The 56,694-nt window shown below is 74.5% G+C and carries 52 protein-coding genes, 2 tRNA genes and 1 pseudogene (1 of these 55 running past the window's edge); 18 read left to right on the top strand and 37 right to left on the bottom strand.

Annotated features, from left to right (window positions below; translation table 11 throughout):
• From cysN to Sya03_RS00770, 9 genes are all read right to left on the bottom strand, one after another.
• Positions 1-244: the 5' end (the start) of a sulfate adenylyltransferase subunit CysN gene (gene cysN / locus Sya03_RS00810; RefSeq protein ID WP_203936132.1), read on the bottom strand. It extends 1,055 nt beyond the left edge of the window; only the first 244 of its 1,299 coding nucleotides appear in the window; the start codon lies at positions 242-244; its stop codon lies beyond the left edge, outside the window.
• Positions 244-1,155 carry a sulfate adenylyltransferase subunit CysD gene (gene cysD, locus Sya03_RS00805; RefSeq protein WP_203936131.1) on the bottom strand — a complete coding sequence of 304 codons (912 nt, stop codon included), beginning with the start codon at positions 1,153-1,155 and terminating at the stop codon, positions 244-246. The genes cysN and cysD overlap by 1 nt, the downstream gene beginning before the upstream one ends.
• A gap of 39 nt (positions 1,156-1,194) precedes the next feature.
• Positions 1,195-2,070: a 3'(2'),5'-bisphosphate nucleotidase CysQ gene (locus tag Sya03_RS00800; protein ID WP_203936130.1), complete on the bottom strand. Its 876-nt coding sequence runs from the start codon at positions 2,068-2,070 to the stop codon at positions 1,195-1,197.
• A 15-nt stretch (positions 2,071-2,085) separates the two neighbouring features.
• Positions 2,086-3,924 (bottom strand): sugar transferase, encoded by a 1,839-nt coding sequence (locus Sya03_RS00795; protein WP_306889490.1) that lies wholly within the window; start codon positions 3,922-3,924, stop codon positions 2,086-2,088.
• A 142-nt stretch (positions 3,925-4,066) separates the two neighbouring features.
• The gene (gene pth, locus Sya03_RS00790; RefSeq protein ID WP_203936129.1) at positions 4,067-4,648 is read right to left on the bottom strand and encodes an aminoacyl-tRNA hydrolase; all 582 of its coding nucleotides are present in this window, start codon (positions 4,646-4,648) and stop codon (positions 4,067-4,069) included.
• Positions 4,649-4,728: 80 nt separating this feature from the next.
• Positions 4,729-5,355 (bottom strand): 50S ribosomal protein L25/general stress protein Ctc, encoded by a 627-nt coding sequence (locus Sya03_RS00785; RefSeq protein WP_203936128.1) that lies wholly within the window; start codon positions 5,353-5,355, stop codon positions 4,729-4,731.
• A 249-nt stretch (positions 5,356-5,604) separates the two neighbouring features.
• The gene (locus tag Sya03_RS00780) at positions 5,605-6,585 is read right to left on the bottom strand and encodes a ribose-phosphate diphosphokinase (protein WP_203936127.1); all 981 of its coding nucleotides are present in this window, start codon (positions 6,583-6,585) and stop codon (positions 5,605-5,607) included.
• Between the two features lie 30 nt (positions 6,586-6,615).
• The gene (glmU, locus tag Sya03_RS00775) at positions 6,616-8,109 is read right to left on the bottom strand and encodes a bifunctional UDP-N-acetylglucosamine diphosphorylase/glucosamine-1-phosphate N-acetyltransferase GlmU (protein WP_203936126.1); all 1,494 of its coding nucleotides are present in this window, start codon (positions 8,107-8,109) and stop codon (positions 6,616-6,618) included.
• Positions 8,110-8,173: 64 nt separating this feature from the next.
• A tRNA-Gln gene (locus Sya03_RS00770) sits at positions 8,174-8,245 on the bottom strand.
• Between the two features lie 284 nt (positions 8,246-8,529).
• Here Sya03_RS00770 and Sya03_RS00765 point away from each other — a divergent pair.
• Together Sya03_RS00765 and Sya03_RS00760 are read left to right on the top strand one after the other, a co-directional pair.
• Positions 8,530-9,489, top strand: a complete 960-nt coding sequence (locus tag Sya03_RS00765) for an acyl-CoA desaturase (protein WP_203936125.1) — start codon at positions 8,530-8,532, stop codon at positions 9,487-9,489.
• Between the two features lie 326 nt (positions 9,490-9,815).
• On the top strand, positions 9,816-10,418 hold the full coding sequence (locus tag Sya03_RS00760) for a TetR/AcrR family transcriptional regulator (protein WP_203936250.1): 603 nt from the start codon (positions 9,816-9,818) through the stop codon (positions 10,416-10,418).
• A 16-nt stretch (positions 10,419-10,434) separates the two neighbouring features.
• On the opposite strand, the gene Sya03_RS00755 is transcribed toward Sya03_RS00760, so the two are convergent.
• From Sya03_RS00755 to Sya03_RS00725, 7 genes are all read right to left on the bottom strand, one after another.
• Positions 10,435-10,896 (bottom strand): DUF4383 domain-containing protein, encoded by a 462-nt coding sequence (locus Sya03_RS00755; protein WP_203936124.1) that lies wholly within the window; start codon positions 10,894-10,896, stop codon positions 10,435-10,437.
• Between the two features lie 34 nt (positions 10,897-10,930).
• Positions 10,931-11,395, bottom strand: a complete 465-nt coding sequence (locus Sya03_RS00750) for a DUF4383 domain-containing protein (protein WP_203936123.1) — start codon at positions 11,393-11,395, stop codon at positions 10,931-10,933.
• 79 nt (positions 11,396-11,474) lie between these two features.
• Positions 11,475-13,280 carry an ABC-F family ATP-binding cassette domain-containing protein gene (locus Sya03_RS00745; protein WP_203936122.1) on the bottom strand — a complete coding sequence of 602 codons (1,806 nt, stop codon included), beginning with the start codon at positions 13,278-13,280 and terminating at the stop codon, positions 11,475-11,477.
• 3 nt (positions 13,281-13,283) lie between these two features.
• Entirely contained in the window at positions 13,284-14,231 is a 948-nt protein-coding gene (locus tag Sya03_RS00740; protein ID WP_203936121.1) for a 4-(cytidine 5'-diphospho)-2-C-methyl-D-erythritol kinase, read from the bottom strand.
• Positions 14,228-15,094 carry a 16S rRNA (adenine(1518)-N(6)/adenine(1519)-N(6))-dimethyltransferase RsmA gene (gene rsmA / locus Sya03_RS00735; RefSeq protein ID WP_203936120.1) on the bottom strand — a complete coding sequence of 289 codons (867 nt, stop codon included), beginning with the start codon at positions 15,092-15,094 and terminating at the stop codon, positions 14,228-14,230. Before rsmA ends, Sya03_RS00740 begins: the two co-directional genes overlap by 4 nt.
• 90 nt (positions 15,095-15,184) lie before the next feature.
• A complete protein-coding gene (locus Sya03_RS00730) occupies positions 15,185-15,553 on the bottom strand; it encodes an ankyrin repeat domain-containing protein (protein WP_203936119.1) in 369 nt (122 codons plus the stop codon).
• A 23-nt stretch (positions 15,554-15,576) separates the two neighbouring features.
• A complete protein-coding gene (locus Sya03_RS00725; protein ID WP_203936249.1) occupies positions 15,577-16,479 on the bottom strand; it encodes a TatD family hydrolase in 903 nt (300 codons plus the stop codon).
• A gap of 66 nt (positions 16,480-16,545) precedes the next feature.
• Here Sya03_RS00725 and Sya03_RS00720 point away from each other — a divergent pair, with 66 nt between their 5' ends.
• Entirely contained in the window at positions 16,546-17,766 is a 1,221-nt protein-coding gene (locus Sya03_RS00720; RefSeq protein WP_239107026.1) for a hypothetical protein, read from the top strand.
• Here Sya03_RS00720 and thyX read toward each other — a convergent pair.
• Both thyX and metG read right to left on the bottom strand, forming a co-directional pair.
• Entirely contained in the window at positions 17,763-18,470 is a 708-nt protein-coding gene (gene thyX / locus Sya03_RS00715) for an FAD-dependent thymidylate synthase (protein ID WP_203936117.1), read from the bottom strand. The two genes, Sya03_RS00720 and thyX, sit on opposite strands and share 4 nt — an antisense overlap.
• Positions 18,471-18,478: 8 nt before the next feature.
• On the bottom strand, positions 18,479-20,275 hold the full coding sequence (gene metG, locus Sya03_RS00710; protein ID WP_203936116.1) for a methionine--tRNA ligase: 1,797 nt from the start codon (positions 20,273-20,275) through the stop codon (positions 18,479-18,481).
• Between the two features lie 126 nt (positions 20,276-20,401).
• Between metG and Sya03_RS00705 the strand changes: the two genes are divergently transcribed.
• Positions 20,402-21,889: a hypothetical protein gene (locus tag Sya03_RS00705; RefSeq protein ID WP_203936115.1), complete on the top strand. Its 1,488-nt coding sequence runs from the start codon at positions 20,402-20,404 to the stop codon at positions 21,887-21,889.
• On the opposite strand, the gene rsmI is transcribed toward Sya03_RS00705, so the two are convergent.
• Positions 21,883-22,734, bottom strand: coding sequence for a 16S rRNA (cytidine(1402)-2'-O)-methyltransferase (rsmI, locus tag Sya03_RS00700; protein WP_203936114.1), 852 nt, complete (start codon positions 22,732-22,734; stop codon positions 21,883-21,885). The two genes, Sya03_RS00705 and rsmI, sit on opposite strands and share 7 nt — an antisense overlap.
• Positions 22,735-22,832: 98 nt before the next feature.
• Between rsmI and Sya03_RS00695 the strand changes: the two genes are divergently transcribed.
• From Sya03_RS00695 to Sya03_RS00680, 4 genes are all read left to right on the top strand, one after another.
• Positions 22,833-24,449: a dolichyl-phosphate-mannose--protein mannosyltransferase gene (locus Sya03_RS00695; protein ID WP_370871906.1), complete on the top strand. Its 1,617-nt coding sequence runs from the start codon at positions 22,833-22,835 to the stop codon at positions 24,447-24,449.
• 869 nt (positions 24,450-25,318) lie between these two features.
• Positions 25,319-25,690: an MmcQ/YjbR family DNA-binding protein gene (locus tag Sya03_RS00690; protein ID WP_203936113.1), complete on the top strand. Its 372-nt coding sequence runs from the start codon at positions 25,319-25,321 to the stop codon at positions 25,688-25,690.
• A gap of 249 nt (positions 25,691-25,939) precedes the next feature.
• Positions 25,940-27,298: a hypothetical protein gene (locus Sya03_RS00685; RefSeq protein ID WP_203936112.1), complete on the top strand. Its 1,359-nt coding sequence runs from the start codon at positions 25,940-25,942 to the stop codon at positions 27,296-27,298.
• 107 nt (positions 27,299-27,405) lie between these two features.
• Complete coding sequence (locus Sya03_RS00680) at positions 27,406-29,766, top strand: bifunctional polysaccharide deacetylase/glycosyltransferase family 2 protein (RefSeq protein ID WP_239107024.1); 2,361 nt, start codon at positions 27,406-27,408, stop codon at positions 29,764-29,766.
• Here Sya03_RS00680 and Sya03_RS00675 read toward each other — a convergent pair.
• Positions 29,763-30,986, bottom strand: a complete 1,224-nt coding sequence (locus tag Sya03_RS00675) for a GAF domain-containing sensor histidine kinase (protein WP_203936110.1) — start codon at positions 30,984-30,986, stop codon at positions 29,763-29,765. The two genes, Sya03_RS00680 and Sya03_RS00675, sit on opposite strands and share 4 nt — an antisense overlap.
• Positions 30,987-31,079: 93 nt before the next feature.
• Here Sya03_RS00675 and Sya03_RS00670 point away from each other — a divergent pair, with 93 nt between their 5' ends.
• Complete coding sequence (locus Sya03_RS00670; protein ID WP_203936109.1) at positions 31,080-32,081, top strand: NAD(P)-dependent alcohol dehydrogenase; 1,002 nt, start codon at positions 31,080-31,082, stop codon at positions 32,079-32,081.
• On the opposite strand, the gene Sya03_RS00665 is transcribed toward Sya03_RS00670, so the two are convergent.
• Entirely contained in the window at positions 32,078-34,957 is a 2,880-nt protein-coding gene (locus tag Sya03_RS00665) for a sensor histidine kinase (protein ID WP_203936108.1), read from the bottom strand. The genes Sya03_RS00670 and Sya03_RS00665 overlap by 4 nt on opposite strands.
• A gap of 150 nt (positions 34,958-35,107) precedes the next feature.
• On the opposite strand from Sya03_RS00665, the gene Sya03_RS00660 reads away from it, so the two are divergent.
• Entirely contained in the window at positions 35,108-35,941 is an 834-nt protein-coding gene (locus Sya03_RS00660; protein WP_203936107.1) for an SDR family oxidoreductase, read from the top strand.
• A gap of 41 nt (positions 35,942-35,982) precedes the next feature.
• Here Sya03_RS00660 and Sya03_RS30730 read toward each other — a convergent pair whose 3' ends face one another.
• Positions 35,983-37,251: a chitosanase gene (locus Sya03_RS30730; protein WP_239107023.1), complete on the bottom strand. Its 1,269-nt coding sequence runs from the start codon at positions 37,249-37,251 to the stop codon at positions 35,983-35,985.
• A 261-nt stretch (positions 37,252-37,512) separates the two neighbouring features.
• On the opposite strand from Sya03_RS30730, the gene Sya03_RS00645 reads away from it, so the two are divergent.
• Genes Sya03_RS00645 through Sya03_RS00635 form a run of 3 tightly spaced genes read left to right on the top strand, consistent with a single transcriptional unit; the run spans position 37,513 to position 40,983 of the window.
• Positions 37,513-38,700 (top strand): ROK family transcriptional regulator, encoded by a 1,188-nt coding sequence (locus Sya03_RS00645; protein WP_203936106.1) that lies wholly within the window; start codon positions 37,513-37,515, stop codon positions 38,698-38,700.
• Between the two features lie 34 nt (positions 38,701-38,734).
• Entirely contained in the window at positions 38,735-39,997 is a 1,263-nt protein-coding gene (locus tag Sya03_RS00640; RefSeq protein WP_203936105.1) for a 6-phospho-beta-glucosidase, read from the top strand.
• Positions 39,994-40,983 carry an N-acetylglucosamine kinase gene (locus Sya03_RS00635; protein WP_203936104.1) on the top strand — a complete coding sequence of 330 codons (990 nt, stop codon included), beginning with the start codon at positions 39,994-39,996 and terminating at the stop codon, positions 40,981-40,983. The genes Sya03_RS00640 and Sya03_RS00635 overlap by 4 nt, the downstream gene beginning before the upstream one ends.
• A 116-nt stretch (positions 40,984-41,099) precedes the next feature.
• Here Sya03_RS00635 and Sya03_RS00630 read toward each other — a convergent pair whose 3' ends face one another.
• Complete coding sequence (locus Sya03_RS00630; RefSeq protein ID WP_203936103.1) at positions 41,100-41,420, bottom strand: hypothetical protein; 321 nt, start codon at positions 41,418-41,420, stop codon at positions 41,100-41,102.
• Between the two features lie 4 nt (positions 41,421-41,424).
• Positions 41,425-42,003 (bottom strand): TetR/AcrR family transcriptional regulator, encoded by a 579-nt coding sequence (locus Sya03_RS00625; protein WP_203936102.1) that lies wholly within the window; start codon positions 42,001-42,003, stop codon positions 41,425-41,427.
• A gap of 45 nt (positions 42,004-42,048) precedes the next feature.
• On the opposite strand from Sya03_RS00625, the gene Sya03_RS00620 reads away from it, so the two are divergent.
• Positions 42,049-43,230 carry an MFS transporter gene (locus Sya03_RS00620; protein ID WP_239107022.1) on the top strand — a complete coding sequence of 394 codons (1,182 nt, stop codon included), beginning with the start codon at positions 42,049-42,051 and terminating at the stop codon, positions 43,228-43,230.
• Positions 43,231-43,237: 7 nt separating this feature from the next.
• On the opposite strand, the gene Sya03_RS00615 is transcribed toward Sya03_RS00620, so the two are convergent.
• The 8 genes from Sya03_RS00615 to Sya03_RS31810 all read right to left on the bottom strand — a co-directional run bounded on the left by Sya03_RS00615 (position 43,238) and on the right by Sya03_RS31810 (position 51,778).
• Positions 43,238-44,566: an alpha-amylase family glycosyl hydrolase gene (locus tag Sya03_RS00615; RefSeq protein WP_239107021.1), complete on the bottom strand. Its 1,329-nt coding sequence runs from the start codon at positions 44,564-44,566 to the stop codon at positions 43,238-43,240.
• Between the two features lie 52 nt (positions 44,567-44,618).
• Positions 44,619-45,032, bottom strand: a complete 414-nt coding sequence (locus Sya03_RS00610; RefSeq protein ID WP_203936100.1) for a YybH family protein — start codon at positions 45,030-45,032, stop codon at positions 44,619-44,621.
• Between the two features lie 120 nt (positions 45,033-45,152).
• Positions 45,153-45,229 (bottom strand) — tRNA-Ala (locus tag Sya03_RS00605).
• Positions 45,230-45,309: 80 nt separating this feature from the next.
• Entirely contained in the window at positions 45,310-46,083 is a 774-nt protein-coding gene (sepX, locus tag Sya03_RS00600; RefSeq protein WP_203936099.1) for a divisome protein SepX/GlpR, read from the bottom strand.
• Between the two features lie 201 nt (positions 46,084-46,284).
• The gene (locus Sya03_RS00595; RefSeq protein WP_370871907.1) at positions 46,285-46,926 is read right to left on the bottom strand and encodes a GNAT family N-acetyltransferase; all 642 of its coding nucleotides are present in this window, start codon (positions 46,924-46,926) and stop codon (positions 46,285-46,287) included.
• A complete protein-coding gene (locus Sya03_RS00590) occupies positions 46,923-48,221 on the bottom strand; it encodes a molybdopterin molybdotransferase MoeA (RefSeq protein ID WP_203936097.1) in 1,299 nt (432 codons plus the stop codon). The genes Sya03_RS00595 and Sya03_RS00590 overlap by 4 nt, the downstream gene beginning before the upstream one ends.
• Positions 48,218-49,135: a UTP--glucose-1-phosphate uridylyltransferase gene (locus Sya03_RS00585; RefSeq protein ID WP_203936096.1), complete on the bottom strand. Its 918-nt coding sequence runs from the start codon at positions 49,133-49,135 to the stop codon at positions 48,218-48,220. Before Sya03_RS00585 ends, Sya03_RS00590 begins: the two co-directional genes overlap by 4 nt.
• Before the next feature lie 48 nt (positions 49,136-49,183).
• Positions 49,184-51,778 carry a diguanylate cyclase gene (locus tag Sya03_RS31810; protein ID WP_203936095.1) on the bottom strand — a complete coding sequence of 865 codons (2,595 nt, stop codon included), beginning with the start codon at positions 51,776-51,778 and terminating at the stop codon, positions 49,184-49,186.
• Positions 51,779-51,954: 176 nt separating this feature from the next.
• Between Sya03_RS31810 and Sya03_RS30725 the strand changes: the two genes are divergently transcribed.
• Together Sya03_RS30725 and Sya03_RS30720 are read left to right on the top strand one after the other, a co-directional pair.
• On the top strand, positions 51,955-52,686 hold the full coding sequence (locus tag Sya03_RS30725; protein ID WP_239107020.1) for a 5-formyltetrahydrofolate cyclo-ligase: 732 nt from the start codon (positions 51,955-51,957) through the stop codon (positions 52,684-52,686).
• Positions 52,683-52,910: pseudogene (locus tag Sya03_RS30720) on the top strand (FmdB family zinc ribbon protein); the annotation flags it as partial. The gene Sya03_RS30725 and the pseudogene Sya03_RS30720, both read left to right, overlap by 4 nt.
• A gap of 14 nt (positions 52,911-52,924) precedes the next feature.
• Here the strand turns inward: Sya03_RS30720 and Sya03_RS30715 are convergent.
• The 4 genes from Sya03_RS30715 to Sya03_RS00555 form a co-directional block, all read right to left on the bottom strand.
• Positions 52,925-53,146: a hypothetical protein gene (locus Sya03_RS30715; RefSeq protein ID WP_239107045.1), complete on the bottom strand. Its 222-nt coding sequence runs from the start codon at positions 53,144-53,146 to the stop codon at positions 52,925-52,927.
• Positions 53,147-53,207: 61 nt separating this feature from the next.
• Positions 53,208-53,876: a hypothetical protein gene (locus Sya03_RS00565; RefSeq protein ID WP_203936093.1), complete on the bottom strand. Its 669-nt coding sequence runs from the start codon at positions 53,874-53,876 to the stop codon at positions 53,208-53,210.
• Positions 53,877-54,080: 204 nt separating this feature from the next.
• Positions 54,081-54,950, bottom strand: a complete 870-nt coding sequence (locus Sya03_RS00560) for an oxygenase MpaB family protein (RefSeq protein ID WP_203936092.1) — start codon at positions 54,948-54,950, stop codon at positions 54,081-54,083.
• 27 nt (positions 54,951-54,977) lie between these two features.
• Positions 54,978-55,403 (bottom strand): Fur family transcriptional regulator, encoded by a 426-nt coding sequence (locus Sya03_RS00555; protein ID WP_275411415.1) that lies wholly within the window; start codon positions 55,401-55,403, stop codon positions 54,978-54,980.
• 137 nt (positions 55,404-55,540) lie between these two features.
• Here Sya03_RS00555 and Sya03_RS00550 point away from each other — a divergent pair, with 137 nt between their 5' ends.
• Positions 55,541-56,005: a DUF2231 domain-containing protein gene (locus tag Sya03_RS00550; protein WP_203936090.1), complete on the top strand. Its 465-nt coding sequence runs from the start codon at positions 55,541-55,543 to the stop codon at positions 56,003-56,005.
• Between the two features lie 9 nt (positions 56,006-56,014).
• Here the strand turns inward: Sya03_RS00550 and Sya03_RS00545 are convergent, their stop codons facing one another.
• Positions 56,015-56,344: a translation initiation factor 2 gene (locus Sya03_RS00545; protein ID WP_203936089.1), complete on the bottom strand. Its 330-nt coding sequence runs from the start codon at positions 56,342-56,344 to the stop codon at positions 56,015-56,017.
• A gap of 69 nt (positions 56,345-56,413) precedes the next feature.
• On the opposite strand from Sya03_RS00545, the gene Sya03_RS00540 reads away from it, so the two are divergent.
• The gene (locus tag Sya03_RS00540) at positions 56,414-56,611 is read left to right on the top strand and encodes a hypothetical protein (protein ID WP_203936088.1); all 198 of its coding nucleotides are present in this window, start codon (positions 56,414-56,416) and stop codon (positions 56,609-56,611) included.
• Positions 56,612-56,694 lie beyond the last annotated feature (83 nt).

Here is a 56,694-nt window from a genome sequence, read left to right as displayed (position 1 = left end):
TGCCCTGCTCGCGCTCGGCGCGCAGGCCGTCGGTGAGCAGCGCCAGGTTGGTGTATTCGTCGCCGCGGGCCGCGCTGACGGCCTCGACGGCTTCGAGCTGGTCGGTGAACAGCGACTTGGTGTCGTACAGCAGCCGGCCGATCAGGGTCGACTTGCCGTCGTCGACGCTGCCCGCGGTGGCGAACCGGAGCAGGTCCATGCCGCGCGCGGCGGCCGCCTCGGGCTCCAGGACGGACTGGGACATCAGAAGTAGCCCTCTCGCTTGCGGTCTTCCATCGCGGCCTCGCTGACCCGGTCGTCGCCGCGGGTGGCGCCGCGCTCGGTGATGCGGGTGGCGGCGACCTCCTCGATGACCTTCTCGACGGTGTCGGCGTCGGAGCGCACGGCGGCGGTCTGGGACGCGTCGCCGACGGTGCGGTAGCGCACGCGCTCGATCCGGGGGGTCTCGCCCGGGCGGGCGGCGAGGAACTCGTTGACGGCGTACACCATGCCGTCGCGCTCGATGACCTCGCGGTCGTGCGCGTAGTAGATGCTCGGCAGTTCGAGCCGCTCGCGGGCGATGTAGTGCCACACGTCGAGCTCGGTCCAGTTGGACAGCGGGAAGACGCGGATGCTCTCGCCGGGGGCGTGCCGGCCGTTGTACAGCGACCACAGTTCGGGCCGCTGGTTCTTCGGGTCCCACTGGCCGAACTCGTCGCGGAAGCTGAACATCCGCTCCTTGGCGCGGGCCTTCTCCTCGTCGCGGCGGGCGCCGCCGAAGAGGGCGTCGAAGCGGTACTTCTCGACGGCGGCGAGCAGCACGGGCGTCTGGATGCGGTTGCGGGTGCCGTCGGGCAGCTCGCGCACCAGGCCGGACTCGATGGCCTCGGGAACGCTGGCGACGACCAGGTTGAGGCCGAGCTCGTCGACGCGCTTGTCGCGGTACTGGAGCACCTCGGCGAAGTTGTGCCCGGTGTCGACGTGCATGACGGGGAACGGGATGCGTCCCGGCGCGAACGCCTTCTCCGCGAGGCGGAGCATGACGATGGAGTCCTTGCCGCCCGAGAAGAGCAGCACGGGCCGCTCGAACTCGGCGACCACCTCCCGCATGACGAAGATGCTCTCGGCTTCCAGAGCGTCGAGGTGCGAGACGCGGTAGGTCGCTGTCTGGCTCATGGGTGTCAGTTCCTCAAAAATCAGCCCGGCGTGCGGAGGTCAGGGTACGCGGAGGTGACGCTGCAACGCTGCGAGCAACCGAGGGGCGAGATCCTTGCGGCAGACCACCAGGTCCGGCAGGCGCGGATCGGCCTCGTTGTATTGCAGCGTAGTGCCGTCGATCCGGGAAGCGTGCAGCCCGGTGGCCGTCGCCACAGCGACGGGGGCGGCGGAGTCCCACTCGTACTGGCCGCCGGCGTGGATGTAGGCGTCGGCCTCGCCCGAGATGACGGCGGCGATCTTGGCGCCGGCGGAGCCCATGGGGACCATCTCGGCGCCGATGTCCTCGCCGAGGGCGGTGAGGAACTCCGGCGGCCGGCTGCGCGAGGCGGCGAGCCGGATCTTCCCGCCGGTGGCGGAGGAGAGCGGCAGCGGCGGGTACGCGGGCGGCTCGTCGGTGGCGAGCACGCGGTGCTGGGCGGGCAGGGCGACGGCGCCGGCGGCGAGGCAGTTGGGGCGGGAGCAGTCGGCGGTCCAGAGCGCGACGTGCACGGCCCAGTCGGTGCGGCCCTGTTCGCTGAACTCGCGGGTGCCGTCGAGCGGGTCGATGATCCAGACGCGCTGGGCGCCGAGCCGGTCGGGCCGCGGGGTGCCCTCGCTCCAGGCGGTGCGCGAGGACTCGTCCTCCTCCGACAGCACCGCGTCGGCGGGCCGCCAGCGGGCCAGCTCGGCGCGGATGAGGTCGTGCGACGCCTGGTCGCCCGCGGCCTTGAGGGCCTTGGGGTCGGCGTACCCGACGCTCTCGCGGACCTCGAGCAGCGCCTGGCCGGCGCGGGCGGCGAGCCAGCGCGCGAAGGCGGCGTCGATGACCGGCGGGGTGCCGGACTCGGCGTCGCCGCGCTGCGCGCCCACCCGGGCGGCGGTGCGCTCACTCATGTTCGCTCCCATTCGTCAGTACGCCCCGGACGACCGGACCACGGCCGACAGGGTACGCAGCAGGATGACCAGGTCGAGGCTGAGCGACCAGTTCTCCACGTAGCTGAGGTCCAGTCGGACGGCTTCGTCCCACGCCAGATCAGACCGTCCGGACACCTGCCACAAACCGGTCATGCCGGGCTTCACGGCGAGGCGGCGGCGGACGTCGTCCGGATACGCGGCGACCTCCTCCGGCAGCGGCGGCCGGGGACCCACCAGCGACATCCGCCCGGACAGGACGTTGAGCAGCTGCGGCAGCTCGTCCAGCGAAAGCCGGCGCAGCCAGCGCCCGACCGGGGTGACCCGCGGGTCGTTCCTGATTTTGAAGAGCACGCCGTCGTGCTCGTTGAGGTGACGCAGCTCCGCCAGGCGGGACTCGGCGTCGACGTACATGCTCCGGAACTTCACCATCCGGAACTCCTGGCCGTCGCGGCCGATGCGGACCTGCCGGAAGAGTACCGGTCCCTGCGACGAGATCCGGACGGCCAGTGCGATGCCCAGCAGCAACGGCGAGAACGCCAGCAGCAGCAGCCCCGCGCCGATCCGGTCGCACACCTCCTTGACGACCCGGCCGCCGCCGGACAGCCGCGGGTGCTCGACGTGCAGCATCGGCAGGCCGTCGACGGGGCGGATCGTGGTGCGGGCGCCGGCGACGTCCACCAGCGCGCTGGCCACGATCAGGTCGACGTCGTCGCGCTCCAGCCGCCACGCCATCCGGCGCAGCGCCACCCCGTCCAGTTCCGGGCAGCTCAGCACCAGCACGGTGTCCGCCTCGGCGGCCTCGACCGCGAACGCCACGTCGTCGAACGTGCCGAACACCTCGATGCCGACGTTGCCGTCGTGCTGCGGCGGCAGGCAGGCGCCCACCACCTCCAGGCCGTGGTAGCGCTCGCGGCGCAGCTGCCGGGTGATCGCGACGACGGCCAGCTCGTGGCCTACCACGACGACCCGGCGCAGGCAGGCGCCGCGCGCCCGGGCCCGGTGCAGCCGCTTGCGCAGCGCGAACCGGAACGCCACCGAGGCCAGGGTCGCGACCGGCAGGGCGGCCAGCACGTACGACCGGGCCAGGTCCAGTTCCAGCGCGTACGAGATGAGCGCCGTCGCCGCGATCAGGCCGAGCCCGCCGCGGATGACCCGCTCGTACTCGTCGGTGCCGACGTACAGGAAACGCCGCTCGTAGGCGCGGCTCAGCATCAGGACGGCGACCAGTGCGACCGGCAGCAGCGCCGACAGCAGCAGGTACGCGCTGTTGTAGGTGGTGAGCTGTTCGCCGAAGCGCAGCCCGAACGCCATCGCGCCGGCGGCCGCGCCGACCGCCAGGTCGGCCACCACGAGGGCGCGCACGTAGCGCGACTCCCACGCCTGGCGGCGCGAGAACGCGGCGTGCCGGCCGGAGTGCCGGCCGGGCGGGCGGGTGAGCGGGGTGGTGGCGGCGCTGCGGTTCGGGCCGGCGGCGAAGCGCTGCTCGGCCAGGTTCTGCGCCCGGGTGTACGGGATGCGCTGCGCGCGCTGCCCGCCGTTGGTGATCTCGCCGGTCGAGGCCTCCGGGGCCGCGTTGGCGCCGGCGCCGGGGGCGCCCCGGCCGGCGCGCGGCTGCGGGTTCTCGCCCAGCCACGGCAGCGCCATGGTGGGGCCGGTGAGGCTGGTCAGGCCCGCGGGCGCCGGGCTGGCCGGCGCCTCGGTCAGGTCGGACGGGTGCTGGGCCGGGGGAACGTAGCCCTCCAGCTGCGCGACGAGATCGGTGAGCAGCTCCGTCGTGTCCTCGGCATTGGACGACACGGCGCGATCCCGCTCGTCCGGCCACGCCTGCTGCATCCCGACCTCCCCACGACGTCGAACACGGTGACGCTGCGGTTCGCAGCGTCGCAGTGCCCAACGCGATTCGCACGGAAGGCGTTGCGGGACAACGGGATCAGACAATCAGGACGAAAGATGTGTCCGATTTACGAGCATTCGTCTAGGAACCGTGGTACGCGTTCTGTGTCGGTTCCACGCCCTTCGTCACGACCGACTCGACGACGTCCGCCGCCCGGTCCACCAGGAACTCCAGCTCCTTGCGCTCGGCCGCCGAGAAGTCCGACAGCACGTAGTCGGCCGGGTCCTGCCGGCCCGGCGGGCGGCCGATGCCGAACCGCACCCGCGCGTACTCCTTGCTGCCCAGCGACTTCGACATGCTGCGCAGCCCGTTGTGGCCGCCCTCGCCGCCGCCGCGCTTCACCCGCAGCTGGCCGTACGGCACGTCCAGCTCATCGTGCACCGCCACCACGTTCTCCACCGGCACCTTGAAGAACTGCGACAGCGCGGCCACCGGCGCGCCCGACAGGTTCATGTACGTCAGCGGCTTCACCAGCACCGCGCGCGGCCCGCCGATCGACAGCCGGCCCTCGGCGACCTCGGCGTGCGCCCGCTTGTGCCGGCCGAACTTCGCGCCCATCCGGCCCGCCAGCAGCTCCACCACCATGAAGCCCACGTTGTGCCGGTTGCCCGCGTACTCCCGGCCCGGGTTGCCCAGGCCGACCAGCAGCCACGGCTCGTCCATGCGTGTGTACCCCCTGGAAACGACATCAGGGAAAGCGCCGGGCGGCGCTTTCCCTGATGCGATGCGTGTCGTGCTGCGGATCAGGCCTCGGCGGGGGCTTCCTCCGCCGCGGCGGACTCGCCGCCCTCGGCGGCCTCGCCCTCGGCGGGCTCCTCGGCGACCGTCTGCGCCGCCGACACGAGCGCGATCACGGTCGACGGGTCGACCGCCAGCTCGGAGCCGCGCGGCAGGGTCACGTCGCCGGCGGTGATCTGCGTGCCGGCCTCGGCGCCCTCGATCGAGACCTCGACCGACTCGGGCAGGTGCAGCGCCTCCGCCGTCAGCGACAGCGTGGTGCTCTCGGTGACGACCAGCGTGTTCTTCGCGGCGTCGCCGGTCAGGATCACCGGGACGTCGACGGTGACCTTCTCGCCGCGCTTCACGATGATCAGGTCGATGTGCTCGTAGGTGTCCTTGATCGGGTCCTTCTGGATCGCCTTCGGCAGGGCCAGCGTGCTGGCGCCCCCCTGGACGTCGATCGCGAACACCTGGTTGAGACCGCCGTGCCGGATGGCCGCGGCGAACTCGCGGGCGGGCAGGGCGATGTGGACGGGCTTCTCGCCGTGGCCGTACAGCACGGCGGGCACCAGGCCGGCGCGGCGCGTGCGGCGGGCTCCACCCTTACCGAACTCGGTACGGGGCTCGGCGCTGATCTTTACCTCGGACACGGGGAAACTCCTGAAGCTGTTCGTCGGGGCTGCGTAGTCGGCGGGCGTGGCGTCGATCGTCGGCGGTGCCGTGCGGTCGTCGGCGGTGCCGGGCGAGAGGCGCACTGGGCACAGGCCCGGAGCACCGCGTCGATCACGGTGCCTCCGTGCCGTCCGCGCTTGTCAGCAGCAGACCGCAGGGCACCCTCGCCGTGGCAACCGGACCAGTTTACCTGCCCGTGACGAGCGCTCGCCGCCGGGGCCGTTTCGTCAGCTCAGGCCGCCGAACAGGGTGGTCACCGAGCCGTCGTCGAACACCTCGCGGATCGCCCGCGCCAGCAGCGGCGCGATGGACAGCACGGTGATCTTGTCGAACTGCTTCTCCGGCGGCAGGGGCAGCGTGTTGGTCACCACGACCTCGCTGATCCGGCTGTTCTTGAGCCGCTCGACCGCCGGGTCGCTCAGCAGCGCGTGGGTCGACGCCACGATCACGTCGGCCGCGCCGGAGGCGTGGATGATGTCGGCGGCCTTCGCGATCGTGCCACCGGTGTCGATCATGTCGTCGACGACCAGGCACACCCGGCCCTCGACCTCGCCGACCACCCGGTTGGCGACCACCTGGTTGGGCTTCAGCGGGTCGCGCGTCTTGTGGATGAACGCCAGCGGGCAGCCGCCCAGCCGGTCCGTCCAGCGCTCCGCCACCCGCACCCGGCCCGAGTCCGGCGCCACCACCGTCATCGGGCGGCCCGCGTACTTCTTCTGCACGTAGTCGGCCAGGATGTCCATCGCGAACAGGTGGTCGACCGGGCCGTCGAAGAAGCCCTGGATCTGCGCGGTGTGCAGGTCGACCGTCAGGATCCGGTTCGCGCCCGCCTGCTTGAGCAGGTCGGCGATCAGCCGGGCCGAGATCGGCTCGCGGCCGCGGTGCTTCTTGTCCTGCCGGGAGTACGGGTAGAACGGCAGCACCACCGTGATCCGCTTCGCCGACCCCCGCTTCAGGGCGTCGACCATGATCAGGGTCTCCATGACCCAGGTGTTGATGCCGGCCGTCATCGACTGCACGACGAACGCGTCCGAGCCGCGCACCGAGTCCTTGAACCGGACGAAGATCTCGCCGTTGGCGAACTCGTACGAGTCCGACGGCGTCGGGGCCACCCCCAGCACCTGGCCGATCTCCTCGGCCAGCTCGGGAAAGCCCCGTCCGGAGAAGAGCATCAGGGACTTACGGTTCTCCGCGACGATGCTGCCCATCGGCTGCTGCGCTCCCGACGTTGGTGCCGACTAGTCCCGAGCAGTATCCCCCTCGGCGGCCGGATCGCCACCGCCCGAGTGTCCGCTGTCAGATCCCTCACCCCGGCTTGCGCGGGCGGCCGCGTCCGCGCTGGCGGTGCCCGAGCGCTTGCGCTCGACCCAGCCCGGGATGTTGCGCTGCTGGCCGCGCGCCACCCCCAGGTGCCCCGGCGGGACGTCCTTGGTCACCGCGCTGCCCGCCGCCACGTACGCGCCCGGGCCGATCTCCACCGGCGCCATCAGCACCGAGTCAGAGCCGACGAACGCCGCCTCGCCGACCGTGGTGCGGTTCTTCGCCACCCCGTCATAGTTGGCGAAGATCGTGCCCGCGCCGATGTTGGCCTTCGCGCCGATGCGGGCGTCGCCCACGTACGACAGGTGCGGCACCTTCGCGCCGTCGCCCAGCTCGGCGTTCTTCGCCTCGACGAACCCGCCGATCTTCGCCTTGCGCCCCAGCGTGGTGCCCGGCCGCAGGTACGAGTACGGCCCGACCGTCGCCTCCGGCCCGATCTCGGCGCCCACCGAGTGCGCCCGCAGCACCGTCGCGCCCGCGCCCACCACCGTGTCGACCAGCGTCGTGTCCGGCCCGACCACCGCGCCGGCGCCGACCCGCGTCGCGCCCTGCAGCTGGGAGTTCTGGTCGATCACCGCGTCCGCCTCCAGCTCGACGGTGACGTCGATCCACGTCGTCTGCGGGTCGAGGATCGACACCCCGGCGCGCAGCCACGCCGAGTTCACCCGGTCGCGCAGCAGCACCCGCAGCAGGGCCAGCTCGAGCTTGTCGTTCGCGCCGAGCGTCTCGCGGAAGTCGCCCGCCACGTGCACGGCGACCTGGTGCCCCACGGACGCGAGCAGGCCGAACACGTCGGTCAGGTACTCCTCGCCCTGGTCGTTGTCCGTCGACAGCTTGCCCAGCGCCTCGCGCAGCAGGCCCAGGTCGAACGCGTAGATGCCCGCGTTGATCTCGCGCAGCGCGCGCTCCTGCGGCGACGCGTCGCGTTCCTCGACGATGCGCTCCAGGTGGCCGTTCGCGTCCCGCACGATCCGGCCGAGCCCGGACGGGTCGGCCACCTCGGCGGCCAGCACGGTCGCGCCCGCCCCGCTCTGCTCGTGCGCGGCGACCAGCGCCTCCACGGTCTCGGGGCGCAGCAGCGGCACGTCGCCGTTGAGCACCACCACCGTGCCGGCGGCGTCCGGCGCCGCCTCCAGCGCGATCCGCACCGCGTGCCCCGTGCCGTTCTGCTCCGCCTGCAGCACGGGGACGGCGCCGGGCTCGATCTCCGCGAGGTGCGCCTCGACCTGCTCGGCCTTGTGCCCCACCACGACGATCGTGCGGCCGGCCTCGGCGGCGGCCGCGGCGGCCAGCACGTGGCCGAGCAGGGTGCGGCCGAGCATCGGCTGGAGCACCTTCGGCGTCGCGGACTTCATCCGCTTGCCCTCACCGGCGGCGAGGACGACGACGGTACGGCTGGGGGCCTGGCTCACGCGGGACTCCATTGTTCGCAGCAGCGGGCAGGACGCGGCTGCGCTTCAGCCGCGGAGACGACTGCTCCCCGAAAGGGACTCGAACCCCTATAGACGGCACCAAAGGCCGCAGTCCTGCCAATTAGACGATCGGGGACCACACGGGACGTTCGCCCTGACGGGCTTTCCGCGGCCCACATCTTAACCCGACCAGGCGCGGCGCCCGGTCCGGTGATCCCGCACTGGCCGATGCCCGGCCCCGGCCATCGCGGGCCGGCCGGGCCGGTCGGCGGGACGGATCGACGAACTCCGACTCGATGGGCAACTTCCGGCACCGTTCCCGTAGCGACCTACGGTCCCGTAGGTTACGGTGACGTAGGCGTAGCTTTGGATCTCCGGCACGCCCCCCTCGTACCGTCCTCCGCTCCCCTGAGAGGTGCCATGACTTCCGTCCTGCACGAGCCGGCCGCCCCCGCCGCCGGGCCGAAGCCGCTGACCGAGGGGCCGCAGCGACCGGCCATCCTCGTCGCGCTGTACGCCTTCGTCGTGATCCCGTTCCTCGCGGTCATCGCGGCTGTCCCGGTGGCCTGGGGCGGGTGGCTGAGCTGGACGGACATCGCGATCGCCGGCGTGTTCTACGTGATCGCCGGGCTCGGCATCACCGTCGGCTACCACCGGTACTTCACCCACGGGTCGTTCAAGGCCAAGCGCCCGCTGCGCATCGCGCTGGCCGTGGCCGGGTCGCTCGCCATCGAGGGCGAGATCATCCAGTGGGTGGCCGACCACCGCCGGCACCACGCGTACTCCGACATCGAGGGCGACCCGCACTCGCCGTGGCGGTTCGGCACCGGGTTCTGGGCGCTCACCAAGGGCCTCTGGCACGCCCACATGGGCTGGCTGTTCAAGCGCGAGCTGACCAACCGCAAGCGCTTCGCGCCCGACCTGCTCGCCGACAAGGACATGGCGCTGGTCGACCGGCTGTTCCCGCTCTGGGTGGTCATCTCGACGCTGGGCCCGGCGCTGCTGGGCGGCCTCATCACCTGGTCGTGGCAGGGCGCGCTGACGGCGTTCTTCTGGGCGGGCGTCGTGCGCATCGGCCTGCTGCACCACGTGACCTGGTCGATCAACTCCGTGTGCCACGTGTACGGCGAGCGCCCGTTCGAGGTGCGCGAGGGCGACAAGGCCTCGAACTTCTGGCCGCTGGCCATCGTGTCGTTCGGCGAGAGCTGGCACAACCTGCACCACGCCGACCCGACGTGCGCCCGGCACGGCGTGCTCAAGGGCCAGATCGACATCTCGGCGCGGGTCATCTGGATGTTCGAGAAGCTCGGCTGGGCGTCGAACGTCAAGTGGCCGAAGGCCGAGCGCGTGCAGGCCAAGCTCGTCAAGGAAGCGGCGTGACGGTTGCCCCGGATCGGGCGCCGGCCACCCGGCCGGCGCCCACGGGCACAGGCACGCAGGACGACCCGGACCCGTGGGCCGCGCGGCGGCGCTGGCCGGCCCCGCCGGGCGGCAAGTGGCCGGGCGTGGCCCGCGCCGGTGGCCGGGAGATCGGCCAGGAAATCGGACAGCAAGCGGAAACCGGGACGCTTCCGGTGGCTCAGGCCTGGCAGGATGGCCGGGTGACGGAGCAGAGCGAGCCGGCGCGGCCGGCGCCGCGGGGGCGGCGGGCGGCAGCGGCGGAGCCGGCGCGCCCGGCCGGGAAACCGGCCACCTCCCGGGTGCGCATGTCGGCGGCCCAGCGCCGCGAGCAGCTCATCGCCATCGGCCGCCAGCTGTTCGCCGACCGCGGCTTCGACGCGACCTCGATCGAGGAGATCGCGGCGCGGGCGAAGGTGTCCAAGCCGGTGGTCTACGAGCACTTCGGCGGCAAGGAGGGCCTGTACGCGGTGGTGGTGGACCGGGAGGTCCGCGCCCTGCTGGACAGGATCGCCGCGGCGCTGACCGCGGGGCACCCCCGCGAGCTGCTGGAGCAGGCCGCGCTGTCACTGCTGGAGTACATCGAGGAGGAGCCGCACGGCTTCCGGGTGCTGGTGCGCGAGTCGCCGGTGCTGTCGCAGGCGGGCAACTTCTCCAGCGTGATGAACGACGTGGCGCACCAGGTCGAGCACATCCTCGGCGCCGAGTTCACGGCGCGCGGCCTCGACCCCAAGTTCGCCGAGCTCTACTCGCAGGCGCTGGTGGGCATGGTGGCGCTCGTGGGCCAGTGGTGGCGGGAGGTGCGCAAGCCGAAGAAGGAGATGGTGGCCGCGCACCTGGTCAACCTGGCCTGGAACGGCCTGTCGCACCTGGAGGCGAAGCCGGCGCTGCTGACCCGCCCCCCGCGCTGAGAACGCCTGGGGTGCGTCAGCCGCGCCCGGCGGTGGCGATGCGTTCGCGCTCGGCCGCCTCCGGGTCGTCGTCGACCTTGCCGTACAGCCCGGCGAGCAGCACCACCAGGCCGGTCACCAGCAGCACGATGATGTTGACGACCGAGAAGTTGAACACGTTGACGTCGGTCTGCAGCACGGCCAGCCCGAAGACGCCCAGCACCATGAGCGCCCAGCCGCCGCCGCTGCTGACCCGGTGGTGCACGTTGCCGCCGATGGCGGCGGCCGCCACCAGCACCACGCCGATCACCACGGACAGCCACGCCTGCGCGGGGTTGGTGCGCAACCCCAGCGCCCAGTGCGAGCCGCGGCTGAAGAACTCGCCGCCCGAGGTGACGATGATGCCGACGATGCCGGCCACGAGGAAGAGCAGCCCGCACAGGGCCGCCAGGCCGCGGTAGGTGCCGCGGAACCGGTGGTTGACCGGGTAGTGAGCCATGGGGGGTGGCCTCCTCGGGGGCGGAGAGAACGGATCAGGCGTTGGCCTGCTCCTGCAGCACCTGACGCGGCGCGCCGGCCCGCTCGGGCGCGACGACCTTGCTGTACAGGCCGGCCATGACGAGCACGAGCCCGACGACGTAGGTCACGATGACGGTCGTCAGGCTGAAATTGAAGATGTTGGCGTCGGTGCGGATGAGCGCCAGCATCGCGCTGCCCACGCCGAGCAGCGCCCAGCCGAGGTAGAGGTCGGCGGCGACGTCGAGGTTGCGGCCGACCGCGGTGGCGAGCAGCACGAGCGCGCCGACGACCAGCGAGACGATCGACCAGGCGAGGTTGGTGCCCTGGCCGAGGACGTGGTCGATGCCGAGCGCGAACAGCCCGTCGCCGGCCGTCTGGATGAGCCCGAGGATGCCGAAGAGCACGAGGTAGAGGCCGGCGAGCCCGCCGAGCGCCCGGTAGACGGGCCGCAGGGGGTGGTTGACCGGAGTGTGCGCCATGGTCTCTGTCTCCAACGGGTCGGTTGTCCTGGGTGCGATTCTCCCGCATGGCCGCGGCGGCCGCAGGAGCACCCCCGGATCAGTCGGCGGGCAGCTGCTCGGCCAGCTCCAGCCAGGTCTCCTCGACCTGGGCGCGCTCGGCGCGGGTGGCCTTGAGCTGGCCGTCCAGTTCGATGATCTTGTCGTAGTCGGCGCCGTGCTCGGCCAGGCTCTCGTTCAGCCGGGCCTCCTTCTGCTCCAGCTTGGCGAGCTGCCGTTCGAGCTTGCCGAGCTCCTTGCGGGCGGCGCGCACCTCGGCGGCGGACATCCCGTTCGCGGCGGGGGCGGCGGCCGGGCCGCCGGCGATCGTGCCGGACGTGGACACGACGGGCGCCGACGACGTCCGCGCCAGGTACTCGTCGATGCCGCCGGGCAGGTGCACGATGCGGCCGTCGCCGAACATGCCGTACACGGTGTCGGTGACGCGCTCGACCAGGTAGCGGTCGTGGCTGGCCACGATCATCGTGCCGGGCCAGCTGTCGAGCAGGTCCTCCAGCGACGCCAGCGTGTCGGTGTCGAGGTCGTTGGTCGGCTCGTCCAGCAGCAGCACGTTCGGCTCGGCGGCCAGCAGGCGCAGCAGCTGCAGCCGGCGGCGCTCGCCGCCGGACAGGTCGCCGACGGGCGTCCAGATGCGCTTGTCGGTGAAGCCGAACACCTCGGCGAGCTGGCCCGCGGACAACTCCCGGTCGCCCAGCCTGACCCGCTTGGCGACCTCCTCGACGGCCTCCAGCAGGCGCAGGTGGCCGGGCAGCTCGTGCAGCTCCTGGGACAGGAACGCCGGGCGCACCGTCGAGCCGGTGAGCACCCGCCCCGAGTCGGGCTGCCGCAGGCCGGCGAGCAGGCGCAGGAGCGTGGTCTTGCCGGCGCCGTTCGCGCCGACGAGCGCGATCCGGTCGCCGGGGCCCACGTGCCACGTGGTCGGCTCCAGGATCGTGCGGTCGCCGACGGTCAGCGACGCCCCGGCCAGCTCGTACACCTGCTTGCCGAGCCGCGAGGTGGCCAGGCGCTGCAGCGACACGCTGTCGCGCACCGGCGGCACGTCGGCGATGAGCGCGTTGGCGGCGTCGATGCGGAACTGCGGCTTGGACGTGCGGGCGGGCGGGCCCCGGCGCAGCCAGGCGATCTCCTTGCGGAGCAGGTTCTGCCGGCGGGCCTCCACGGCGGCGGCGACGCGCTGCCGCTCGGCGCGGGCCAGGGTCCAGGCCGCGTAGCCGCCCTCGTACACGTGCACCTGCTGGTCGACGACCTCCCAGGTGGCGGTGCAGACCTCGTCGAGGAACCAGCGGTCGTGGGTGACCACGACGAACGCCCCGCGGCGGCCCTTCAGGAAGCGGGCCAGCCAGTCGACGCCGGCGACGTCGAGGTGGTTGGTGGGCTCGTCGAGGATCAGCAGGTCGGACTCGCGGACGAGCAGCGCGGCCAGCGCCACCCGGCGGCGCTCGCCGCCGGACATCGGGCCGACCGGCGTCTCCAGGCCCAGGTGGCCCATGCCCAGGCCGTCGAGGATGGTGCGCACCCCCGCGTCGCCCGCCCACTCGTGCTCGGCGCCCATGTCGGACGCCAGCCACAGCGAGCCGAGCACCACGTCGCGCACGGTGGCGGTGGGTGACAGGTCGAGGGACTGCGGCAGCGACAGCACGCGCAGGTCGCGGCGGTGGGTGACGCGGCCGGAGTCGGGCTCCTCGGCGCGCGCCAGCATGCGCAGCAGGGTGGACTTGCCCGCCCCGTTGAGGCCGACGATGCCGACGCGGGCGTCGTCGTCGAGGCCGAGGGAGACGTCGGTGAGCAGTTGCCCGGCGGCCCCGTAACCCTTGTTGACCTTGTCGAGGTTGACGATGTTGGGCACGGTTCAGACTATCCGCGCGCCCGGCATCGGCCCGCGGGCGGGCTGGGCGTCGCGGCACACCCCGGCCGCGCGCAGGCCGGCCGCCACGCTCTCGGCGTGCCCGGCGTCGGTGGCGAGGAAGACACAGGTGGGTCCGGACCCGGAGACGATGCCCGCGACGGCGCCCGCGTCGTAGCCGGCCTTGATGACGTCGGCCAGGGCGGGGCGCAGCGACAGCGCGGCGGGCTGCAGGTCGTTGGCGAGCACGGCGCCCAGCACCTCCGGGTCGCGCTGGCGCAGCGCCGCGAGCAGCTCGTCGGCGGCGCCCAGCGGGGCGGGCGGCCAGGAGCCCTCGCGCAGCTTGTCCAGCTCGCGGTACACCTCGGGGGTGGCGAGCCCGCCGTCGGCGACCGCCACGATCCAGTGCCAGGTGGCCGGGCGGGCCAGCACCGGGCTGACCGCCTCGCCGTGGCCGGTGCCCAGCGCGGTGCCGCCGTACAGCAGGAACGGCACGTCGGAACCCAGCCCGGCGCCCACGACGGCCAGGTCGTCGCGGCTCATGCCGAGCCCCCACAGGGCGTCGCAGGCGATCAGGGTGGCGGCCGCGTCGGCGCTGCCCCCGGCCAGCCCGCCCGCCAGCGGGATCTGCTTGCGCAGGTGCAGCCGGGCGTGCGCGGGCACCCGGCCGTGCGCGGCGAGCGCCCGGGCGGCGCGGATGACCAGGTTGGAGTCGTCGAGGGCCAGCTGACCGGCGCCCTCGCCCTCCATCGTCAGCGACAGGGTGTCGCCGGAGCGGGCGGTGACCTCGTCGAACAGGCTGATCGCGTGGTAGACGGTGTTCAGCTCGTGGTAGCCGTCGTCGCGCAGCGGGCCGACCCCGAGGTGCAGGTTGATCTTCGCGGGCACGCGGACCCGCACGGGCCCCGCCATTTTCCGCGGCCGGTCGTCGTCCGGGCCCCACGCCTCCGTCACCGGGACACCTTAGCGCCGTACCCCCGCCGTACCCCGGCAGCCGCGATCGCGGCGAACTGCGCCACGCCGAGCGACTCGCCGCGCGCCCCCGGGTCCACACCGGCCTCCACCAGGGCCGCCGCCGCGTTGTCCGGGCTGCCGGCCCAGCCGGCGAGGGCGCCCCGCAGCGTCTTGCGCCGCTGCGCGAACGCCGCGTCCACCACGGCGAACACCGCCCGGCGCGGCGCGCCGGCCACCGGCTCGGCCCGCCGGGTGAACGCCACCAGCCCGGAGTCGACATTGGGCACCGGCCAGAACACGGTCGGGGGAACCCGCCCGGCGGCGCGCGCCTCCGCGTACCAGGCCAGCTTCACGCTCGGCACCCCGTAGACCTTGGAACCGGGCCCGGCGACGAGCCGGTCCGCCACCTCCTTCTGCACCATCACGAGCCCGCCCCGCAGGGTCGGCAGCTCGGCCAGCAGATGCAGCACCACGGGCACAGCCACGTTGTACGGCAGGTTCGCCACCAGCATCGTGGAACCCGGCACGTCGTCCGCGGTGACCTTGAGCGCATCGGCGGCGTGCACCGTCAGCTTCGCGGCGTCGGCGCGCTCGGCGACCGTCCCCGGCAGCGCGGCCGCCAGCACCGGGTCCAGCTCGACGGCGTGCACGTGCGCCACCTGCGGCAACAGCGCCAGCGTCAACGACCCCAGCCCCGGCCCCACCTCCAGCGCCACGTCGTCCGGCCGCAACCCGGCCGCGGCGACGATGCGGCGCACCGTGTTCGGGTCGTGCACGAAGTTCTGGCCGAGCTTCTTCGTGGGCGCCACCCCGAGACGGGCGGCGAGCTCCCGGATCTCGGCCGGGCCGAGCAGATCAGCCATGACCGCAGAGCCTACGTGCCCGGCCGGCCCCGCCCACGCACCCGCCGTCCTGGCGACGACACGGTGGTCGTCTCGTCGCGGGGGTGACCGTCAGTCCGGCAGGTCGTCGAAGAACGCGGCGACGGGATGGTTGGCGATCAGGCGCGCCAATCCCACCGGCGTCTGGCCGTGGGCGTTCCGCGCGAACGGATCCGCCCCGTGCTCCCTCAGCAGCGTGATGAGCCGGCCGTCGCCGCGGCAGTTGAACACCGCGACGAAGAGGGCGGTGTTGCCGTGCCGGTTGGCCGCGTCGACGTCGGCGCCGGCTTCGAGCAGGGCGAGCGCCGCCTCGGCGGCGTTCTGCTGGGCGGCCATGTGCAACGGCCGGAAGCGGTGCATGTCCTCGGCGTCGGGGTCGGCGCCGGCTGCGAGGAGCCGGCGGACCGCCTCGGCGTCGTTCTCCAGGGCAACGTAGTGCAATCGTCCACGCCCGCGCATCGGCGCTAGGCCGACCAGCTGCCGAAGACGCGGTCGCCGTTGGCGGAGATCGCCGCGCACAGTTCGTCCACGTCGCGGCCGGTCGTGGCGGCCAGGGCCCGCACCGTCACCGGGATCAGGTACGACGCGTTCGGGCGGCCGCGGTACGGCATCGGGGTCAGGAACGGGGCGTCCGTCTCGACCAGCATCAGTTCCGGCGGGCACAGGGCCGCGGCCTCGCGCAGGCTGCCCGCGCTGCCGAACGTGACGGTGCCGGCGAAGCTGAGGAGGTAGCCGCGCCGGATGCACTCGGCGGCGAACTCCGCGTCGCCGGAGAAGCAGTGCAGCACGACCGTGTTGGGGGCGCCCTCGTCGTCCAGGACGCGCAGCACGTCGGCGTGGGCGTCGCGGTCGTGGATCATCAGTGCCTTGCCGTGCCGCTTCGCGATGGCGATGTGGGCGCGGAAGCTCGCCTCCTGGGCGGCGCGGCCGTCCTCGCCGGTGCGGAACGTGTCCAGGCCGGTCTCGCCGACGCCGCGCACCCGGGGCTGCCCGGCCAGCTCGTCGATCACCCGCAGCGCCTCGTCCAGGTCGGCCAGCCGGGGCGCCTCGTTCGGGTGCAGCGCGACCGTGGCCAGGACCGCCTCGTGCTTCGCGGCCAGCTCGGCGCCCCAGCGGGACGACTCGGTGTCGACGCCCACCTGGACCAGCCGGTCGACGCCCACGGCGGCCGCGGCGTCGATGAGCCCGAGGACCGGGTCGCCGGTGACGCCCTCCGGGACGCCGGACTCGTGCACCGTGATGTCGAGGTGGGTGTGGCTGTCGAAGACCGGGACGGCCAGCGGTTCCGGGGCCGGCGGGAACTCCCCCGCCCGGCGGGCCGCGCGCTGCTTGCGGAACTCAGTCGGCGTGCTCATCGCGGCAAGCATCACACATGGCGCCCGGGCCACCCGGCGTTCACCCCGCGGCCACCTCGCGGGCCTAGCGTGCCGCCCGTGAGTGTCACGGACGCCGGCCGCGCGGAGCTGCACGTGACCTGCGACGGCGTCCGCTACCGGGCCGAGGCGGTCGGCCGCGGCGCCGCGTACGAGCTGTTCGCCGACGCGGCCGCCCCCGGCTTCACCCCGGACCGGCGGCCGGACGCGCGGGCCGCGTACCACCGGTTCGTGCACGCCACCGAGCCCGCCGCCGTCGACGGGCCCGAGCCGCCCACGGCCGACGACGCCCCGCTGACGGCGCTGCTGAGCCGCGGCCGCGGCTGGACGCAACTGCACCGGCACGCGCAGTCCGCCGCGCACCGCGACGACGCCGGGCTGCACGCCGTGCGCGCCACCGCCGCCGTGCGGCGCGGCACCCAGATGGTCAAGGTGCTGTCGCCCGCCCAGTTCGCGGGGCACCTGAGCGGCTGGCTGCCGTACGGGTTCTGCTACCGCGCCTACGACGTCGCCCACCTGCGCACCCCCGCCGACCTGCTGCCGCTGCGCACCGACACCCCGAGCGAGCCGGGCGCGGCCGCGTACGCGCTGCGCTGGCGCGCCACCGACCCCGTCGACTACGAGATCCCGATGGGCGCGGTGCAGCGCGGGCTGCCCGGGCTGCCGCCGCACGGCCGGGTCGGCCCGCCCGTGCTGGGCACCGGGTTCTCGCCCAGCGACCGGCACCTCGTCCCCGAGTTCGTCACCGCCGGCGTGGTCGACCTGCCGCTGAGCGCGAACGCCCAGCTCGTCGCGTACACCCCCGACGGCGACGAGGTCGTGCTGTACGCGTACCAGCCCGAACAGCGCGGCTGGCTGCGGCTGGCCGGCCCGCGCTGGCGGCACCTGCTCGCCGGCGTGCCGGGCGTCAACGCCGACCAGGAGTACGTGCCCACCGGCGACGCCGCCCGCGCCAGCCGGCTCGTCGGCTGGATCGGCGCCACCGCGTACGAGGCCGTCGCCGACCCGCCCGAGGACTTCCGGGTGCTGGCCATGACCCGGGCCGCCCGCTACCCCGTCGAGGCCCTGGTACGCCGGTTCGTGGCGGCCCGCTGGCGCGGCGTGCCCTGCTCGGTGCTGCGCGAGGAGTCCGGCTGGCTGCGCCTGCGCCTGGCCGCCCCCGACGCCGACTCGGTCGCGCTGCTCGGGGCCCGCTGCTACGAGCGCGGGGTGTACGAGGTGTGGGCGCCCGCCGCCGAGGTCACCGACCACGGCGCCGTCGACGTCGCGTACCGGCTCTAGGGGGCGACCCGGCCGCCGCGCACGAACGCCGCGTGCGTCACCGGCATCAGCCGGGCGAACTCACGCTCGTACGCCTCGGCGACCAGCTCGATCTCCCGCTGCGGGAACGACGGGAACGTGGCGGCGTCGGACTTCACCCGCAGCGACAGGAAGTTCATCAGCGCGCGGGCGTTCATCGTCACGAACGCCGCCGAGTACAGCCGCACCGGCAGGTCCATGCGGGCCACCTCGCGGGCCAGCCCGTCGTCCAGGGACTCGCGGTACGCCGCGTACGCCACCTCGCACACCCGGGTGCTGCGCTCGACCAGTCGGCGGTACTGGTCGGGGGTGCCGGGGACGAACTCGTACGCGCCGGGCTTGCCGGTCTGCACCAGGTTGCGGTCGGCGCCGGGCAGGTAGAACACCGGCTCCAGCACCTTGTAGCGGCCGGACTCCTCGTTGTACGAGGCGATGCGGTGCCGCATGTGCTCGCGCCACACGAAGATCGGCGCCTCCACGTAGAACGTGAAAACGGAGTGCTCGAACGGCGAGCCGTGCCGGTCGCGCATCAGGTAGCCGATCAGCCCGGCGTCCTTCTGCGCGTCGGTGGCCGCGCCGGCCCGGGCGCCCTGCGTGGACACCCGGGCGGCCAGCACCACGTCGGCGTCCGCGGCGGAGTGCTTCACCAGCTCGACGACCATGTCGCTGCGGAAACGGACGGTCATCGCGGCGCTCAGCCCGCCAGGCGGGCCAGCTCCTCCTCGACCACCGACACGTCCAGCTTCTTGAACACCGGCGTCGGGGCGGCCAGCGCCGTGCCCGCGACCAGCGGCACCGACGCCCAGCGGGCGCCGACGGTGTAGTCGCCGGTCAGCACCGGGTACGCCGGGCCGCCGTCGAGGTCCTCGACCTCCTCGATGCGCGGCATCGGCGCGTGCACGCCGGTGCCGCCGAGCAGCTCGTGCACCTTCTGCGCCGAGTGCGGCAGGAACGGCGTCAGCAGCGTGTTGGCGTCGCTGACCACCTGCAGCGCCACCGCCAGGATGGTGCCCATGCGCGGCTTCGACGCCTCGTCCTTGAGCTTCCAGGGCGCCTGCTCGGACAGGTACCTGTTCGCCTCGGCGACGACGCGCATCGCCTCGCCGATCGCGGCCTTCTGCCGGTGCTGCTCGATCAGCCGGCCCACCGTCGTGAAGCCCTCCCGGGCCACCGCCAGCAGCGCCTCGTCCTCGGCGGTCAGGTCGGCGGCCGGCGGGATCGCGCCGAAGTTCTTCGCCGCCATCGACACGCACCGGTTGACCAGGTTGCCCCAGCCCGCCACCAGCTCGTCGTTGTTGCGCCGGACGAACTCCGCCCAGGTGAAGTCGGTGTCGTTGGACTCCGGCCCTGCCGCCGCGATGAAGTACCGCAGGGCGTCCGCGTCGTAGCGCTCCAGGAAGTCGCGCACGTAGATGACCACCTTGCGCGACGACGAGAACTTGCGGCCCTCCATCGTCAGGTACTCCGACGACACCACCTCGGTCGGCAGGTTCAGCGCGCCCAGGTCGCCCGGCGTGCCGTCCTTGTCGCCCTGGCCCGAGTAGCCCAGCAGCAGCGACGGCCAGATCACCGAGTGGAAGACGATGTTGTCCTTGCCCATGAAGTAGTAGCCGCGCGCGTCCTTGCCGTCGCCGTCGGCCGACCACCACAGCTTCCACGCGTCCGGGTCGCCGGTGCGGCGCGCCCACTCGATCGACGCCGACAGGTAGCCGATGACCGCGTCGAACCACACGTAGATGCGCTTGTCGTTGCGGTCGCGCCAGCCGTCGAGCGGGATCGGCACGCCCCACTCCAGGTCGCGGGTGATGGCGCGCGGCTGCAGGTCGTCGAGCAGGTTGCGGGAGAACTTCAGCACGTTCGGCCGCCAGCCCTCGCGCTGGTCCAGCCAGGTGGCCAGGGCCCCGGCGAACGCGGGCAGGTCGAGGAAGAAGTGCTCCGTCTCGACGAACTCCGGCGTCTCGCCGTTGATCCGCGACCGCGGGTTCAGCAGCTGCTCCGGGTCGAGCTGGTTGCCGCAGTTGTCGCACTGGTCGCCGCGGGCGCTCTCGTAGCCGCAGATCGGGCACGTGCCCTCGATGTAGCGGTCGGGCAGCGTGCGGCCCGTCGACGGCGAGATGGCGCCCAGCGTGGTCTTCGCGACGATGTAGCCGTTGCGGTGCAGGCCCGCGAACAGCTCCTGCACCACCGCGTAGTGGTTGCCGGTGGTGGTGCGGGTGAACAGGTCGTAGGACAGGCCGAGGCCGTGCAGGTCCTCCACGATCACCCGGTTGTACCGGTCGGCCAGCTCGCGCGGGGTCACCCCGTCCGCGTCGGCCTGCACCTGGATCGGGGTGCCGTGCTCGTCCGTGCCGGACACCATGAGCACGTCGTGGCCGGCCATCCGCATGTACCGGCTGAACACGTCGGAGGGCACCCCGAAGCCGGACACATGACCGATGTGGCGCGGGCCGTTGGCGTAGGGCCAGGCGACCGCGGCGAGAACGTGACTCATGCCGCCCAGCGTAGTGATGCCGCCGATCGCGCCGCGATCGGATAGTCGCGCGCCCCGGACCCCTTTTCACCGACACGCGCCCGTTTGAGCGCCGTCCCCCTCGAACCCCGTTGTCCAATGGGTGATATGACCGCATCTGCGCCGCATTCAGGCGATCCCCAGCCGGCCGGGCCGTGGTCGGACGCGCCGTCGTGGAGCGGCGACACCTTCGACGAACAGACCGGCGACATCAGCCCGCGCGCCACGGCCGCGGCCCTGGCCGCGGGCCGCGAGGTCACATCCAGTGATACGACGACCGGGGGCCCACCGGAACCCACGGGCGACGTGACCCACCACCCGACCGTGGCCCTCGACCGCACCACCCCCCGCCCCACCCGACCGGCCGGCGCCCCCGCCCCGCCGCCGACCCCGCCCCGGGAAACGCAGCCTTCGCCGGCCGCGGCAGCGCCTCCGCCGGGGGCTCCGACGCCGGGCGGCGACTCACCGACGCCCGCGCCCACCGCGGGCCCCGCCACCGCGACCACCCCGGGCCCGACGACCACGACCGGTCCGGCTCCGACGACCACGACCGGTCCGGGCCCGACCGAGCAGGACTCCACGACCACGGCGGCCTCGACCTCGGCGAGCGGCCCGGACCGCCCCGCGGCTACGACCGGTGCGGGCCCCGCGGCCGGGCTCGACGCCGAGGACGGCGCCGCCGCCCCGGCCGGGCCGGGCCCGGCCGACGCCGCCGAGCCCGAGCCCGCGGCCGGCGCGGAGCCGGGCGGTGACCCGGGCGCCGGCCGGACCGTCGGCGCGCAGGCGGGCCGCGGGACCGGGGCCGCGCCCCGCGCCGCCGCCGCCGGGGACGACGACGGCGCCGCCGACCGGCTCACCGGGGCATGGCTCGGGGACGGGACCGGTGGCGTACCCGACGTGATGGTGCTGCCGGAACCCGGCGCGGGCCGCGACCGGACCGCGGCGCCGGTGCCCAACCCGCGGGCCGAGGCCGGCGGGCCGTCGTTCTGGCTGCACGCCATCGAGCGCGGCGAGGACCTGCCCGAGGGCGAGCTGTTCCACCAGGCGCCCGGGGCCACCGCCACCGCCACCCGGGTGCGGCCGGTGCGGCGCACCGCGCCGCGGACGCCGCTGCGGCCCGCGCTCGGGCTGGGGGCGCTGCTGGCGCTGGCGCTGGTCGGCAGCTTCTTCGCGTGGGTGAGCGCCGAGCCGCTGTGGCTCGCCGTCGGGCACAGCACCACCGGGACGGCCACCGTCACCCGGTGCACGGGCGACGGGGTCGGGCAGCGGTGCCGGGGCACGTTCACCGCCGACGGTCGTACCGTGCCCAGCGTGGCGCTGCTCGGGGTGCAGCCGGCGCAGGCGCAGCCGGGCACCCGGGTGACCGCGCGGATGGTGTCGGCAAACAGCCGGCAGGCGTTCGTCGGGGCCAGCGGGTGGACGCTGCACCTGCGGTGGCTGCTCGGGGTGCTGTTCGTGGTCGGCTGCGGGCTCGGCATCGCCTCGGCGACCGGGGCGCGGCGGCTGGAGAACGCCCGGGCCCGCCGGCGCGCGGTGCTGCTGAGCAACACCGCGCCGCTGCTGGTGCTGGCCGGGTTCCTCGTGGCGGCCTACTGAGCGTGCACGAGGGCGTACACCTCTCGTTTGCGCAGGCCGTGCTCCGCGGCGACGGCGGCGATCGCGTCGCGGCGGGTGGCGCCCGCCGCCTCGCGGCCGGCGACCGCAGCGCGCAGGTCGGCGTCCGCCGGCCGCTCGGCCGGGCGCGGCGGCGCGCCGGCCACGACCACGGTGATCTCGCCGCGCGGGTCCTTCTCGGCGGCCCAGCCGGCGAGGTCGCCGAGGGGGCCGCGGCGCACCTCCTCGTACGTCTTCGTCAGCTCCCGGCACACCGCGGCGGAGCGGTCCTCCCCGAACGTGGCCGCCAGGTCCGTCAGCGTCGCGGCGATGCGGTGCGGCGCCTCGAACAGCACCAGCGTGCGCGGCTCGGCGGCGAGCTCGCGCAGCCGGGCGCGGCGCGGCCCGCCGGAGCGCGGCAGGAAACCCTCGAAGCAGAACCGGTCGCAGGGCAGCCCCGACAGGGCCAGCGCCGTGGTGACAGCGCTCGGGCCGGGCGCCGTCGTCACCGGCACGCCCGCGTCGAGCGCGGCGCGGACCAGGCGGTACCCGGGGTCGCTGACGCTGGGCATGCCGCCGTCGGTCACCAGGGCGACGCGGGCGCCGCCGAGCAGCGCCTCGACCAGGTCGGGGGTGCGGCGCTCCTCGTTGCCCTCGAAGTACGACACGATCCGGCCCGGCACCTCGATGCCGAGGTCGCGGGCCAGGCGGGTCAGCCGGCGGGTGTCCTCCGCCGCCACGATCTGGGCGCCGGCCAGCGCCTCGCGCATGCGCGGCGACGCGTCGCCGATGTTGCCCAGCGGGGCCCCCACCAGCACCAACGTGCCCTCGGCGGCGTCGTCGGCCACGGCTCCCCCTTACGGCGTCCGATGTCGCACCAGTTGACCACACGCCGACCACCGGCCTCCGGACGCCGTGGCCCAGGTTCGCAGCCTACGATCGCGGGGTGATCCCGGCGGCGACAGCGGATGCAGACACGTCCACCGCACCGGCGGCCCCCGCGGCCGGCGGTGACGAACCCGTGCGGCCGCCCGAGGGCGACGACGGGCGCCGATCCCTGCCGGCGGTGGTGCGGCGGCGGCTCAGCACCGTCGACGAGCGGCTGAACCCGTACTCGTGGCTGGCCGCGATCGTCGTCACCGTCATCGGCGGCATCCTGCGCATCGTCAACGTCGACCGCCCCAAGGGGTACATCTTCGACGAGGTCTACTACCCGACCGACGCGTGGGACATGCTCCAGCACGCCGTGGAGTGGGACGAGAAGACCAACGGCCCCGCGTACGTGGTCCACCCGCCCCTCGGCAAGTGGATGATCGCCCTCGGCGAGCAGATCTTCGGCAACAACGAGCTCGGCTGGCGCATCGTCGGCGCCGTCTGCGGCACCCTCATGGTGCTCATCACGGCGCGCATCGCGTACCGGCTGTTCCGCTCCGTCGTGCTGTCCGGCGCGGCCGGCCTGCTGCTCGCCCTCGACGGCTTCCACCTGGTGCTGTCGCGCACCTCGCTGCTCGACATCTTCCTCGGCTTCTACATCCTGCTCACGTTCGCGTGCCTGCTCATCGACCGCGACCAGCGGCGCACCCGGTGGCGCACCGCCCTGGAGACCGGCTTCGACCCGGCCAAGCACCGGCGCCCCCGGTTCGGCTTCCTGCGCGCGGTGCCGTGGTGGCGGCTGCTCGCCGCGTTCTTCCTCGGCTGCGCCGTCGGCGTCAAGTGGAGCGCGGCGTTCTTCGCCCCGTTCTTCGCGATCCTCGTCGTCGTGTGGGAAGTCCGCGCCCGCCGCTCCGCCGGCATCCGCCGCCCCGTCGCCCGCGGCATCGTCGGCGACATCGGCTGGCTGCTGCTGTCCGGCGTCGTCACCACCGTCGTCTACCTCGGCACCTGGGCCGGCTGGTTCCTCACCGACACCGGCTACTTCCGCCACTGGCTCGCCGACAACGGCCGTGCCGAACCACCCGTCCTCGGCGCCCTCATCAACCTGTTCCACTACCACCAGGAAGCCTTCGGCTTCCACACCCAGCTCGACGACAAGCACACGTACCAGTCGTGGCCGTGGCAGTGGCTGCTCCTCGGCCGCCCGGTGGCGTTCTACTGGAACGGCGAGGGCAACTGCGGCGCCCCCAGCTGCGCCGCCGAGATCCTGCTCCTCGGCACCCCACTGCTGTGGTGGAGCTTCCTGCCCGCCCTGGTCGCCGCCGCCTGGTTCGGCATCGCCCGCCGCGACTGGCGCGCCCCCGCGATCCTCGTCCCGGTCGTCGCCGGCATGCTCCCCTGGTACTACTACGCCATCGCCGACGGCCGCACGATGTTCTCCTTCTACCTGCTGCCCGCGGTACCGTTCCTGGTCCTGGCCGTCGTGTACGTCCTCGGCGCGATCATGACCCCACCCGAGGGCCTCGGCCCGGAGAAGAGCGACCGGCAGATCGTGGGCGCGGTGGTGGCGGGGTTGTACGTGCTGCTCGTGGCGGCGTGCTTCGCCTACTTCTATCCCGTCTTCACCGGGCAGCTGATCCCGTACGAGGACTGGTCGTCCCGGATGTGGCTGGGGCCGCGCTGGATCTAGCCCACGACGTTTCCGGCCCGCCGCCCTGTTTCGGGGTGGCGGGCTTCGTCGTGTGTGGAGGTGTCGGGTGGTGGTCGCTGCGGTTCCGGCGGACCGGCGTGGGCCGGGATCCGGCGACGCGCCGGGCGCGGCCCTGGGGGCCGGCGACGCCGGGAGGCGGTGAGGCGGTGATCTGGCGGCCCGAGAACCGCGGCGGTGGCGCCGGTCCGGCGGCCCCGGGGGCCGGCGGCGGAGGCGGTGAGGCGGCGGTCCGCGGTTCGGCAGCCTGGGTGCGTGGTTCGGCAGCCTGAGGGTGGCTTCGGGGCCATCGGGCCCGCAGGACACCGCATGGTCCTGAGCGCGGCCGTCTTGGTCGGCGATCCGCCGACCCGGCGGTGACATCCATCCCGGCAGTCCCGCGGACACCCGAGCTTCATCGACCCGGCGGACGCTCCCCTGCGCCGACCGCCGAACAGTCACCCACCAAGCCGCTGCCGGCTTGCCGCCGAGTTCCCAACCACCACCCCCGTGGCCAATCCATCTGGCGGCATTGTCGGGAGCAGCGCCGGGATGGCTTGCCAGCGGGCCGCGCGCCGCGCAGCCGGGTCCCATCACCTCGACCGCTCCGCAAGGCCCGCCGTTCGCCAGCCTTGGTGAGGCAGCCCGCCGGGTGGGTTGCTTGTGGACCTCGCTCGACCGGGGGGCGTCGTCACCCGGGAGCAGACATAGCGCGCGCCCCGATCGCCTGCCACGGGGGAAGCGGGCGATAGGGGCGCGCAGGGCAATGGTAGCCACACGGCGCCGCTGCGCACAATGGCTGCCGCCGATGGGAGGCTGTGAAAACGCTGGAGGTCAGCGCGGCGCCGGCCGCAGGGGTTAGCGTCAGGGTCGTGGACCTGCTGAGCGGGGTACGGGCGGCGTGCCTGCGACTGCCCGAGGTGACGGAGCGGTTGAGTCACGGGGCGCCGAGTTTCTTCGTGCGCGGCAAGAAGACCTTCGTCATGGTCATGGTGGACGGCCACCATCACAACCAGTTTCCGCACCTGTGGTGCGCGGCGCCGGCCGGCGCGCAGGAGGAGTTGGTGGCGGCGGAGCCGGGGCGGTTCTTCCGGCCGCCGTACGTGGGGCACCGGGGGTGGCTCGGGGTGCGGCTGGACGGTGACGTCGACTGGGCGGAGATCGGTGAGTTGTGCGAGGACGCGTACCGGGCGGTGGCGCCGCGTTCATTGATCAACGCCCTTGATAGCGACAATTCGGACTAATCACGTGGGTGAATTGATCTAGCAATGCGGTGAGAAAGTTGACAGCGCCAATATCATCCGGCGGCCGTCACCTTTTATCCGCTCATTCTTTGCGCAGGTCAGCAAGGGCGGTTCGGCGGGCCTGCACATGATCGGAAAAGCGGGCCGGCACGCCACTCGCCTGAAAGGATGATTCGCCGTCGCGATCGATGGTCATCCCAACGAGTGAGGCGAATGGATTTCCGGCCGCGCATTCCTATGCTTCGCCGCGTGCCTTCGGAGACCTTCACCCCGCAGCCCGCCGACGACGACGCCCTGTACCGCCGCGCCGTCGACGACCCGGACGCCACTGGCGAGATCCCCGACACCGAGGTGATCATGGTGGCGGAACCGGCGCCCGTCTTCGTCGACTCCACGGGACGCCGCCGCAAGGTGCTGCGCCGCGCGTCGTACGGCTTCGCCGCGTTCTGTCTCGTCTACGGCGGACTGGTCAGCGTCAGCCTGGCCGGCGGTCCCGTCAGCCCGAACGCGATCCTGCCCTTCCCCGAGCTGGTCGACCGGCCGGCCACCGCCACCCCCGGGACGGAGCCCACGCCGGGCGCCACCGAGGGCGTCGGCGAGCCGCGGGTCCTCGCCGCCGAGCGCCTGGCGCCGACCGCCGCGCGCACCCCGGCGACCACCAGCGGCACCTACCCCACCCCGCGCAGCACCCGCGGCGTGACCCGCGCGCCGGTCCTCGAGGCGACGCCCACGCCGACGCCGAGCCGCACCCCGCTCGTCCCGACCCGCACGCCGACGACCACGCCGACGCCCGGCGAGGGCACCCCGACCCCGACGGTCACGCCCACCGGCGTCGTGCCGACGGGGGCCGCGGGCGGTGGCGGCGGCGGGGGCGGTGTGGACACCCCGACGAACGGCTCGGGTTCCGGCATCGGCTCCAACGGCAACGGCAACGGGGCCGGGTCGAGCGGCTCGGGCGGCAAGGGCGGCACGGGATCAGGCGGCACGGGATCAGGCGGCACGGGATCGGGCGGCACGGGCTCCGGAGGATCCGGCAGCACTGGGTCGGGCGGCAGCGGCAGCGGCAGCGGCAGCGGCAGCGGCAGCGACGACAACGATGACGACAGCAGCACCGACGGCAGCGGTAGCAGCGGTAGCGGCAGCAAGGACGGCGGCGGCAGCGGGTCCGGCACGAAGGCCCCCGGCGCCGGCAGCGGCAACGACGACGACAACGACGCCGGCAGCGGCGACAACGGCAGCGGCGATGACAGCAACGACGATGACAGCAACGACGACGGCGCAGGCAGCGGCAACGACGACAACGACGGCAGCAGCGACGGCGGCGACAGCAGTGGCGGGGCCGAGGACGTGACCGGGCAGCTCGACGAGTTGCTCGACGAGGTCGGCGGGCTCGGCGACCTGGTGGACGCCGGGTACCGGTCGCCGGAGGCACGGTCCGCCGCGCTGGCCGGCGAGGCGCTCGCGCTGGCGCCGCTCGGTGACACCGCCGCCGTGGCCGCCCGGTTCGCCGCGGCCGTCACCGCCGGGGCCGACGCCGTGCAGGCCGCGCGCCTGGACGACGAGCGGGCGGCGCGCACGGTCCGCACCGTCCGGGCCGTGCGGTCGTGAGCGCCCGCCGTGCAGCCGTCCGGGCGGCCAGGCCGGCGGGCGGGCGGGGCCGGTCGCGGCGGGTCGCGCCGCGGCCCCGGGTGATTCTCGGCGTCGCGCTGATCGCGGTGTTCACCAGTCTGCTGCTGGTGCACGCCTACGTGAGCGCTGAGTTCACCGGCGACCACGTCGCCACGGAGGAGGTCGAGGCCGATCAGGTCCCGAAGTCCGTGGTGCAGGGCGGGCCGATCATCAACACGACCGGCGGGCAGGCGTTGTCGCACCGGCTGCCGCCGAAGACGATCGCGCTGACGTTCGACGACGGGCCGGACCCGTGGTGGACGCCGCAGATCCTCGGGGTGCTGCGCGAGCACGACGTGCGCGGCACGTTCTTCGTGGTGGGCTCGCAGGTGACCCGGCACCCGGACGTGGCGCGCCGGATGGCGGCGGACGGCAACGAGCTGGGCGTGCACACGTTCACCCACCCGAACCTGCAGTTACTGCCGGAGTGGCGGCGCAAGCTCGAGTACTCGATGACGCAGCAGGCGATCGCCCGCGCGGCCGGGGTGCGCACGGCGCTGATCCGGTTCCCGTACTCGTCGCGGGCCAGCGCCATCGACAACCCGAACTGGGAGCTGGTGCGGGAGGCGGGCGACCTGGGGTACCTGTTCGTCGTCAACGACACGGACAGCCAGGACTGGGCGCGCCCGGGCGTCGAGAAGATCATGGCGAACGCCACCCCGGAGGGCACCGACCCGGCGGTGGTGCTGATGCACGACGCGGGCGGTGACCGGTCGCAGACGGTGCAGGCGCTGCGCCGGTTCATCCCGGCGATGAAGGCGAAGGGGTACCGGTTCGTCACGGTGTCCGAGGGCTTCAACCTGGCGGCGTCCGAGGCGGGGGCCACGTCGGCGGCGCTGGCGCCCAACCCGCCGGCGCCGCAGGCGGAGCAGCTGCGCGGCGGCGCCCTGCTGTGGACGGTGCGGCTGGCCGACGCCACCATCTACGTGCTGGCGGCGATCTTCGTGCTGGTGGGGGCGCTGACGATCGGGCGTACCGTGCTGCTGCTGGCACTGGCGACCCGGCACGCCCGGCAGCGGCGCAAGAAGACGTGGAGCTGGGGTCCGCCGGTGACCGACCCGGTGTCGGTGATCGTGCCCGCCTACAACGAGAAGGAGGGCATCGAGGCGGCCGTGCGCTCGCTGGCGACGGGCGACTACCCGCACATCGAGGTGGTGGTCGTCGACGACGGCTCGACGGACGAGACGGCGGCGCTGGCCGAGGGCCTGGGCCTGCCGAACGTGCGGGTGGTGCGGGTGCCGAACGGCGGCAAGTCGAACGCCCTGAACACGGGCGTGGCGCTGGCCCGGCACGACCTGATCGTCATGGTGGACGGCGACACGATCTTCGAGCCGGACTCGGTCCGCCGGATCGTGCAGCCGTTCGCGGACCCGCAGGTGGGCGCGGTCGCCGGCAACGTGAAGATCGGCAACCGGGGCACGGTGACGGCGCTGTGGCAGCACATCGAGTACGTCATCGGGTTCAACCTGGACCGCCGCCTGTACGAGGTGCTGCGGTGCATGCCGACGGTGCCGGGCGCGATCGGCGCGTTCCGCCGCCAGGCCCTGAAAGAGGTCGGCGGGATGAGCGACGAGACGCTCGCCGAGGACACCGACGTGACGATCGCGATGCAGCGGGCCGGCTGGCACGTGGTGTACGAGGAGAACGCCCGCGCCTGGACGGAGGCGCCGGCCACCCTGTCGCAGCTGTACAAGCAGCGGTACCGGTGGAGCTACGGCACGATGCAGGCGATGTGGAAGCACCGCGGCGCGCTGCTGGACCGGGGCGCGTCGGGCCGGTTCGGCCGGGTGGGGCTGCCGCTGCTGGCGCTGTTCGGCATCGCGCTGCCGCTGCTGGCGCCGGTGATGGACGTGCTGATGCTGTACGGCCTGATCTTCTGGGGCAAGACGGAGACGTTGTACGCGTGGCTGACGATGCTGGGGTTGCAGCTGGTGACGGCGTTCATCGCGTTCCGGTTCGACCGGGAGTCGCCGAGGCCGCTGTGGACGCTGCCGTTGCAGCAACTCGCGTACCGGCAGCTGATGTACCTGGTGCTGATCCAGTCGGTGATGTCGGCGATGACGGGCGCGAAGCTGCGCTGGCACAAGCTGCACCGCACGGGCCTGGCGGGCGCCGACGGGGCGGCGGCCGTGGCGCCGCCGCCGGCGCCGGTGCCGGCGGCGCGCCTGCCGGAGCACGGCCTGGCGGCGGTGGCGCCGCCGCCGGTGCGGCCCGCCGGCTCGGCGTCGGTGCCGGCGCAGCCGGACCGGGCGGCCGCGGACCCGTGGGGTGAGCCCGCGGCGTGGCCGCAGCAGCCGGACGAGTCGTGGCAGCGCGCCGCGGAGGCGTGGGACCGGGCGGGCGACCCCTGGACGTACCCGGAGCCGGCCCGCCGCGACCAGCTGACCTGGCCGCCCGCGGACCGCTAGGCGACGGCGACCGGCTCCGCCGACGGGAACACCACGTGCAGCGAGGTGCCGTCGCCGGGCCGGTCGGACAGCGCCACCGTGGCGTGGTGCGCGTCGAGGATGCGCTTGGCGACGACGAGGCCCCGGTCGGACTGGGGCACGTCGGCGGCCGCGGAGATGGCGCCGTAGTACAGGTGCGGGAACAGGTCCGGGTGGGTGCCGTCGCCGAGGTCGAGGTCGTCGAGGTGGACGGCCGGCCCGGACTCGATGTCGTTGCCGACGCGCACCCGTCCGCCCGGCGGCGTGTACTTCACCGCGGCGAACAGCAGGTGCATGAGGACCTGCTCGAGGCGCACCGGGTCGGCGATGATGGGCAGCTGCGGCCCGCCGGCCTGGTTGAGGATCCAGATCTGCTTGGTGGCGGCGATGGGCCGCACCGCCTCGACGGCCCGCCGGGTGAGCCGGGTGAGGTCGACCTCGCGCATGCGCAGGCCCTCCGGCGCCGGGCCGGTCTGGGCGAGGCTGAGCAGGTGCTCGAGCAGGTCCTCCAGGCCGCGGCAGTGGGCGGCGGCCGCGCGGCCGAGGTCCGCCGCCGCGTCCAGGTCGTGGGTGCCGGTGTGGGCCAGGCCGTCCAGGTACCCCTTGAGCAGTCCGAGCGGGGCGCGCAGCTCCCCGCCGACGAGGGCGGCGAGGTCGTCCTTGCGGCGCTCCAGCTCCTGCAGGCGGGCGGTGGTGTCGGCCAGCGCGGTGGCGTACCGGCGCAGTTCGAGCTGGCTGGTGACCTGGCGGGACAGCGCCCGCAGCGCCTGGAGCTGCTCGTACGACAGCGAGCGCGGCTGCTCGTCGACGACGCACAGGGTGCCGAGGGCGTGCCCGTCGGTGGTGACCAGCGGGGCGCCGGCGTAGAACCGGATGCGGCCGCGCTCGCCGGTGACGTACGGGTTGTCGGCGAACCGGGGGTCGCGGGCGGCGTCGGGCACCACCATGAGGTCCCGGCCGAGGATGGCGTGGGCGCAGAACGACACGTCGCGGGACGTCTCGGCCTCGTCGATGCCGAGGCGCGCCTTGAACCACTGCCGGTCGGCGTCGACGAGGCTGACGAGCGACATGGGGACGCCGCACACGGCGGAGGCGAGCGCGACGATGTCGTCGAACTCCTTCTCCTGCGGGGTGTCGAGGACGTCGAGGTCGTACAGGGCGCCGAGGCGCTGTGCCTCGTCGTGGGGCAGGGATGCGGTCATGACGGTCACCTCCGAGTAAGTTTCACTTAACACCTCTTCTCCGCGTTTCGGGCGAGCTTTGTCGTTTCCCGTCGATGGGCGCATGCTGTGGTGGTGACGACACAGAACGTGGCCGCGGTTCTGCACGGCGTGGGCGACCTGCGCATCGAGGAGGTGCCGAGGCCGGTCGCGGGGCCGGGCGAGGTGCTCGTGGAGATCCGGTCGGTCGGCATCTGCGGCTCCGACGTGCACTACTACGAGCACGGCCGCATCGGCGACCACGTGGTGAACGCGCCGATGATCCTCGGTCACGAGGCGAGCGGCGTTGTCGTCGGCACCGGGCAGCGGGTCGCCGTCGAGCCGGGGGTGCCGTGCGGGCACTGCGAGCAGTGCCGGGCCGGGGCGTACAACCTGTGCCCCGACGTCCGGTTCTTCGCCACCCCGCCGATCGACGGCGCGCTCGCGCACGTGGTGGCCGTCCACGAGGCGTTCGCCCACCCGGTGCCCGACGAGCTCAGCGACGACGCGGCCGCGCTGTGCGAGCCGCTGTCCGTCGGCCTGTGGGCCAACCGCAAGGCCGGCACCACCATCGGCTCCCGCGTGCTGGTCACCGGCGCCGGGCCGGTCGGCGTGCTGTGCGCGGAGACCGCCCGGGCGTTCGGCGCGTCCTGGGTCGGGATCGCCGACGTGCAGCCGGACCGGCTCAAGGCCGCCGAGGCGTTCGCCGTCGACGAGGTGATCGACGCCCGGCGGGGCGTGGACTACGCCGCGTACCGGCCGGACGTGCTGCTCGAGTGCACCGGCGCCGAGCCCGTGGTGGACGCCGGCATCCGGGCGCTGCGCCCGCGCGGGCGCGCCGTGCTGGTCGGCATGGGCGCGAGCGGCACCCAGCAGCTGCCGGTGCAGGCCATCCAGACGCGCGAGCTGATCGTCACCGGCACCTTCCGGTACGCCCACACGTACCCCGACGCGATCGCCCTGGCCGCCAGCGGCCGGATCGACCTGGACGCCCTGGTCGGCGCGCGGCTGCCCCTGGCGGAGTCGGAGCGGGCGCTGACGATGGGCCACACCGACCCGTCGGTGCTGAAGACCGTCGTGACCGTGTCGGAGGGCTAGACCGCCGGCAGCGTCACCGCGAACGTCGTGCCCGGCCCGGGGTCGTTCGGGTACGCCCGGATCAGGCCGTCGTGCCGCTCGACGATCGCCTTGGCGATGGCGAGGCCCAGCCCCGTGCCGTCGATCTTGTTCTCGACCGCCGTCGTCGCCCGGAAGAAGCGGGTGAACAGCTTCGGGTACTCGTCCGCCGGGATGCCGATGCCCGTGTCGGTGACCGTCAGGGTCACCCGGTCGCCCTCGTGCACCGTCGCGAGCCGCACCGCGCCGCCCGCCGGCGTGTACTTGATCGCGTTCGCCACCAGGTTGGCGACGACCTGGCGCAGGCGTAGCGGGTCGCCCATGACCGTGAGCTCCGGGTCGGCGCCGTCGGTCAGCGTGACCTCGCCCGCCTCGGCGGCCGGGCGGTTGTCCTCCAGCACCTCGGTCAGCAGCGGGTGCAGGGCCACCGGCCGCGGCGCGAACGACACGTGCCCGGCGTCCAGCCGGGCCAGGTCCAGCAGGTCGTCGACGAGGGCCTGCAGGTGGAGGCTCTGCCGGGCGATCGCCGCCACGAACCGCCGGTGCTGCGGGTGGAGCAGCTCCTCGTCGTCCTGGAGCAGCTCGGTGAAGCCGTGGATGGAGGCGATCGGGTTGCGCAGCTCGTGCGTGACCAGCGCGACCAGCTCGTCCTTCAGCCGGTCGACCGCCCGCAGCCGGCGCACCTGCTCGCGCTCGGCGGCCAGCAGCTCCTCGCGCCGGTCGGCGAGGCCCCGCCGCTCGGTGACGTCGGTGCAGACGCCGTCGGCGAGCAGCCGGCCGCCGCTGCGGCGCGGGATCGCCCGGAACCACACCCAGCGCACCACGTCGTCGAAGCCCCGGACGCGCACCTCCACGGAGGCGGTACCGCCGCCCTCCAGCGTGGTCGTGAAGTCGGCGAACGCCGCGGCGTCCGCCGGGTCGACCCGCGCGCCGATCACGGGCACCAGGTCCGCGACGCCGGCCACGTCGGCGCCGAACACGTGCTCGCCGTTCGGGCTCACGTACCGGACCACCAGGGTGCCCTCGGTGGTGATCTCGACGGTCCACAGGAAGTCGGTGATCTGCCGGACGACGCGGTCGAGGTCGTCGCGGGCGCGGCGGCGGTCGAGGTAGCGCCCCAGGTGGGCGCCGACGCTGTCGAGCGTGTCGACCAGCTCGGCGTCCGGCGGCTGCGGCCGGTCGGTGGCGAACAGCAGCGCGCCCAGGACGGCGTCGGGGCTGCGGATCGGCAGGACCACCGCCGTGTGCAGGCCCGCCAGCGCGGCGGCGACGTCGTCGCGGACCGCCGCACGGGGGTCGGCGGCCAGGTCGGCGACCCACTCGGCGCGCCCGGACGCCCACGCCAGCCCCGGCAGTCCCTCGCCGTGCAGCAGCGCCGGCCGGTCCGCGGCCTCGGTGTCGTCCCTGGGGCCGTCCGCGGCGGCCGACCACGAGCTGACCCGCTCGATGACGTGGCGGCCGTCGTCGACCTCCCAGTACTCGCCGACGGACCAGCCCAGCGCCGCCCCCACCGCCGCGACGACGGCCGCGGCGGCCTCGGTGTCCGGCGGGGCGTCCGCGAGCACCTCGGCGGCCGCGTGCTGGGCGGCGAGCAGCCGGTCGCGGCGGTGCGCCTCGGTGATGTCCTGCGTCACGACCACGGCGCCCTGCACGCCGCCGCTCGCGTCGCGGATCTGCCGCCCGCGGACGGCGAACCGGCGGCTGGTGCCGTCGGCGTACCGGATCACCAGCTCCTCGCCGGCGACCGTCTCGCCCGCCAGGGCGCGCGCCAGCGGCGCGGACTCGCGGGTGACGGGGGTGCGGCCGTCGGCCCGGAACACCCGGTGCAGGTCCCGCCAGGCGTCCGGGTGCTCGCCCGCGGCGCCGTCGGGCATGTGGAACCGGCGGATCGCCCGGTTGGTCAGGGCCACCTCGCCGTCGGCGCCGCACGCGATGACGCCCGTGTCCAGGTTCTCGAGCAGCGCCTGGAGGAACGCCCGGTCCGCCTCCAGCTGCCGGCGTCCCTCCTCGCGCTCGGAGATGTCGTGCAGGAAGGCGTGGAACCGGATGTCCCGGCCGGAACCGGTGTGCTGCAGCGTCAGCTCGATCGGGAACTCGCGCCCGTCACGGCCGACCGCGGCCAGCTGGAGCCGCTGACCGGCCAGCCGCGAGTGGCCGCTGGCGCGCACCCGGTCCAGGCCCGCCTCGTGCGCCGCCCGGAAGCGTTCCGGCACGATCAGGCCGGTCAGGGACGCGCCGAGCACCTCGCCGGCCGTCCAGCCGAACAGCTTCTCGGCCGCCGGGTTCCACGCGACGACGTCGCCGGCGGCGTCGATCGCCGCGTACGCGTCCTGGGCGGTGTCGAGCACGGCGGCGAGCTGGTCGTTCGCGGTGCGCAGGGCGATCTCCGACTCGGCGGCCACCGCGAAGTCGGCGAGGCTGTCCAGCTCGTCGGCGGTCCACTGCCGCGGCGCGGTGTCGACCAGGCAGAACGAGCCGAGCACGTGCCCGTCCGGGCTGGTCAGCGGGTAGCCGGCGTACGCGAGCACCTGCCCGGCGGCGACCACGGGGTGGTCGGCGACCCGCGGGTCGAGCCGGGTGTCGTCGATGACCACGGGACCGCCCGCCTGCACCACGTGCCGGCAGAACGACAGCGACAGCGGGCCCTCGCGGTCGGCGGGCGGCAGGGTGGGCCCGGCGGCGCCCGGCAGGAGCTGCCGGTCGGCGTCGACGAGGGTCACGTACGCGTGCGGCACGCGCAGGGTGCGCGCGGCGAGGTTCGCGAGGCGGTCGAGGCCCGGCGCCCGGGGCCCGTCGAGCAGGCCGGTCGCGGCGAGCGCCCGCAGCCGCCGCCGGTCGTTGATCCGCTCAGTGGTCACGCGCAGGGTGTCTCCTCTCCCCTGCGACCATCCCATCCCGCGCCGCGAAGGTGGCCCGTTTCACCCGTTTTTGGCGTATGCCACCGCGGCTGCGCCGGGCCCGGCGCCGTTCCGCTGTGATCGGTGGCGCCCAGGTAGTAGACAGAGACCATGACCTCCATCGCCGTGACCGGCGCGACGGGTCGGCTCGGCGGCCGGGTGGCCCGCCGGCTCTCCGCCGCGGGAGTGCCCCAGCGCCTGATCGTCCGCGATCCGAGCCGGGTGCCGCGGCTGGACCGGGCGGTCGTGACCCGGGCGTCGTACGGCGACGGCGAGGCGCTGCGCCGGGCGATGCGGCACATCCACACCGTGCTGATGGTGTCGGCCGCCGAGGGCGAGGACCGGCTGGAGCAGCACCGCACGTTCGTCGACGCGGCGGCCTCCGCGGGCGTGAAGCACCTGGTCTACACGTCGTTCTACGGCGCCGCGCCCGACGCCACGTTCACGCTGGCCCGCGACCACGCCGCGACCGAGGCGTACGTGCGCGAGGTCGGCATCCCGCACACGTTCCTGCGCGACAACCTGTACGCCGACTTCTTCCCCCTGATGACGGGCGAGGACGGCGTGCTGCGCGGGCCGGCCGGCGACGGCGTCGTGTCGGCGGTGGCGCAGGACGACGTCGCGGACGCCCTGGTGGCGGTGCTGCGCGACGCGGACGCGCACGCCGGCGCGACGTACGACCTGACCGGCCCCGAGGACGTCGGCCTGCACGAGGTGGCCGCCGTGGTGTCGAAGGCGACGGGCCGGCAGGTCACGTACCACCCGGAGACGGTCGAGGAGGCGTACGCGTCGCGGGCGTCGTACGGGGCGCCGCGCTGGCAGGTGGACGCGTGGGTGTCGACGTACACGGCGATCGCGGCGGGCGAGCTGGCGGGCGTGAGCACCGCCGTCGCGGACCTCACGGGCCACCCGGCCATGCCGCTGGCGGACGTGCTGGGGGTGTGACGGCCCGGCCCCGGGGGGGCCGGGGCCGGGCCGCCGCCCGGTCAGCCGATCCGGAAGCCCTCGCCGTACATGGTCCAGGCCAGCGGGGTGTTCAGGTCGAGGTTGCCCTGCCGCAGCCAGACCCGCTGCGCCGTGTCGACCCGCGAGGTGTCCGAGTGGGCCTCCTCCTTCTTCATCTCGACGACGCGGGCGTCGAAGAAGGCGGTCAGCCAGGCGGTCTCGTCGCCGCCCTGGGCCGGCGGCTTCGCCGTGCGCAGCGCCGCCGCGCGGATGGACTGCATGCCGGAGTAGCCGTGCATGACGGCGGCGTCGTAGTACGCGAACTGGCCGAGGGCCCGCACCCCGTCCTGCTTGGCCCGGCTGACCGACGGGTTGAAGTACTCGTTGTCCCGCTCCGTCTCCTGCTGCCGCTGGAACACCGGGTCCTGCGCGGCCGCGCGCCAGTCGGCCGGGTAGTCCGGGTCGAGGCCGTCGTGCGAGGCGGTGCCGTTGACCCGGCGCAGCGCGGGCAGGTACTTGGCGAGCACGTTGCCGGGCGACACCCGGGTGTAGTTCTCGACGAGCTGGAGCATGTCGGAGGTGCCGGAGCAGAAGCCGATGATGCCGGCGGTGTAGCCGCGCCCGTCGCGGATGTCCTCGATGTAGGCGAACTGGGCCCGCCAGTTCAGCGACGAGTTCTCGGCGGTGGACACGATCTGCATCGCGACGTCCTTCTTCGCCGGGTCGTCGAGGTTCCGGCCGCCGGTCGGCGGCTGCGTGGTGACCGGCGGGCCGGTCGGCGGCCGCGTGGTGGGGGCGGTCGTCGGAGGCCGGGTGGTCGGCGCGGTCGTCGGCGCGGCGGTGGTGGGCCGGGTGGTGGTGGGGGCCGTCGTGGGAGCCGAGCCGCCGCCGCACGGGGCGCCGTTGATCGTGCAGCCGGCCGGGACGCCGGTGCCGATGCCGAGGAACCCGAACGTGACGGAGGCGCCGGGGGCGACGGCGCCGTTCCACGACCGGTTGGTGAACGTGTGGCGCCGGCCGCTGGTGGTGAGCAGGGCGTCCCAGTAGCTGCCGACGGTGGTGCCGGCCGGGAGCTCGAACTCCACCGTCCAGGAGGTGACGGCCTGGTCGCCGGTGTTGCGGATGGTGTACCGGCCGGTCCAGCCGGAGCCCCAGTCGGAGTCCTTGCTGAAGGTGGCGGTCGGGGCGGCGGCGGCGCTGGCGGGCAGCAGCCCGACGACGGCGACGCCGGCCCCGACGGTGAGCGCCGCGGCCACGGCGGCGACCGCGGTCCGGGCGCGCCTGCGCGGATTCCGGGCAGGAGAGGTCATGGCGGTTCCTCGGTGGGGAGGAGGGATGGGGGGAGGGGCGAGGTGTGGTCACGGGGACGGTGACGGGCAGACGCTAGGTTCCGGAACCGGGGCGATCAAGCTTCTTGAATCATTCTTAAAGTTGCTGCCTATCCGATTTGTCCCCCCGGTCGAGCGCCCCACGGGTGCCCGAAACGCCTGGTCGCTCCCTTGACACCGGCCCGCGGCGAGCCCTACCGTCACCGCAATTGTTAGTTAGTTTGCCTATCAATCGGAGGCCGGGTGTCCCGTTCCGCAGGCTCCGCCAAGCTGCTGCGCGCCCTCAACGAGGCCGCCGCGCTCGGCCACCTGCTGGAGACCGGCAACCTGACCCGGGCCGACCTGCGCGCCCTCACCGCGCTGTCCACCCCGACCATCTCCGAGGTGCTGCGCCGGCTCACCGAGGCGGGCCTGGTCACCGTCGTCGGCCACGACCGCGGGCGGCCCGGGCCCAGCGCCGAGATCTACGCCGCCCACCCCGACGGCGGCCACGTGTTTGCGGTGTCCGTCCGCGACACCGGCACCCGCGCCGTGCCCACCCTCGCCGGGGCCGTCGGCGACCTCACCGGCGCCGTCCGGGCCCGCGCCGAGGAGCCCGCCGACTTCGTGCGCACCGACCCCGCCGTCGCCGTCGCCGCCCTCGTCGACCGGCTGCACGCCGAGGCCGGGCTGCGCGCCGGGCGGCCCCGGCACGTGCAGCTCGCCGTCCCCGGCGCGTACGACCCGCGCACCGGCGTCGTCCACCACGTCGAGGTGCCCGGCTGGAACCGGCCCGGCCTCGTCGCCGGCATCGCCGACCGGCTCGGCACCACCGTCGGTGTCGACAACGACGTCAACCTCGCCGCCGTCGCCGAACGCACCCGCGGCATCGCCGCCGACGCCGACGGGTTCGCCCTCGTCTGGCTCGGCGACGAGGGCCTCGGCCTGGCCATCGACATGGGCGGCGCCCTGCTGCGCGGCGCCCGCGGCGGGGCCGGCGAGATCGGCTACCTGCCCCTGTACGCGCCCGGCTCGCCGCAGGGCAAGGTCGAGCTCCAGGACCTCGCGGGCGGCCCGGCCGTGCTGGCGCTGGCCCGCGAGCACGGGTTCGAGGGCCGCACCGCCGCCGCCGCCGTCGCCGCCGCCGTCGCGGCCCCGGCCGACGCCGCCGAGTTCTGGGCCACCCTCGGCGACCGCGTCTCGGTGGGCCTGGCCAGCGTCGTCGCCGTGCTCGACCCGGCGCTGATCGTGCTGGCCGGCGAGGTCGCGCACGCCGGGGGCGACCGGCTGCGCGACGCCGTCGCGGCCGCCCTGGCCCGCTGGTCGCCCCAGGACCACCGCCTCGCCGTCACCGCCATCGACGACGACGCGGCGCTGCTCGGCGCGTTCGACGCCGGGCTCGCCGCCCTGCGCGGGCAGCTCATCGCCACGATCCGCGACTCCGCCGACTGACGTCCCGCACGCCCTTCCCCGAGAGGACCAACCGATGAGAATCGCCGTCGTCGGCGGTGGGTCGACGTACACCCCGGAACTGGTCGACGGGTTCGCCCGCCTCGCCGGCGCCGGGCTGTCCGTCGACGAGCTCGTGCTGATCGACCCGGCCGCGGACCGGCTGGAGATCGTGGGCGCGTTCGCCCGGCGCATCTTCGGCGCGTACGGCCACCCCGGCCGGGTGACCTGGACGTCCGACCTGGACGCCGGGGTCACCGACGCCGACGCGGTGCTGATCCAGCTGCGCGTCGGCGGCCAGACCGCCCGGATCAGCGACGAGACGTTCCCCCTCGACTGCGGCTGCGTCGGCCAGGAGACCACCGGGGCGGGCGGGCTGGCCAAGGCGCTGCGCACCGTGCCGGTCGTCCTCGACGTGGCGGAGCGGGTGCGGGCGCGCGCGAAGCCCGGCGCGTGGATCGTCGACTTCACCAACCCGGTCGGCATCGTCACCCGGGCGCTGCTCGACTCCGGCCACCGGGCCGTCGGGCTGTGCAACGTGGCCATCGGCTTCCAGCGCCGGTTCGCCGCCCTGCTCGGCGTCGCGCCCGAGGCCGTGGTGCTCGACCACGTCGGCCTCAACCACCTGACGTGGGAGCGGGCCGCCCTGGTGGACGGGGTGGACCGGCTGCCCGAGCTGCTGTCGGCGCACCTGGAGGAGCTGGCCGGCCTGGTGCAGGCGCCCGCCGAGATCCTGCGGTTGTCCGGCACCGTGCCGTCGTACTATTTGCGGTATTTCTACGCCCACGACGAGGTCGTGCGGGAGGAGCGGACCGCGCCCACCCGCGGCCAGAAGGTCGCGGAGATCGAGGCGACGCTGCTGGAGATGTACCGCGACCCGGCGCTGGTCGCGAAGCCGGCGCTGCTCGGCGAGCGCGGCGGCGCGTTCTACTCCGAGGCCGCGGTCGGGCTGATCGCGGCCCTGCACGGCCACGACACCGGCGTGCACTCGGTGAACGTGCGCAACGACGGCGCCCTGCCGTTCCTGCCGGACTCCGCGGTGGTCGAGCTGTCCGCGACCGTCGGGCCCGGCGGCCCGGCCGCGCTGCCGGTCGCCCCCGTCGCGCCCGACCAGGCCGGCCTCATCGCCCACGTCTCCGGGTACGAGGAACTCGCCGTCGACGCCGCCGTGCGCGGCGGCCGCGACCGCGTCTACCGCGCGCTGCTCGCCCACCCGCTGGTCGGCCAGCACGAGTACGCGGACGCGCTGACCGACAAGCTGCTCGCCGCGAACACCGACCACCTGGCGTGGGCCCGATGAGCGGCGGCCTGTTCCTGGCGGTCGACGGCGGCAACTCCAAGACCGACGTGGTCCTCGGCACGCGCGACGGCACGGTGCTGGGATTCGCCCGCGGGCCCGGCTCGTCGCCGGACAACATCGGGCTGACCGGCACGATGGAGGTGCTGTCGTCCCTCATCGCGGAGGTGCGCACGCTCGCGGGGGTGACGGGGGAGGTCGACGCGGTCGGGGTGTACCTGGCCGGCATCGACCTGCCGATCGAGCTCACCCGGCTGGACGCCGCCGTGGCGTCCGCCGGGTGGGCTCGCTCGCACGTCGCCGACAACGACGTGTTCGCGCTGCTGCGCGCCGGCACCGCCGACCGCGACGCCGTCGCCGTCATCTGCGGCGCCGGCATCAACTGCGTGGGCCGCGCCGCCGACGGCCGCACCGCCCGCTTCCCCGCGCTCGGCGCCATCTCCGGCGACTGGGGCGGCGGCATGGGCCTGGCCGACGAGACCCTGTGGCACGCCGCCCGCGCCGCCGACGGCCGCGGCCCGGCGTCCCTGCTGGCCACCGCGGTGGCGGCGCACTTCGGCCTGCCCACGATGGACGACGTGTCCGCCGCCGTCCACCTCGGCACGATCGACCGGGCGGCGCTGCTCGACCTGGTGCCGCTGCTGTTCGCGGCCGCCGCCGCGGGCGACGCGGTCGCCGCCACCGTCGTCGAGCGGCAGGTGGAGGAGATCCTCGCCCTGCACCGGGTGGCCGCCACCCGCCTCGGCCTGCTGGCCGCCCCGCACGCGGTCGTCCTCGGCGGCGGCGTCCTGCGCTCCCGCCAGCCGGCCCTGCACGACCCGCTGCTCACCCGCCTCGCCGTGGCGGCCCCCCGCGCCACCGTCACCGTCCTCGACGCGGACCCGGTGGTGGGCGCGGCCCTGTTGACGCTCGACCATCTGGGGTGGTCGGCGGCCGAGCCGACGCTACGGGCGACCCTCACCGGGTCGATCGTCCCGGCGGCGGCCTGAACCCGGCGCCGCGGGGCCCGGCCGCCTCGGGGCGAGGCGCCCGGGCCGGGGATCGCGGCACCGGTGGCGCGGGTGGGCGGTGCGTGCACCGCCCACCCGCCCCGCGGCGGGAGCGGCTAGTCGCCGACGCGGGACCAGAACTGCGGGTCGACGCCCGCGCCGCGCAGCCACCGCTGCTCCCCCGTCGTCACGATCCGCTCGCCGTTGGCCTCGACCAGCGCCAGCACGTCGTCGGCGGCGGACCCGCCCAGCGCGGCGACCACCCGCGGCACGTCGGCCGGCGCGACGGTGAGGGCGTACTCGTACTCGCCGGTGCCCCACATGTTCGGCGACGTCAGGTCCTGGCCCCGGAAGACGAGCGAGCCGTCGGGCCGCAGCACGGCGTCGACGTACAGGTTGTTCTTCGCCCAGAGCCGGGCCCGGCGCTCGTCGGTCATCCGATCATTGTCGCCGAAGCTGCGTGCGCAGGTGGTCGCGGAGCTGCGCGCCCATGTCGAGGTCGTCGTCGCCGAGCAGCCACTGCAGCTGGAGTCCGTCCATGAGGGCCACCAGGTGCCGGGCCGCGGCGGCCGGGTCGACGCCGGGGTTCAGCTCGCCGGCGGCGCGGGCCGCCTCGTACGCGTCCGCGATGGCGGCGACGGTGCGCCGGTAGCGGTCGGCGAAGTAGGCGTGCGCCGGGTGGTCGGCGGCCGTGGCCTCGGCGGACAGCACGGTGAACAGTTCGACGATGCCGCGCCGGCCGGCGTTGACGTCGGCCAGGTCGGCGAGGCGGTGCAGGGCGGCGGCTCCGGCCGGCGCGCCCTCGGCGAGCCGGCGGCGGTCGGCCTCGTCGCGGTGTTCCAGCACCGCGAGCAGCAGCGACTCCTTCGTCGGGAAGTGGTGCAGCAGGCCGGGGTGCGACAGGCCGCACCGGGCGGCGATCTCGCGCAGCGACGCGCCGCGGTAGCCGGCCTCGCCGAACAGGGCGACCGCCTGGTCGATGACGAGCCGCCGGGTCTCCCGGCCCTTCGCATACCCCATGACGAATACTTACCATGCGGTCGGGATTCGGCTAGCGTGGCGGCCGTGGTTGTTTCCGACACGCCGACCCCGCGCCGCGCCCGCGCCGCCACCTCCGTGATCTTCGCCGCGCACGGCGTGGTCACCGGCACCTTCGCCGCCCGCATCCCGTGGGTCGCCGACCACGTGGACGTCGGCGCGGGCGGCCTCGGCGTCGCCCTGCTCATGCCGGGCCTCGGCGCCATCCTCGCGATGCCGCTGTCCGGCCGGCTCGTGCACCGCTTCGACCTGCGCAGCCTCACCCGCGTCCTCATGCTGCTGTGGTGCGCGGCGCTGATCCTGCCGTCGCTGCCCACGTCGCTGCTCGGCCTGTGCGCGGTCCTGGTCGTGTACGGCGCGACCGCCGGTGTCGCCGACGTGGCGATGAACGCGCACGCCGTCGTCGTCGAGGAGCGCTACGGCCGGTCGGTGATGTCCGGCTTCCACGGCTTCTGGAGCGTCGGCGGCCTGGCCGGCTCGGCCGTCGCTGTGTTCGCCGCCCGGCACGACGTCGACGCCCGCGTCCACTTCGCCGCCACCACCGCCGTGCTGATCGTGGTCGTGCTGGCCGCCTGCGCCGCGCTCATCCCGCACCGCCCCGAGCCGGACCTGGCCGCCCCGCCCGCGTTCGCGCTGCCCACCCGCGCCGTCCTCGCCATCGGCCTGGTCGGGCTGTGCGCCGTGTTCGCCGAGGGCGCCGCCCTCGACTGGTCCGCCGTGTACGTCCGCGACATCCTCGGCAGCGCCGACAGCACCGCCGCCGCCACCGTCGCCGTGTTCTCGGTCAGCATGGCGGTGGCCCGCTTCCTCGGCGACCGCGTCGTGCACCGCTTCGGCCCGGTCGCCACGGTCCGGGTGGCCGGCGTGTGCGCCACGGCCGGCGCCGCCACGGTGGTGCTGTCGTCGCAGGTGGCGCTCGTCATCGCCGGGTTCGCCCTGCTCGGCGTCGGCATCGCGGTGGTCGTCCCGCTGGTGTTCGCCGCGGCCGCCCGCATCGGCGACCACCCGGGCCGCAGCATCGCCGGCGTCGCCGGGGTCGCGTACGGCAGCGGGCTGATCGCCCCGGGCGTCATCGGCGGCATCGCCCACGTGTCGTCGCTGACGGTGTCGTTCGCGGTGGTCCTGGGCCTGGTCGCGGTGATGACGGCGGGCGCGGGCCTGCTGCGCCCGCGCGAGGCCGCCGCACCGGCCCCGGCGCCGGCCGCCTGACCGCAGCTCAGCGCAGGACGGCCCAGCCGCCCTGCGGGAGCCGCACCCCGGCGTCCGCGGCGCCCGGCCGGTCGACGCTGCCGTCGCCCGCCAGCACCTCCGACACCCCGGGCGCCGTCAGCCGTACCGGCGCGTCCCCGGTGGACAGCGCGACCACGAGGCGCTCACCACCCGCGCTGCTGGCGTAGCTGAGGTGCTCGTTGGTCACCTCCAGCGGTTCGGTGCGGGCCGCGTGCAGCCACGGGTGCCGCCGCCGCAGCCCCAACAGCTCCTGGTGCCGGTGGAACGTGGGCAGCCCCAGCTCCGACAGCTCCGCGGGCGTCGCCGGGAACGGCGGCCGCACCTCGTCGTCGCCGCCCTCCCGGTCCCGCTTGACGCCGCGGAACGCGTGCTCGTCGCCGGCGTACACCGACGGGGTGCCGCCGACGGTGGCCAGCACCACCAGGGCGTGCTCCAGGTGGGCGGGGTCGTCGAGGCGGCTGGCGATGCGGGTGGTGTCGTGGTTGCCGAGGAACGTGTACGGCACGAACGTGTCGAGGAAGCCGTCGTGCCGGCGCAGCGCGTGCGCCAGCTCGTGGAAGTTGCGGTCGTTGAGGCTGCTCCACACCGCCTTCCACAGCTCGTACTGGGTGACCGCGTCGAGCCGCCCGTCCGCCACGAGTGCGGCGTAGTCGCCCTGGATGACCTCACCCATCAGGTACGCCTCCGGGTGCCGCGCCCGCACCCGGTCGGCCACCTGCGCCCAGAACCCGGACGGCACCGCGTACGCGGCGTCCAGCCGCCACCCGTCGACGCCGCGGTCCAGCCAGTGGTTCATGACGTCGGCGACGAGGTCGACGACGGCGGGCTCGGCGTGGTTGAGGGCGACGAGATGGTGGTGGCCCTCGAAGTCGTCGTAGTCGGGCTCGCCACCGGGCCCCCACTCGCGCAGCCGGAACCACGACGCGGTCGCCGCGCCCGGCCCCTCGGCCAGCACCGCCTGGAACGCGGGATGCCCGCGCCCGACATGGTTGAACACCCCGTCGAACAGCACCCGCACCCCCTTGGCGGACGCCGCGGCCAGCAGCGCGTCCATGTCGGCGTCGTCGCCGAGCCGCGGGTCGATCCGGTAGTGGTCGACGGTGTCGTAGCCGTGCGTCTCGGACGCGAACACCGGCCCGAGCGCCAGCCCGTTGGCGCCGAGCGCCAGCAGGTGGTCCAGCCACGCGGTGAGCTGCGGCAGCCGGTGCCGGACGGGACCGCCTCCGGCGCGCTCCGCGCCGACGAACCCCAGCGGGTACGCGTGCCACCAGATGACGTGCTCGACCCAGCCGGGGCCCGGGATTGTCGGGGTCACGCCCCTCAACCTACGGCCCGGGACGCGGCGGCGCCCGGATGGCGCGGCGCGGTCACGCGTCCGGCGCCGGCTCCCGGAACGGGTCGCCGTGGCGGTGCACGGCGCGCCACACCCCGTCCTCGCGCCGGAACACCGTCGTGGCCCGCAGCGCGTACGACACCTGCTCGCCGCGGGCGGTGGCGGTGATGCGTTCGATGGTGGCCAGGTAGGCGAGGTCGCCGCTCGCCCCGGCGGCGACGATCTCGTACTCCAGCGACCGGCACCCGGTGAACCGGCTCGCGACCCACGCGAAGGCGGGCCCCAGCTCGGCCCAGCCGGAGCGGTTGACCTCGGCGCCGAACAGCGTCACCGGGTCGGCGTGCGACCACAGGGCGGCGCGCGGCGCGGCGTCGCCCTCGTGCAGCGCGATCTCGGCGGCGCGCAGCCGCGGCAGGATGTCGGCCAGGAAATCGTCGACCTCGGACACGGGGCCAGTGTCGCAGTTCGGCGAACCCGGACGACGGCGCCCGGCTGCTGCCGCCCGGTGCGGGAATGAGGAAAGGCCCGGCCGCGCTGCGCGGCTGGGCCTTCGACGTGCTGTTTCCGGTGGTGGAGCTGAGGGGATTTGAACCCCTGACCCCCTCGATGCGAACGAGGTGCGCTACCAGTCTGCGCCACAGCCCCGCGGACCCGACTCACGCCGGGCCAGCGGGACAAGGCTAGCAGGCGGCGCGCCCGGCCCGCGAACCACCCCGCCGGGCCGGTCAGGCGAGGTTGGCGCGGCCGCCGGCCTCGTACGCGCGGCCGCGCAGCCCCCGGTACGACACCGTGCCGGCCGTGCCCGTCTCGTCGAGGCCCATGGCGGCGCGGCGGACCGCCTCGCGCTGGGCGGCGAGGCGGCGCTGCGATTCGCGGCGAGCGGCGGCGCGGCGGGCCTGTTCCCGGCGGACCTCGGCCTGCCGGGCGGCGAGCCAGGCGGCCTCGCGGGCCTGCTCGCGGCGGCGGCGGGCGTCGGCGAGGGCCCGGTTGCGCAGGTGCACCAGGTACGCCCCGAGCAGGGCGCCGGTGACGGAGAAGCTGATCCAGAAGCCGGGGCCGACGACGGCGACGCCGATCAGCTCGACGATGTTGAGCAGCAGCAGCGCCATGAGGACGCGGCGACGGCGGACGATCGCCGGGGTGTGGCGGCGGCGCGGGGACGGGCGCTTGCGGGCGCCGCGGGGCACCACGCGCAGCGGGCGGCGCGGCGACGGGATGGCGGAGACGGGGGCGCCGGAGACGGGGATCGCGGAGACGGGCGCGCCGGACACCGGAATTTCGGGGCGCAGCGTAACCACGACGCGGCGTCCGGTGTTGATCGGTCGGTGTCCGGGCACGGTGCGGCGCCGACGGCGGCGCGAAAGCACCCGAGCCGTCGACTGCGCCCGCTCCGCGACCAGGCGCTCGGTGGCGTCGTACCGGCGGACCAGAGCCGGTGCGAGGGCGAGCAGCCCGGCCGCGGCGAGGACGGCGAGGAGCACCGAGGTCGGCACCCTCACCCCTCCCGTCAGCCGTGTCGCGCGCGCCCGCCGGACGGGATGGCAACGGCCGCGATGCCCCCCGCATCGCACGCCGTACCCGTCACGGAAGCCTGATGCCACCGCCCTCCGGCGCGCACGCAGCAAGTCCCAATGAATGTGAAGATACGGGCGGGCCTGCGGAAATTCTCGCAACGCGCCGAATTCGACGCGTACGGACGATCATGGAGTCGTGGTACGGACCCGCCGCCACCGGGCCAGCAGGCCCCCCTCGGCGGCGACCTCCTCGCTCGTCATCGCGTAGCCGATGTGGTCGCGCCACGTTCCGTCGATGTGCATGTACCGCGGGTGGTAGGCCTCCTCGCGGAAGCCCAGTTTCTCGACGACGCGGCGGCTGGGACCGTTCTCGGGCCGGATGTTGATCTCGACGCGGTGCAGGCCGGCCGGGCCGAACGCGTGGTCGACGGCGAGCGCCAGCGCGGTCGGGATGACGCCGCGCCCGGCGACCCGCGAGTCGACCCAGTAGCCGACGTACGCGCTGCTGAACGCCCGCCGCACGATGTTGCCGAGGTTGAGGTGGCCGACGAGCCGGTCGCCGTTGTCGCCGCGCAGGCACACCGCGAACGGCATGCTCTCGCCGCGCCGGGCGGAGCTGCGCATGTCCCGGTACACGTAGGAGAAGGCGCGCGGCGAGTTCAGCTCGCGCCACGGCCCGGGCGGCGCGGACTCCCACGGCGCCAGCCACGGCTCGTTGACGCAGCGGACCTCGGACCAGGCGGCGGCGTCGGAACGCTTGTACGGCCGCAGCACCACCGGGCCCTCGGCCAGGACGACCGGCCAGCCCGGCACCGAGCCCAGCATCATCGCCTCCGGTCCAGCAGCAGCACGTCGACGGTCGACCCGGCTGCCGCGTGGGTGACCCGCTCGCCGAGGACCAGCAGGCCGTTGGCTTCGGCCAGGCCGGAGAGAGTGTACGGCCCACCGGCAAGCGGCTGCACGGTGTAGCCGCCCCCGCGCCGCTCGGCGACGTGCGCCGGCCGGAACTCGCGCAGCCCGCCCGGCGACGAGATCGTCTCCAGCAGGTGCGCCCGCACGCTGGGCCGGAACACCGGCTCGGCGCCCGCCAGCAGCTGGATCACCGGCCGGACCAGCACCTCGAAGCCGATCAGCGCCGCACCCGGGTCGCCCGGCAGGCAGACGACCGGCACCTCCTCCGCGCCGACCGTGCCGAACCCGAGCGCGGCCCCCGGGTACAGGGCGACGTCGGTGAACTCCACGGCGCCCTGCCGCGACAGGATGCGGCGCACCATGTCGCCGGGCCCGGTGCCCGTCCCCCCGGTGGTGATGATCAGGTCGGCCCGCAGCGTCTGGTCCTCCAGCAGGCCGCGCAGCCCCTCCGGGTCGTCGTCGCAGATCCCGATCCGGTACGCCAGCGCCCCCGCCTCCACGGAGGCCGCGGTGAGCGCGTGCGAGTTGGCGTCGACGATCTGTCCCGGCTGGCTGGGCCGCCCGACGTCGACCAGCTCGTCGCCGGTGGCCACGATGACCACGCGCGGGCTGGGCCGCACCACCACGTGCCCGATGCCCGCGGACGCGATCGCGGCCACCATCGCCGGCGTCACGTACGCGCCGCGGTGCGCGATCACCTGGCCCACGGCGAGCAGCTCGCCCGCGCGGCGCAGCCCCTGGCCGCGCTTCGGGGCGTGGTACACCTCGACGTTCGCCATGCCCTGGTCGGTCCAGTGCACGGGTACGACCACGTCGGCGCCCAGCGGCAGCGGCGCGCCCGCCGCCACCGAGAAGCAGGCGCCCGGCGTGAGCCGGACCGGCCGCCAGCTGGCCGCGCCGAGGTCGCCCACCACATTCAGCCGGACGGGCCGCGGCCCGCCCTCGAAGCTGCCGAACGAGGGGTGCGACCCGGCCCGGCCGGCCGCGGCGATGTCCTCCCAGCGCGCCGCGTACCCGTCGATGGCGGCCTGATCGAAGGCCGGCACCGGGTGCGGCACGGTGACGTCCCCGGCGAGGACGTTGCCGTACGCCTGGGTGAGGTCGAGGTCGAGCGGAGGCAGCGCCACCAGCCTGCGCAGCACGCTGCCCAGGTAGGTGGCGAGGGGCATCAGCTCGTTGGCGGCCGCCTCGGGATCGGCCGTCGCGGTCATGTCGCGCGACCCTCCCCGGAGACGAACTCGTTCAGCCACTGCTTGAACTCGGTACCCAGATCGTCGCGCTTGCACGCCAGCTGCACCACGGCCTGCAGGTAGCCGAGCGGCATGCCGGTGTCGTAGCGGTGCCCCCGGTACACGATGCCGTGCACCGGCGTGCCCGCCTCCAGCAGCGCCGCCATCGCGTCCGTCAGCTGGATCTCGCCGCCGCTGCCCGGCTTCGTGTCACGGATCGCGTCGAAGATCGCCGCCGGCAGCACGTACCGGCCCAGCACCGCCAGGTTGCTCGGCGCCTCCTCCGGCTTCGGCTTCTCGACCAGCCCGCGCACCGTGACGACGTCCTCGCCGAGGTCCGACTCGCCCACCACCGCGATGCCGTACCGGCTCGTCTCCTCCGGCTTGACCTCCATGAACGCCAGGACGATGCCGCCCGTGCGCGCCTGTAGGTCCAGCATCGACGGCAGCAGCGGGCTGTCCTCGTCGACGAACTCGTCACCGAGCAGCACCGCGAACGCCTCACCACCCACGTGCGACGCCGCCGTGCCGACCGCGTGCCCCAGCCCGAGCGGCTCGCCCTGCCGGCACGTGTAGATGTCGGCGAGCTCGCTGGTGCGCCGCACCTCGTGCAGCCGCTCCAGGTCGCCCTTCTCCTCCAGCCGCGCCTCGACGTCCGGCCGCCGGTCGAAGTGGTCCACCATCGACGTCTTGCCGCGCCCGGTCACCAGCAGCACGTCGGTGATCCCGGCGGCCGCCGCCTCCTCGACGATGTACTGCAGCACCGGCCGGTCCACCACCGGCAGCAGCTCCTTGGGAACCGCCTTCGTCGCCGGCAGGAAGCGCGTCGCCAGCCCCGCGGCCGGGATCACCGCCTTCACCGCGCGCCGTCCGGTCACCTGCGTATCGGTCGTCATCTCAGCCGCCACCGCGCTTTCGCTCGCCTGACCCGACATGCCGCGAGACTATCGGCCACGCCGCGCTCGCGGCGGCTGCGGCCCGCCCGGCGCGCCGCTCCCCCCAGGCTGCGCCACCCCGGCGGGCGGCGCCACCCCGGCGGGCGCGGGGGCGTTTCCGGCCGCCGCGGGGCCGGTCAGGGGGTCGGCGCCGGGGCCGTGTTCGGCTCTGCCTGCGGCCGCATGTTCGTTCCTGCCGGCGGCGCCGTGTTCGGTTCTGCCGGCGGCGCCGTGTTCGGTTCTGCCGACGGCGCCGTGTTCGGTTCTGCCGGCGGCGCCGTGTTCGGCTCTGCCGGCGGCGCCGTGTTCGGCGACGTCGCCGCCCAGCTCCGCCAGCCGGTACGTGTCCCGGCCGGCCTCCTTCGCCGCGTACAGCGCCTCGTCCGCGGCCTCCAGCAGCTGCCCCGCCGTCACCCCGTGCTCCGGGTACACCGCGATCCCGATCGACACGCTCACCGGGATCGCCCTGGCCCCCCGCCGCCCGCCGATCTCCACCGCCGCGCCCCGGATCACCGCGCCCAGCCGCTCGGCGACGATCGCCCCGCCGAACGCGTCCGTCTCCGGCAGCAGCACCACGAACTCCTCGCCGCCCTGCCGGAACGCCAAATCGACCTCGCGCAGGCACCCCCGGATGCGCTGCGCGAACTCCCGCAGCACCGCGTCCCCGGCCGCGTGCCCGTGCGTGTCGTTGACCTCCTTGAAGTGGTCGAGGTCCAGCGCCAGCACACACAGCATCCGCCGGAACCGGCTCGCCCGCTCCACCTCCCGCCGCACCGACTCCTGCAGCGACCGGTAGTTCCACAACCCCGTCAGCGGGTCCGTCAGCGACAGCCGCTGCGCCTCCTCGTGGACGCGCACGTTGTTGACGGCCACCCCGGCCTGACCCGCGAACGTGCGCAGCATGTCCAGGTCCGCGTCGTCGAAGCCGTCGGCCCCGTGCCGGTCGTACAGCGCCAGCACCCCCAGCACGACGCTGGCCCCACCGGCGGACGGCTCGGCGGTGGTGCCGGGAACGAGGGGGTCGCCGACGAGCTTGGGCGCGCAGATCGGCACGGCCATCCAGGTGCTGCGGGGCAGGGGCTCCCCGGCGACCGGCTGATCCGCCTGCGCGACTTCTGCTGCCGCCTGCCTTGGGGCTGCTTGTTCCGGCACCACCGGCCCTGGGGCTCGAATTGCCGCCTGCCCTGGTTCCGGCTGTGCCGACTGCTGTGGCCCCAGCTGCGCCGCCGGCCCTGGCGCCGGTTGTGCCGACTGCTCTGGCCCCGGCTGCGCCGCCTGCGCTGGCCCCGCCTGCTCTGACCCCGGCTGTGCCCCCTGCCTTGGCCCCGGCGGTGTCGGCTGGGGCGGTCGCGGGTGGCCGATGTGTCCGTGGCGGGGTTCGCCGGCCGCCGCGACGCCGCCCAGCAACCCCGCCCCGACCGGCACGCGCAGCGCCGACACGTCCGCGCCGTCCCACCGTCCGGCCAGCCCCTCGGCGGCCTGGCCCACCAGCATCCCGTCGGCCGGGTCCACCAGCAGCACGGCTCCGGCCCGGGCCCCGGTCGCCGCTACCGCCGTGTCGAGGATGACCCGCAGGATCCGCTGCACGTCGTGCGTCCCCGACAGCGTGTCGCCCAGGATGCTCAGGTGCCGCCGCAGCTGGTCCCGGCTGGTGGTGAGCGCCTGCACGTGATCCTGCAGCTCCCCCGTCATCCGGTTGAACGAGTCCGCCAGCCGCCCCACCTCGTCCGGCCCACCGCCGGGCACCCGGGCGCTGAGGTCACCGCCGGCGACCATGTCGGCCGCGTGCGCCACCTCCGCGAGCGTCCGGGTGGTCGACCGCGCCAGCCACCGCGACGCCAGCACCCCCAGCCCGCAGGCGCCGAGGACGGCCGCGAGCAGCAGCGTGTACAGCCCGCCGGGCTCCGGCGCCGCCACAGAGATGACGACGGCCAGCGGCTGACCGGGCGCAGGGTCGATCCGCCGTACGTGCCGCCCGTCGGGCGACTCCCCCGGCGTGACGGCGGCCTCGACGACGGCTCGGCGCCGGCCCTCGGGTTCGGTGCTCAGCCACAGTTCGGCCGGCTCGAGGGCGCCGCCCGAAAGCGCCAGCACCGTGACCTCGGCGCCGCTCGTGCGGGCGAGCCGGCCGGCGAAGCCCTGGTCCAGGATCAGCCCCGCCTCGACCGTGCCGGTCTCGCGGTCGTCGCCGTCGCGGGTCTCGGCCGTGGCGGCGATGACGCCGCCCCCCGACGCGGTTGCCGGTGCGGCGCAGTCGATCCACGTGCCGCCGGGTGCGCCGTCGGTGCGGAACCCACCGTCGCCGTTGTCGGCGGTGCTCACGGGCCGCCCGTTCACGCCGCCGCGCCCGTCGGTGGCGCCGCTCGCGCCCTGAGCGCCGTCGGCGGCGCGGCGGTCGGCGCCGTCGGCCGGCCTCGTCACCCGGATCGCCGAGGCGACCCCCCGGGCCACGAGCTGGTCGGCCGCGGCCCGTCTGGCCTCGTCGCCGGGCAGCACGGCCACGGAGTCCGCCGCCGCCTGCAACTGGCGGCACAGTGCGCCCACCGCCGTCCGGACCGTGCCGGCGGAGTGGTCGAGGCGCTCGGCGGCCCGGTCACCACTCACCGCGGCTACGGTGACTCCGACGAACGCCGCACCGAGGAGGACCGGGCCGAGCACGACCGCCAAGAAGGCGGTAGTGAGGCGGCCACGCAGAGTCACGCACCCTCCCCAGGAATGGGCCATGCGACCTCGATGCTGACACAGAGTGCGCCGTTTGCCGCTTTTGAGATGGAGGTGTTGTGCCGGATTTTCCGGTTGATGCGGAAACCATCGCCCGCGCCAAAGGCGACGTGCGCCGCCGCCTGCTGGCCGCCCGCCGGGCGCTGACCGAGGCCGAACGAGCCGGCTCGGCGACGGCGATCCAGGCGTGCGTCGTCGCGACGATCCGCGCCGCGGCCGCGATAACGGACGACACCTCGAGTCCCTGGCCGACCGGCCCACGCGTCTCCACCGCAGGTCAGACGGGCACAGACGCCCACCGCGCCCCGATCGGAGATCCTCCCCACCGACCTCGCCCCCTCGTCGTCGCCGCCTACGTCCCGATGCCCGGCGAACCGGGTGGGACCGATCTCCCGCACGTCCTCCGCGCCGCCCTCCCCGCCGGCAGCCGCCTGTTGCTCCCGGTCCTCCTCCCTGACAACGACCTGGACTGGGCCGAGTACACCGGCACTGTCCGCCCCGGCCGGCTCGGCCTGCGTGAACCGGACAGTCCCCGGCTCGGCGTGGACGCTGTGGCGGCCGCCGACCTCGTTCTCGTCCCCGCCCTGGCGATCGACAATCGCGGCATCCGGCTGGGCCGCGGCGGCGGCTCCTACGACCGCGCGCTGGCCCGCCTCGACCCGGCCCGCACCATCGCCCTGCTGCACGACGGCGAACTCCTGCCCGAAGTGCCCGCCGCGGCGCATGATCGTCCGGTGGGGGCGGTCGTCACACCCAGCGGCGGACTGCGGCCCACCGAGTGGACGAAATGACGTTCGATGACGCACCATGGCAGGCGGCCTCGGCTGGCACTCGTTATCGTCGAGTGCCAATCGTGTTCACAACCGGAGGAACCGTGCCCACGTACCAGTACGCCTGCACCGAGTGCGGTCACCAGCTCGAGGCGGTGCAGTCGTTCTCCGACGCCGCGCTGACCGAGTGCCCGGCCTGCAGCGGCAAGCTGCGGAAGGTCTTCAGCGCCGTCGGCGTCGTCTTCAAGGGCTCCGGCTTCTACCGGACGGACTCCCGCAACGGCTCCTCGTCGAAGCCGGCCGTGGCCGACAAGCCGGCCGCCAAGTCCGACAGTTCCTCCACGTCCACGTCGTCGGACTCCTCCTCGTCGTCGACCTCCTCCTCGACCTCCTCGACGTCGTCGTCGAGCTCGTCCGGCAACGGCGGCTCGGCGTCGTCCTCGTCCAGCACCACACCGGCCTCCACCTCCTCGGCGAGCAAGTAGCCACCGACCGGCCCGGCCGCACCAAGTCGCTGTGGCCGGTGTCGCCGGGCTGGACCGCTATTCCGGCGGCCGCACCAGCACGCTGAGGCGGGCACCGTCCGGCGCCGCTGCCGCGGCGCGGGCCTCGGCCGCCGTCAGGGCGAGGAACAGGCCCGCGCCGGGATCGTCCACGTGGCCGACGCCGAGCACGAGCGCGGCGGTGGCGATCCGGGACGCCTTGCCGTCGTCGCGCGCCGCCATGAGGTCGACCCGGTCGCCGGGCTGCAACACGCCCAGGGCGGCCGGCTCGGCGAGCCGCACCGGCACCCCGACCGACCCCTTCGGCACGGACCGGGCCCGGCGCGCACCTCCCACGGCGCCCGGCCCACGGGAGACGGACCTCCCTGCCGCACCGGCGTCGCCCGGCGCACCACCGGCATCGGCGATGGGCGCGGCGCCGCGGGAACCACCCGCCTTGCTGCTCGGCGACGTGCCGGTCGACGCCGCCGGGGCGCAGCCCGCCGGCTCCCGCCCCAGCACCAGCCCCGCAGCGGTCACCAACAGCAGCGCGATCGCCCCGAGGCGGATCAGGCCCGCGCGCCCCGGCCGCCGCCAGCGGATCGGATCGAGCCGGCCGTCCGCCGCCGAACGCCCCGCGACCTCAGGCGGCGGGTGGCCTCCCGCCGCCGGGCGCAGGGGCAGCGCCGGGGCAGGCGGCAGGGCGTCGCGGGAACGGCGACTGGCCATCGCAGGTCTCCTTCCGGCCGGCGCACCGGGAAGGCGCCGACCGGGACGGAACGCTAGCGATGGCACGGCACGACGCGGGCCGACCGCCTACAACCCTGTGGACAACGGCCCGCTGTGGATAACTCGCCGAGGGTCACCCGCGGACTGCTTCAATGCCTCCCACGGATCAGCGACGGGAGGTGCCAGGTGACGATCCGCGGGTGGTTAGGCGTCCACCAGGTGGCCGGCGGCCGCGGCCCGTTCCAGCGCCGCCTGGCGCATCGGGCTGACCCGCAGCCGGCGCGGCAGCGCGGCCAGCAGCAGGCGGATGCTCTTGACCGACAGGTCGGCGGTGAGATCGGTGGTGGCCCAGCCCAGGCCGCCGTAGAGCTTGCGCGCCCACGGCGGCAGCAGGGCGAGCGCGGTCGACGCGATGCCCAGGTACGCCCAGCGGGTCGGGCCGAGGGTGAGCCCCAGGCGCGCCGGCAGGCTCAGGTCCCACGAGTCCGGCACCGGCGGCACGGTCAGGAACATCATCGTCTCCGCGCCGTCGCGGGTCAGGCGCAGCTCGGGGCGGACCTGCTCGTAGTAGGCGGCGACCTCAGCGGCCGTCGAGGGCACCGTCGCCGGGTCGAGGCCGACGAGTTCGGCGCTGCGCAACTGCTCGGCGTAGTAGGTGTCGACCTCGGCGTCGGTCAGCGACAGGCCGGCCCGCCGGGCCACCGTCAGGAACGACTCAACCTCGGTGACGTGCACCCAGCGCAGCAGGTCCGGCTCGTCGATGCGGAAGCGCTCACCCGTGGCGGGATCGACCGCGCTCAGCCGCGCGTGCAGGCGGCGCAGCCGGTGGCCGGCCGCCTCCGCCTCGGCGGTCGGGGCGTAGATCGTGGTGGCGACGTACATGGAGGTGCGCATGAGGCGGCCCCACGCGTCGTCCTTGTAGACGGAGTTCTGGGCGACTCCGGCGACGGCGCGGGGGTGCAGCGCCTGGAAGTAGAGGGAGCGCAGGCCGGCGAGCCCGAGGATCGGCTCCTGGTGCAGCTTCCACGTGACCGAACGGGGCCCGAAGAGCCCGAGATCGTGGGCGTCGTCCATCCGCCAAGCGTGCCACGCGGGACGGGCTCAGTCGTCCGCTCTGCGTCGCTTGCAGCCGGGGCACAGGCCCCAGAACGTCACTTCCGCCTCGTCGACGTCGTACCCGTGGCTCGCCCCGGGGTCCAGGCACGGGCGTTCGCCCACGGCGCAGTCGATGTCGGTGATCTCGCCGCAGCTGCGGCACACCAGGTGGTGATGGTTGTCGCCGACGCGCGCCTCGTAGCGGGCCGGGCTGCCGGCGGGCTCGATCCGGCGGGCCAGGCCGGCGCGCGACAGGGCGCCGAGCACGTCGTACACGGCCTGGGTCGACACCGAGTCGAGGCGGGTGCGCACCTGGCCGGCGATCTGGTCGACGTCCAGGTGTCCGCCGGCGGTCAGCACGTCGAGCACGGCGAGCCGCGGCCGCGTGACCCGCAGGCCCCGCGACCGGAGCAGCTCCTCAGCACCGGGCACGCGTTCCATGACAACATGCGCAGCCCGGAAACGAAATGGCGATCATGTGAACCGAACCACGGCATCGCGCGTAGGGGCCCGTAGGGAATAGTTGAAACCTCAGGCTTCACCCTCGTACCGCCAACCGAGGAGGCGCAATGTTCAACCAGGTCAACGGCCTGCCCGTACACGTGCTCGTGGTCCATGCCGCAGTGGTGTTCGTGCCGTTGCTGGCGCTGTCCGGCGTGCTCTACGCGCTGGTCCCGAAGCTGCGCGCCCGGCTGGGCTGGGTGGTCGGCCTGCTCGCCGTCGGGTCCCCGCTGACCGCGCTCGCCGCGATGCTGTCCGGGTCAGCGTTCTACGACCGCAAGTACGCCGGCGTGCCCGAGGACGCCATCGCCAACGTGCAGCAGCACGCGTCGTTCGGCACCCGCACCTTCTGGTTCACGCTGGGCCTCGGCGTGGCGGCGGGCCTGCTCGTGTGGCTGACCAGCCGCCGGCCGCTCCCCCGGGCCGCCGAGGCGGGCCTCATCGTGGCGGTCATCGCGCTGGCGGCCGTGGCCGGGTTCTACGTCTTCCAGACCGGGGACAGCGGGGCCCAGTCGGTCCACGGCGTCTCCTGAGCAGCAACCTCAGAACAGCAGCCGGGAGCAGAGGAGGCAGACGGTCACGAGCATGAGGGCGGCCGCCACCATGCCGATGCCATAGGTCACCGTGCGGGCGCTGCGCTCGGCGTCGTCGATGACGGCCGGGTCCTGCGGCGGCAGCGACCGCGGCGGCACCGGCTCCGCCACGAACGGCGGGCGCCACCCGCTCGGCGGCGGGGTGCTCGGCGGCGGACCGGGGTAGACGGGCTTCGCCGGCGGCTCGGGGGCCGGCGGCGGAGTGGGCAGGCCTCCGGCGTCGTCGTCTGGGCGGCGCCAGTAGGCGTCGTCGTCGCTGGGACCGGTCGGGGCGCTCACCTGTCCGACGCTACCAACGCCGGACGGCCGGGCGTCGGCACCTCGAGCGACGATCGTTAGGCTCGGCGCGTGGACACGCGTGCAGGCACCGGCTCCGGCGGCAGCCCGACCAGCGGCGACGACCGCACCGTCGACCTGGACCCGGACGAGCCGCCGGTGCTGCCCGAGCAGACCCGCGACGACACCGACCACGGCTGGGGCGGCGGCTGGTCCCGCGACTCGAATGACGACCGGCTCCTCGCCGACCGCCCACCCCACTGGGACTGACCGGCAACCGACGGGCGACCTCGGGGACCACGCGGCGACCGGCCGGTCACCCATACCGGCTGAGGCGGACGACTGCGGCAGCC

The organism is Spirilliplanes yamanashiensis (assembly GCF_016863475.1).
GTDB lineage: Bacteria > Actinomycetota > Actinomycetes > Mycobacteriales > Micromonosporaceae > Spirilliplanes > Spirilliplanes yamanashiensis.
The sequence above is the reverse complement of the archived record's forward strand: the minus strand, read 5'-3'. Positions and strand labels throughout refer to the sequence as shown.

Coding starts and splice junctions, on each gene's coding strand:
- metG (WP_203936116.1), bottom strand. CDS start 20,275: ATGAGTCACGTTCTCGCCGCGGTCGCCTGGCCCTACGCCAACGGCCCG.
- Sya03_RS00660 (WP_203936107.1), top strand. CDS start 35,108: ATGACCTCCATCGCCGTGACCGGCGCGACGGGTCGGCTCGGCGGCCGG.
- Sya03_RS00750 (WP_203936123.1), bottom strand. CDS start 11,395: ATGGCGCACACTCCGGTCAACCACCCCCTGCGGCCCGTCTACCGGGCG.
- rsmA (WP_203936120.1), bottom strand. CDS start 15,094: ATGGCTGATCTGCTCGGCCCGGCCGAGATCCGGGAGCTCGCCGCCCGT.
- Sya03_RS00595 (WP_370871907.1), bottom strand. CDS start 46,926: ATGATGCTGGGCTCGGTGCCGGGCTGGCCGGTCGTCCTGGCCGAGGGC.
- Sya03_RS00760 (WP_203936250.1), top strand. CDS start 9,816: ATGTCGGCGGCCCAGCGCCGCGAGCAGCTCATCGCCATCGGCCGCCAG.
- Sya03_RS00625 (WP_203936102.1), bottom strand. CDS start 42,003: ATGGGGTATGCGAAGGGCCGGGAGACCCGGCGGCTCGTCATCGACCAG.
- Sya03_RS00765 (WP_203936125.1), top strand. CDS start 8,530: ATGACTTCCGTCCTGCACGAGCCGGCCGCCCCCGCCGCCGGGCCGAAG.
- Sya03_RS00630 (WP_203936103.1), bottom strand. CDS start 41,420: ATGACCGACGAGCGCCGGGCCCGGCTCTGGGCGAAGAACAACCTGTAC.
- Sya03_RS00800 (WP_203936130.1), bottom strand. CDS start 2,070: ATGAGTGAGCGCACCGCCGCCCGGGTGGGCGCGCAGCGCGGCGACGCC.
- Sya03_RS00705 (WP_203936115.1), top strand. CDS start 20,402: ATGACCGCATCTGCGCCGCATTCAGGCGATCCCCAGCCGGCCGGGCCG.
- Sya03_RS30730 (WP_239107023.1), bottom strand. CDS start 37,251: ATGACCTCTCCTGCCCGGAATCCGCGCAGGCGCGCCCGGACCGCGGTC.
- Sya03_RS00755 (WP_203936124.1), bottom strand. CDS start 10,896: ATGGCTCACTACCCGGTCAACCACCGGTTCCGCGGCACCTACCGCGGC.
- thyX (WP_203936117.1), bottom strand. CDS start 18,470: ATGACCGTCCGTTTCCGCAGCGACATGGTCGTCGAGCTGGTGAAGCAC.
- Sya03_RS00560 (WP_203936092.1), bottom strand. CDS start 54,950: ATGGACGACGCCCACGATCTCGGGCTCTTCGGGCCCCGTTCGGTCACG.
- Sya03_RS00565 (WP_203936093.1), bottom strand. CDS start 53,876: ATGGCCAGTCGCCGTTCCCGCGACGCCCTGCCGCCTGCCCCGGCGCTG.
- pth (WP_203936129.1), bottom strand. CDS start 4,648: ATGGACGAGCCGTGGCTGCTGGTCGGCCTGGGCAACCCGGGCCGGGAG.
- Sya03_RS00640 (WP_203936105.1), top strand. CDS start 38,735: ATGAGAATCGCCGTCGTCGGCGGTGGGTCGACGTACACCCCGGAACTG.
- Sya03_RS00550 (WP_203936090.1), top strand. CDS start 55,541: ATGTTCAACCAGGTCAACGGCCTGCCCGTACACGTGCTCGTGGTCCAT.
- Sya03_RS00675 (WP_203936110.1), bottom strand. CDS start 30,986: ATGACCGCATCCCTGCCCCACGACGAGGCACAGCGCCTCGGCGCCCTG.
- Sya03_RS00590 (WP_203936097.1), bottom strand. CDS start 48,221: ATGACCGCGACGGCCGATCCCGAGGCGGCCGCCAACGAGCTGATGCCC.
- Sya03_RS00635 (WP_203936104.1), top strand. CDS start 39,994: ATGAGCGGCGGCCTGTTCCTGGCGGTCGACGGCGGCAACTCCAAGACC.
- cysD (WP_203936131.1), bottom strand. CDS start 1,155: ATGAGCCAGACAGCGACCTACCGCGTCTCGCACCTCGACGCTCTGGAA.
- Sya03_RS00585 (WP_203936096.1), bottom strand. CDS start 49,135: ATGACGACCGATACGCAGGTGACCGGACGGCGCGCGGTGAAGGCGGTG.
- Sya03_RS00780 (WP_203936127.1), bottom strand. CDS start 6,585: ATGGGCAGCATCGTCGCGGAGAACCGTAAGTCCCTGATGCTCTTCTCC.
- Sya03_RS00795 (WP_306889490.1), bottom strand. CDS start 3,924: ATGCAGCAGGCGTGGCCGGACGAGCGGGATCGCGCCGTGTCGTCCAAT.
- Sya03_RS00725 (WP_203936249.1), bottom strand. CDS start 16,479: ATGCTTGCCGCGATGAGCACGCCGACTGAGTTCCGCAAGCAGCGCGCG.